This is a genomic window from Arthrobacter sp. P4_F10, from assembly GCF_056401435.1.
This window is the reverse complement of sequence record NZ_JBFUJJ010000014.1, coordinates 57,672-101,830: the sequence shown is the minus strand read 5'-3', so window position 1 is coordinate 101,830 and position 44,159 is coordinate 57,672. Positions and strand designations below refer to the sequence as shown.

The window sequence follows — 44,159 nt, the reverse complement described above, 5'->3', positions numbered from 1 at the left end:
CCAACGGCACCAACCTCTACAGCTTTGACCTCGATGGCTCCGACGCTGACGGAACCTCGCTCGCCAGCCAGGGCACGTTCCTGCCCGCAGGCCGCGCCTACATCAAAATCTACGGCGAAAACAGCCAGGCAAGCTGGGGCAGGACCTACACCCTCAACACCACCCTGACCGCGGGGACCGGCGAACTCGAACCCAACAGCAGCACCGCAGCCGCAACAGTGGTGCCCCTTGGAACCACCATTTCCGGTTCAACACTTAGCGCAAACTACTACGACACCGATTACTACGCGATCGACCTGCCCAAGGCAGGCAGGGCCGGCCTGAACTTCAGGTTCCCCGCCGGCCTCGGCACCGGTTCCCTCTATACGCTCAGSATCTACAGCGCCAACGGCACCGAGCTCTACGGCTTCGACCTCGACGGCACCGACGCTGACGGAACCTCGCTCGCCAGCCAACAAATCAACCTCCCCGTTGGCCGCGCCTACATCAAAATCTACGGCGAAAACAGCCAGGCAAGCTGGGGCAAGACCTACACCCTCAACCTGGGCTGGATTTGGTCCACAACTCCGGTACCAGGCATCTCCGGGACTGCCCAAGTGGGCCGGACCCTGACCGCGGTTACTGGAACCTGGTCGCCCACGCCGGACGTACTGCGTTTCCAGTGGTTCCGCTCCGGAACCGCCATCACGGGGGCGACAGGGAACGCCTACACCCTGCTTGCCGCCGACTACGGCAAGATCATCACTCTGAAAGTCACCGGGAGCAAGGCCGGGTACCCCAGCATCACCAAGACCTCCGCCGCCACAGCAGCAGTCGCGAAAGGCTCCCTAATAGCGCCGATACCGACCATCACGGGCACGGCTAAGGTCGGCTTGATCCTGACGGCGACGCCGGGAACCTGGGGACCATCACCGGTGACCCTGACGTATCAGTGGAAAGCCAACGGCGTCGCCATCACCGGCGCGACCTCCACAACCTACAAGCCTGTTGCAGCCGACGTCGGCAAAACCCTCACCGTCACCGTCACCGGAACCAAGACCGGCTACACCACCGCCGCGAAGACCTCCGCCGCCACAGCAGCAGTCGCGAAAGGCTCCCTAATAGCGCCGATACCGACCATCACGGGCACGGCTAAGGTCGGCTTGATCCTGACGGCGACGCCGGGAACCTGGGGACCGTCACCGGTGACCCTGACGTATCAGTGGAAAGCCAACGGCGTCGCCATCACCGGCGCGACCTCCACAACCTACAAGCCTGTTGCAGCCGACGTCGGCAAAACCCTCACCGTCACCGTCACCGGAACCAAGACCGGCTACACCACCGCCGCGAAGACCTCCGCCGCCACAGCAGCGGTCGTTTGACGGCGGTAGATGGATCCGGCCGCCTAAATTAACGGTCAGACACCACTGCTTCTACCTGCGGGCGCAGATCAAGGCGTAGGAGCCAGCACGAATTGCAGCTCCCAAGCCTTTCGTCGGAATGGAAAGCTGCGGTGCAGCGTTTGCGCCGCCTGGGCGAGCCCCACGTACGTGCCCTGCCTTGGCCTCCCAGATCCACTCCCACTGCCTGGGCGGGGGCCGCCTCATCGCTGCGCTACTCCGGCACTTGTCGGGAATGGCGGCAGTTGGGGGTACACCCTTTTCCGGGCGCGGGAGGGTAGCGTTCCATTATGAGTGCGCAGCAGCCTGACGATGTGTACACGCACGGCCACCACGAGTCGGTGGTCCGTGCCCATGCCTCCCGCACGGCGGAGAACTCGGCAGCGTTCGTGCTCCCGCATCTGATGCCCGGGACCTCCGTCCTCGACGTCGGCTGCGGCCCGGGCAGCATCACCTGCGACTTCGCGGAGCTGGTGGCGCCGGGCATGGTCACGGGCCTGGACCGCTCCCCCGACATCATCGCCCAGGCCGCGGCCCTCGCCGTCGAGCGGGGCCTGGACAACGTCGGCTTTGCCGCCGGCAACATCTACGACCTCGACTTCCCGGACGAATCCTTCGACGTCGTCCACGCCCATCAGGTCCTCCAGCACCTCACGGACCCGGTCGCGGCGCTGCGGGAGATGCGCCGGGCGGCCAAGGCAGGCGGGATTGTGGCGGTGCGCGACGCCGACTTCCACGGAATGAGCTGGTACCCGGCCATCCCCGAGCTCGACGACTGGATGGAGCTCTACCAGCGGATCGCGCGCCGCAATGGCGCCGAGCCCGACGCCGGCCGCCGGCTCGTGTCCTGGGCGCAGGCCGCCGGCTTCACGGATGTGGCGCCGTCCAGCAGCAACTGGCTCTACGCCACTGGGCATGAGCGGCGCTGGCAGGCCCGGGTGTGGGGCGAGCGGGTGCTGCATTCGTCCTTTGCCGACCAGGCGCTCGAGTACGGCCTGGCCAGCGAGGCGGACCTGGCCCGGATTTCCGCGGGCTGGCACCGGTGGGGCTCCACCGACGACGGCTGGTTCCTGATTCCCAACGGCGAGGTCATCGCCCGGGCTTGAGCGGCCGTAGGCGGTCACAGGACCGGCACAGCATGCCGAAAGCGCAGCCATAACTCCACGTCTAAGGCTGGTTCCAGGCCGAAAACTCGGCCGGTCCGGCATCCGGGCCTCTGCGAAGGAGTTTCACAATGGCAAAGATCAACAAGACCACCGCGGGCATCATGCTCGCTGCGGTGATTGGCGGCGGCGCCATCGGCGCGTCGGCCATCCCCGCGATGGCTGCCGATTCGACCAGCAGCTCGTCCTCCACCCAGGCCACCGATGGGTACGGCACCGGCGGCCAGCGGGGCCCGCACCAGGCCAACGGCAAGACGGAGGAGGTCCTTACCGGCGACACCGCCACAAAGGTCGAGGCTGCGGTGAAGGCCGCCCAGCCGGACGCGACGATCGAAAGGATGGAGACCGACGCCGACGGCGCAACCTACGAAGCCCACATCACTAAGGCGGACGGCACCCGCGCTACCGTCCTGCTGGATGCGAACTTCACCGTGACCGAAACCCAGGAAGGCCAGGGCGGCCCCGGCGGAGGCCATGGCGGCCCGGGCGGCACCGCCACGGATGGGTACACTTCCAACGGCTAACCCTCAGCGGGCCTTGGGCGCGCCCCGGGCACGCCCAAGGCTCGCGGGGCTGGCGGCGCAGCCAGCCTCCGGGGCGGGTCGCTGACGAGATTTCGGCAGCCATTCCGTGCTTCCGGATCAGCGGATAGGGTGCACTAGAGACCCGCTAGAGACCCACGGCAAGGAGAACCCCATGCGCAAGTTGACGGCCGGCCTTTTCTGCTCAGTGGACGGCGTGGTTGAAGACCCGTTCCTGTGGCAATTCGACAGCTTCGACGAAGAGCTGGGTGCCGGAATGGGCGAGATGATGGGCCGGATCGACACCGCGCTCCTGGGCCGCGTCGGGTACCAGCAGTGGGCGGAGTACTGGCCAAACGCCGAGAGCGACGCCGACTTCGCCGGGTTCATCAATCCGCTGCCGAAGTTTGTCGCGTCCCGGACCTTGACCGGGGAGCTGGAGTGGCAGAATTCGCGCCTGATCGAGGGCCCGCTGGAGGACTTTGTTGCGGGCCTGAAGGACAGCGACGGCGGCGAAATAGGGGTTTTCAGCAGCATCTCTCTGGTCCACCAGCTGCTGTTCGCCGGGCTGCTCGACACATTGATGCTGATCGTCCATCCCGTGATCGCGGGCAGCGGGCGGCGTTTGTTCAACGACGGCGATCCCCTCACCCGGCTGGAGCTGCAGTCGTCCCAGCAGACCAGCAAAGGCAACATGATCCTCAGCTACGGCCTCCGCCGAGACTGACTCCCGTCATCAATCAGGCCGGCGGCGGCCTGGACCGTAAACTTGGCGGGTGCAACCCTCCCTTTGGCTGGCCCTGGCCGGCGCCGGCGTCCTGATCAGCTTCACTCCCGGCGCGGGCGCCATCAACACGATGAGCAATTCCCTGAACTCGGGATTCCGCCGTTCCCTCTGGGGCATCCTGGGCCAGCAGGCCGCCCTCGTGGTGCACATCCTGATCGTGGCCCTCGGCGTCGGGGTGCTCGTGGCGAGCTCACCGGTCGCCTTCAACGTGATCCGCTACGCCGGCGCCGCCTACCTGGTCTACCTGGGCATCCGGCAGTTCCTGCACAAGCCGGATCTGGACCAGGAGAAGGCCGCCGCCCTGCGCAACGAACCGGGCCTCTCCATGTTCCGCCGCGGCCTGTGGGTCAACCTGCTCAACCCCAAAGCCGTGGTCTTCTTCCTGGCCTTCATGCCCCAGTTCATCCGGCCGGAGCAGCCGCTGCTGCCGCAGTACGTGGTCCTGGCCGCCACCGTGATCGTGATCGACGTCCTCGTCATGTGGTTCTTCTTCGCGGCGGCGGCCCGGTCCTTCCAGCGCTTCACCCGCGACGCCGGCGGACAGAAAGTGCTGAACCGGACATTCGGAGGGCTCTTTGTCGGCGTCGGCATCCTGCTGGCGGCGATCCACTAGGCACGTTCCACTAAGTTCGGGGGCCGCCGCCCGGACCGGATCACAGCCCGATCACCAGTCCGGGTCAGAGCCCGGGTGTCACCGACAGCACCCGCGCCGTACCCGCCAGCTCGGGGGCTTCCCGGGCCACGATTTCCTCGACGTAGGCAGTGGCAGCGTCGGCGAGCCCGTCGTAGAGGCGGACAAGGAGTTCCCTGGCCTCTGTCCGCGGCCAGGCCTCCGGCAGGAGCTCGGCGGGAAGATCCGGGTCACTCCAGGGGAACGCCCGCCACGCATCCATCAGTTCAGTCCTGACCCTGAAGGCCTCCGCCGGGCTGACCGTTCCGGCGTCGAGGCGTTCAGCCCAGGGCGTGAATTTTTCGGTAAAGGGCCGGTATTGTTCCCTGAACTCCTGCGGTGACCAGGCCTCCACGAGCCGTTTGCCGCGGAGGCTGGATTCAGCGGTTCGGAAGATGACGTAGTCGTCCACGCCATAGCCCTTGCAGGTTTTTTCGAGTTCCTCGGAGTGGTCGCGCGGAGAGACCCACAGCGCCCCGAACAGCGGCGCGAATCCGCGCCACCGCAGGCGTGAGCGGAACATCTCGCGGACATCCCGCGACGTCTCCGGAATCGAAAACGCGATGACGGTCCAGTGGCCGTCCCATTGGCGGGACTGTTCGCCGAAGACGGAGACCTGCTCGAGGCCGTGACGGAGCCGGTTGCGCGCGCCCTGGGTGATGCGGTAGCGCGACGTACGCCCGGCACTGGATTGTTCGAGCACACCCCGGGACGCCAGGCGGCTCAGCGCCGTCGCCGACGCCGAGGCCGTAATTCCCAGACCCGCGGCCAGGGCAGCGATGAGCCGGGACGGCAGCCATTCCTCGCTCTTGAACCAGTAGTCAACCAGCAGGGTGAGCAGCTGGTGCTGGGTGGACGGCCCCTTCAAAGGCCGCGGAAAGTCGATGGCCAGGTCCGGGTCCATGCCGGGTAGGGAGGCCGGCCGCTCGCTCATCACGACTCCATCATGCCAGTCACATTCGCCGCCATTTTTATTTTGCACTTACATTGACGGACGCTGAATCAAGTGCATACTATTGCAACCAGAGTGACGGAGGCCACAGCCGACCCCGCCCGCCCTGCTCAGCATGCGAGCCCAAGATCTTCCCCCAGCCTCACCTTTCCCCGCTAAATCCCTGCCCACCTAGGAGATCCGCAATGACCGCTGGTCCCATCGTTCCGCCGACGCCGTTGACGCCGCCCGCGGACCAGGCCCGCCCCGTTTCCCCCGAGGGAACCAAACATGCCCGCCGCGCCGCCACCGCCAGCTTCATCGGCAGCACCCTGGAGTACTACGACTTCTTCATCTACGGTTCGGCGTCCGCCCTGATCTTCAACAAGATCTTTTTCCCCGGCATCGATCCCGCCCTCGGCACTATCCTGTCCATGGCCACCATCGGCATCGGCTACGTCATCCGCCCTCTCGCGGCCAGCGTCATCGGCCACTATGGCGACCGCCTCGGACGCCGTCAGATGCTGGTCCTGACGCTCGTGGTCATGGGCGTGGCCACCTTCCTCATCGGCTGCCTGCCGCCGGCATCCGCCATCGGTGCGGCCGCCCCGGTCCTCCTGGTCGTCCTGCGCGCACTTCAGGGTGCCTCCGCCGCCGGCGAATCCGTCGGCGCCGTCACCATGACCATGGAACATGCCCCCAGCAACAAGCGGGCCTTCTACAGCAGCTGGGTCAACACCGGCGCCGTCGCCGGGATCATGCTCGCCTCTTTGGCTTTCCTGGCAGTGTCCCTGCTCCCGCAGGAGGACCTGCTCAGCTGGGGATGGCGGCTGCCGTTCCTCGCCAGCATCCTGGTGGTCGCCGTCGGCCTCTGGATCCGCCTCCGGTTGCCCGAATCCGAGGTGTTCGAAGCCGCGAAGGAAGCGGAAACCGAGAAGGAACTGCCCATCAAGGTGGTCCTCCGCGATCACTGGCGCACCATCGTCAAAGTCATCTTCTTTGGGCTCTGGAGCGTGGTGTCGTCGGTCTTCGCGGCCTTCGGGCTGGCCTACGCGACCGGAGAATTCGGAATCCCGTCCGCTGTCATGCTCGGGGTCACCATCGCCACGGCCGCCCTGGGCATCATCGCCCAGCCCTATGCCGGCATCCTGGCCGACCGGATCGGCCGCAAGCCGGTCTTCATCACCGGCAACATCATTTGCGCCGTGGCCGCCTTCGCCTACTTCTGGTCCATCAGCACCGCGTCCATACCGCTGATCTTCGCCAGCGGGATCCTCTTTATGACCGTCGGCTACGGGATGGTCAACCCGCTGGGCCCGGCCATGACGGCCGAAATGTTCCCGACGAAGATCCGCTACTCCGGTGCCGCCACGGCCTCGCAGCTGGGCCTCGTTGTCACTGGCTTCGCGCCGGCCATCGCCGCGGCCATTGTCCAACCCGGCCCCACCGGGTGGATTCCCGTGGCCGCCTTCACCGCGGCCTGCTGCCTTGCTTCGGCAGCCGTGACCGCCATCTGGGTCAAGGAAACCTACAACGTCCCCACCGAGGCGCTGAGTACCAGGGAATCCGCGAACGCCTAGATCCTGGTTCCCGGACWGTGCGGAGGGGCGGCCGGGCAGCACCKGGCCGCTCCCCTCCGCACTTCCCGAACAACCCACAGCCCTCGAACACACCACAGTCCCTGACCAAAGCAGTGAGGAACCCTTCCGTGACACCGCGCCCCGCGCTAAAACCCGTGCTAATTGAACAAGACGTCGAAACCCGGATGCCGGATGGGACCATCCTGCGATCCACGGTGTACCGCCCGGCGGACGGGGAACCGTGCCCGGTGCTGCTGACCAGGACGCCCTACGGACGCGACCTCTCCGTCAACTCCGCCTACTTCAACCCCGCAACCGTCGCGGCCGCGGGCTACGTGGTCATCATGCAGGACTGCCGCGGGCGCTTCGGCTCCGACGGGGGCTTCGACCCGTCCGCCAATGAAGCGTCCGACGGCGCCGCAACCGTCGAGTGGGCCGCACTGCTGCCGTATTCCAACGGTGCCGTGGGGATGTGGGGCCGGTCCTACTTCGCGGAGACACAGTGGCGGGCAGCGTCCCTGGCTCCAAACGGCCTCGCCGCCCTCTCGCTCGGAATCTCCGCCGGGGCCACCGCGAACAACGGCTCCCTGTACCGCGGCGGCGCCTACGAGCTCGGCAGCCGGTTCAGCTGGGGCCACGCCTCTATCTCAGCCAACGAACTCCTCCGCGAATATGCGGGCGACCCGGAACTGCAGGGCAAGGAATTCCAGGCGTGGCTGGATCTGGACCGCTCATTTTCCGACGGCAGCGCCTTCGACACCCTGCCGCTGCGGGAACTCTCGGCACAGCTTGGCACATTCATGAACCGCCATGTCCTTCCTTCGGCCGGAGAATCGCCGGGCAACAGTTTCACGCGCCTGTGGGACGAAGCATCCATCAAGCCGGTGTCACTGCCCACACTGCACATCGGCGGCTGGTTCGACATCTTCTGCCCCAGCACCCTCTCCCAGTACGCGATGCAGCTCGAGCACAGCCGAACGGGGGCTGCACCTGCGCCCCGGCTTATCGTGGGCCCGTGGGCCCACACGAACTTCTCCGGCAGCTACCCCGAGGTGAGCTTCGGACTGAGCGCGGCCGGGGGGATGATGAACGGCCTGGGGGATCTTTCCGGGCTCCAGACGGCCTGGTTCGACGCCGTGCTCAAGGACGAACCCGAGCGGCTTCACAACGTCCCGGCTGTGCTGCTCTACTTCATGGGCGAAAACCAGTGGCGCGGCTTTGATGAGTTGCCTTCGCCCCGCAGCCACCGCTCCTGGTTCTTCGGCGCGGACGGGTCGCTGCAGGACACTCCGGGATCCGGCGGCTCCGTCGAATACGACTACGACCCCCTGGACCCGGTCCCCACCGCGGGCGGCGCCACCATGATCCACGGGGTCTTTCCCGCGGGCCCAGCCATGCAGCACGCCGTGGAGTCCCGCGCCGACGTCCTCACCTTTACCTCAGAGGCGTTCGAGGAGCCGGTCACCGTGTTCGGTGAGGTCAGCGCCACGTTCTTTGCGTCCTCCACCGCCGTGGACACGGACTTCGTGGTGCGGCTCTGCCGGGTCGCTCCGGACGGCACATCCCTGGGCTTTGCCGACGGCATTGTCCGCGCCTCCTGGCGGGAAAGCCACGCCGGGACAGGGCTGTACCAGCCGGGCCACGCGCCGTCGCTGATCGAACCCGGCCGGCCGTATGAATACACCGTAAATCTCTGGCAGACGGCCTACACCTTTGCCCCCGGCGAGCGGCTCCGCGTCCAGGTCACGTCCAGCTGCCACCCGCGCTGGGACCGCAACCTCAACACCGGCAAGCTGGCCTATGACTCCACCGACGCGGTGGTGGCCACGCAGAGCGTACTGTTCGGTGCTAACAACCCCAGCCGGCTGACGGCTGGAATCCTGTGAGCGCGCCATCGCCTGAAGCCCCAGAAGCCCCGGGGCTGACCTTCCTCGCGGAACTCTCGGTCACCGTCGGCGAGCCGATCGACGTCGGGCCAACGCCGGAGGGCCACCGGCGCGTCATCCCGATCACGGGCGGAACGGTCAGCGGGCCGGCCCTGAACGGGCGGGTCCTCCCGGGCGGCGCGGACTACCAGCTCCTCCGGAGCGCCACGCTGACGGAGCTGGACGCCCGGTGCGTCCTGGAAACCGACGACGGCCACCGGATCTTCGTGCACAATTCAGCGCTGCGCCACGGAAGCGCCGGGGACATCGAACTGCTGAACTCCGGCGCCGCCGTCGATCCTTCAAAGATCTACTTCCGCTGCTGGCCGCGGCTCACCACCGCGTCCCCGGCCCTGGAATGGCTGAATACACGCCTCATGCTCGGGACGGGCGAACGGCAGCCCGGGCGGGTGGTCATCAGGATCTTCACGGTCGATTAACGGCCGCCCGCCTCCCCGACACACGGAAAGGCCGGGGGCTGCGTCACCGCAGTCCCCGGCCTTTCCTTGTGCTTCGCCCACTCGCGCCGGGGGCGTCCCTGCTCCCGTCAGACGTGCCCGGGCGTCAACTTCCTCAGGTCTGCCTTCCGGATCTTGCCGCTGGCCGTCCGGGGCATCTCGTCCACGAAGACCACGGACTTGGGGATCTTGTACCGCGCCAGCCGGCCCTCCAGGTGGGAGCGCAGCTGCTCTTCGGTGAGCCGGGCCCCCTCCCGCAGCAGCACCACGGCGCGCGGCACCTCGCCCCATTTCTCGTCCGGCACGCCGATCACCGCGACACTGCCGACGGCGTCGAGCTCGGCGATCGCCTGCTCCACCTCGGCCGGGTAGATGTTTTCCCCGCCGGAAATGATCATGTCCTTGAGCCGGTCCGAGATGAACACGAAACCGTCCGGGTCCTTGTAGCCCATGTCACCGGATTTGAACCAGCCGTCCGCGGTGTAGGAATCCGCCGAGGCCTCGGGCCGGTTCCAGTACTGGTGGATGACGTTGGGACCCTTGATCTGGATCTCCCCTACGGTTCCGGGCGCGGCGGGGCCCGCCTCCGGGTCCAGGGGATCGGCCACCCGGACATCGGTGAAGAAATGCGGCAGGCCCGAGGACCCGGCCTTGTCCCTGGACCGGGACGCCGGCAGTGTGGTGGCGCCCGGGGCCGTCTCGGTCATGCCGTAGCCGTTGGAGAAGCGCAGCCCGCGCCGCTCGTAAGCTTCCAGGACCCGCATCGGCACGGCGGACCCGCCGCACGTCAGTTTGTTCAACGAACTGAGGTCCGTGGCGTCCCAGTCGGGATGTTCACACAGCATCTGGTACGTGGTGGGCACCCCGCTGATGGTCGTTGCCCGGTGCCGCTCGATGAGCTCCAGCGTCCGGCGCGGATCGAACTTGGCCTCCAGGACCACCGTGCCGCCCTTCAGGAGGGTGGGCAGGACGCCCATGTCGAGGGAGGCGACGTGGAACATCGGGGAGATCATGAGGGCGACGTCGGTGGAGGAAAAGTCGAAATCGACCAGTACGTTGACGCAGTTCCACGTGATGTTGCCGTGCGTCAGGAGCGCGCCTTTGGGGTTTCCGGTGGTTCCGGAGGTGTAAAGGATCATGGCCGCGTCGTCCAGGCCCACGGGCTCGTCCGGCGGCAGCACCGCACCGGAGGCGATCACGGCCTCAAACGCCTCCACGGCGGTTCCGCCGGCCGTTCCCCCGACCACGGCTCCGCCGCCGTCGGGAACCGCGGGGTCCTCTACGACGATCCGCGAACCCACCGCGGTGTCCGCCGAGCCGCGTTCCGCGAGCACCGCGAGCGCCGCCGAGTGCACCAGCAGGACCGCGCCGCTGTCCCGGAGCTGGAACTGGATCTCGGGCGGCGCGAGCCGGGTGTTCAGCGGGACGAAGACCGCCCCGGCCAGGCCGGCGGCGAAGAGGGTCTCCAGGAAGGAGGGATCGTTTTCGCCCAGGTAGGCCACCCTGTCGCCCTTGGCCACGCCGCGGTCCCGGAGGGCGTTGGCGAGCCGGGTGGAACGATCCGCGAGCTGGGCGTAGCTGAGCTCCCTGTCCCCTGCGATGACGGCGCTCTTGGTGCCCGACTTCGGGCGGCGCCGTTGCAGCCACGAGCCGATGCCAAAATTCTCCACGGCAAATCCTTTCTAGTTAGACGGTAGCGCCTGCGGGCCGGTCAGGACCCGACAGCCTGCAGATCGTTGTTCTTGGGCTCGCGCGTCAGCAGGATGAAGACGATTGACACGACGGACATGATGGCCAGATACCAGACCACGGAGGAGGTGTCCTGTCCGGAATCCTTGAAGATCTGCGCCACAATGCCCGGTGTAAATCCCGCGCCGAGGAGCGTGGCGAGCTGGTAGCCCAGCGAGGCGCCGGTGTAGCGCGAGGTGGTGCCGAACTGCTCGGACACGAAGGCCGCGAGCGGGCCGAACAGGGTGGAGTGGATCATGAGGCCGACTGCGAATGCCACGAAGATCAGCCCGATGTTGTTGGAGGACAGGAGCTGGAACATCGGCGTGAGGTAAAGGATGAAGAGCACCAGGCCGCCGATCATCACGGGCCGCCGTCCCAGCTTGTCGGAGAGCCGGCCGCCCATGATGACGAAGGCGATGGATACGAACGAAGCTGCCGCGAAGGCGTAGAGCACGCCCTGCCGGTCCGCGCCCTTGGACACGGCATAGGTCACGGAGAACGTGGCCAGCACCACCTGGAGCGCAAACCCGGCAGCGCCGGCCAGCATGGTGAAGATCAGGGTCTTGGGCCGGCGCAGGACCTGCAGGAGGGGAATCTCGCGGCGCACCGGCGCGCTGCCCTGCGCCCTCCGCTGCGGCTGGGCGTGGTCCTGATCGGCCTGCTCCCGCTCGGCTTTCTCTTGTTCGGCCTTCTCTTGCTCCAGTGCCGCCTTGAAGATGGGGCTTTCGGAGACCTTGAGCCGGACGAACATGCCGATGCCCAGGAGGACGAAGGAGAGCAGGAACGGCACGCGCCAGCCCCAGGCCAGGAACTGCTCGTTGGGCAGGGCCGCGAAGGCGCCCATGACCAGGGTGCCCAGCACCGCACCGGTGGGGGCGCCGGCGTTGACGAACGAGGCCGCGAAGCCGCGCTTGCCCGATTCCGAATGCTCCAGCGCCATGAGGGCGGCACCGCCCCACTCCCCGCCCACGGCAATGCCCTGGCACACGCGGAGGAACACGAGCATCACGGCACCCCAGGCGCCGGCCACCGCGGCGCCTGGCACCAGCCCGATCAGGGTGGAGGCGATGCCCATGACCAGCATCGAGACGATCAGCATGTTCTTGCGTCCGAGCCTGTCGCCGAAGTGGCCGAAAATGATGCCGCCGAGGGGCCGCGCGACATAGCCGGCGGCGAAGGTCCCGTAGGCGGCCACCACGCCCACCCACTCGTCCGCGCCGGAGAAGAACACCTTGGGAAAGACCACGGCGGCGGCCGTGGCGTAGAGCAGGAAGTCGTAGTACTCGATGGTGCTGCCGAGATAGCTGGAGGCAATGACGGTCCGTGCTTCACGGCGACGCGTACCCGCGTCCATGGCCTGCAACTGCGAAATTTGGGACATCGTTGTTCCTTGTGGGCAGAGGGATGAGGCAGAGGGATGGTGAAGTGGCTGGGGCGGCTTACTTGTAGAAGCGGGCGAGGAACTCGGCCACGACGGCCGGGCGCTCCTGGCCTTCGATCTCGATCGTGTTGGCCACCTTGATCTGGGCGCCGCCCTTGACCTCGGTGACTTCTGCGATGGTGGCCCGCATGCGGATGCGTGAACCCACCTTGACCGGCGAGGTGAAGCGGACCTTGTCGAGGCCGTAGTTGACCTTGGTGGTGACGCCGTCGACGTCGAAAAGCTCGCCCCAGAACGGGATGATGAGCGAGAGCGTGAGGAAGCCGTGGGCGATCGGGGCGCCGAAGGGGCCGTCCTTGGCGCGTTCCGGGTCCACGTGGATCCACTGATCATCGCCCGTGGCGTCGGCGAACTTGTTGATCTGTTCCTGGGTGATTTCGCGGTAGTCGGTGACACCGAGGTCGGTGCCGGCGAGGGTGAGCAGTTTGTCGAAGTCGACGACGAGGTTGGGCATCTTTGGCTCCTGTGATGGTTGGGATGAGTCGAACGACGGCGGCGGGACGCGCCGTCGTCAGCGGGTGAAGGGCGTCAGCGGGTGAAGGCGCTTTCGCCGGTGAGGGCGCGGCCGACGATCAGGGCATTGATCTCGTGGGTGCCCTCGTAGGAATAGACGGCCTCGGCATCGGCATGGAACCGCGCGACGTCGGACGCGAGCGTGATGCTGTTGCCGCCCACCACTTCGCGGGCCAGGGCTACGGTTTCGCGCATCAGCAGGGAGGTCTGCATCTTGGCCAGGGCTGAGTCCTGGTCGCGGTAGATGCCCTTGGCCTGCTGTTCGGTCAGCCGGACCACGAGGGACAGCGACGAGGTCAGGTTTCCCAGCATCCGGGCGAGCTTCTCCTGGACGAGCTGGAAGGAGCCCAGCGGGCGGCCGAACTGCTGCCGCTGGGTGACATACTTCAGTGCCGCTTCGAAGGCCCCGGCCTGGATGCCGGTGGCGATCCACGCGACGTCCGAGCGCATGGCCCGCAGCATCGCGGCCACGTCCCGGAACGAGTTCACGTTGTGGAGCCGCCTGGCCTCGGGAACGCGGACGCCGTCGAGGGTGATGTGGGCGTTCTGCATCATCCGCAGCGCGGTCTTGCCGCGGATCTTCTCCAGGGTCACGCCGGCGGCCTCGCGGTCCACGAGGAAGGCCTTGACCTGCCCGTCGGCGACGTCCCGGGCGAAAACGGCCAGGACGTCGGCCGTTGCCGCGCCGCCGATCCAGCGCTTGGCGCCGTCCAGGACCCAGGTGTCGCCGTCCGGGCCGGGCTCCCTGCGGGCGGTGGTCGCGAGTCCCCCGGCGATGTCCGAGCCGGACTCCGGCTCGGTCAGCGAGAAGACGCCCTTGAGCGAGAAGTCGATGACCCTGGGCATCCACTCGGCCTGTTGTTCCGCGGAGGCGCCGACCCGGATGGCGGTCCGGAACAGCCCGGCCTGGGCCGTGTACCAGGTGGCCAGCGAGGCGTCCGTCCGGGCGAGTTCGAAGATCCGGAACCCCTGGTAGATTCCCCGGGCGGGTACCGGCTCTGCACCCGGAGCGCCGGTCAGTTCCGCCGGTTCCATGAGGTCCAGATCGGTCAGCGGCCGGGCCAGCTGGTCCGGGAACTCGCCGCGCTCCCAGTAGTCGGCCAGGAGCGGGCGGGCCTGGGTGTCCAGGAACTCCCGCAGCCGCCCCAGCACTTTCCGCTCCCCGTCCGTGAGGAGGGATTCGGCATCGTAGTAGTCGCACACGCTGTAGAGGCGCTCCTGCGCTGTCTGCTGGGGGGCGGTTTCCACGGACACCTCAGCCACCGAGCCCGAGCAGGCGGACAGCGTTGTCCTTGAGGATCTTGGGCCGAACCTCGTCCTTGAGCGGCAGGTCCGCGAAGGCGCCCAGCCATTTCTGCGGCGTGATGAGCGGGAAGTCGGTGCCAAAGAGGACCTTGTCCTGTAGGACCGAGTTGGCCATGCGGACCAGGGACTCGGGGAAGTACTTCGGAGACCAGCCGGAGAGGTCGATGAAAACGTTCGCCTTGTGCGTGGCGATCGAGTTGGCCTCGTCCTGCCACGGCACCGAGGGGTGGGCCATGATGATCTGCAGTTCCGGGAAGTCCGCGGCCACGGCGTCGAGCAGGAGCGGGTTGGAATAGGCCAGCTTGATGCCGTAGCCGCCGGGGAGACCGGCGCCCATGCCGTTCTGGCCGGTGTGGAAGATGGCCGGCAGGCCCAGCTCCTGGAGGGTTTCCCAGAGCGGGTAGAACTGCTCGCTGGAAGGGTCGAAGCCCTGCAGGCTCGGATGGAACTTGAAGCCGCGGGCGCCGAGGTCCACGGCCTGGTGCTTGGCGCCCTCGATGGCATCGGTGCCGGTCCGGGGGTCGACGCTGCCGAAGGGGATCAGGACGTCGTTGTTCCGGGCTGCGCCGGCGATGAGTTCGGGGATGCTGTTGGGCTCGTGCTTGAGCTGGGTCCGGGCGTCGACGGTGAAGACGACGGCGGCCATGTTCAGTTCGCGGTAGACCTCGGCAATCCGGTCCAGCGAGGGGCTGCGGTCCTCGGCCTTGAAGTACTTGGCGGAGGCCTCGGTCAGGGCCGCAGGAAGGGATTCGTGGCCGTGGCCGTCCACTTCGAGGTGGACGTGCATGTCGATCGCATCCAGGGCGGCGGCGTCGATGCCGAGTTCGTAGCGCTGCGCGGCCATCTCAGCGGACCTGTGCCGTTACTGCGGCCGGTGCCGCCTGCGAGGGTGCGGGCTGCGCCGGCTGCAGGTCCGCCGGCAGCGGCAGGAAGTCCTCGCCCACGCTTTGCAGCTTGTCCCCGAAGAGCGCGCCGAAGTTGTCCACGAGGTCCTGGTAGCCCCAGCCGCCCTCGCGGTACTCGGTGGCGGCGGCCTCGGGGTGGGTCCAGAGCTGCAGCCGGTCGCCGCCGGCGCCGATCGCCTGGCCGGTGACGCCTGCGGCAGCGTCGGAGGCGAGGAAGGCCACCAGCCCGGCAACGTCGTCGGCCGTACCAAAGCCGAGGTCGTGGCGGAAGAAGGCCGGCATCGCCTCGCCGCGCTCATCGGCCTCGACAGCCTTCTGGAAGTACGGGACGGTCTTGGTCATGGCCGTGGCGGCCACGGGAATGACGGCGTTGGCGGTGACGCCTGCCTTCTTCATTTCCAGGGCCCAGGTGCGCACCATGCCCACGATCCCGGCCTTCGCGGCGGCGTAGTTGGTCTGGCCGAAGTTGCCGCGCTGGCCGGTCGGGGAGCCGATGGTGATGATGCGGCCGGCAATGCCGTGCTCCTTGAAGTGGCCGAACGCCTCCCGGGCGCAGGTGAAGGTGCCGCGCAGGTGGACGTTGATCACGGCGTCGAAGTCCTCGTCGGTCATCTTCAGCAGGCTCTTGTCGCGCAGGATGCCGGCGTTGGTGACCAGGATGTCCAGCCGGCCGAACTCCGTGACGGCCGCCTGCACCAGCTGCTTGGCGACGTCGGAGCTGCCCACCGGGGCCACGACGGCGGCTGCGCGGCCGCCGTCGGACTGAATCGTCCGGACGGCATCGGCGGCGACGCCGGCGTCCACATCGTTGACGACGACGGCGGCGCCCTGGCGGGCCAGTTCCCGGGCGTAGGCCAGGCCGAGGCCCCGTCCGCCTCCGGTGACGATTGCTACTTTTCCTGACAGGCTCATTGCCGCTCCTTTGCTAGCTGCCTTGTGCATCCGGCCCCGCGGCATGGGATGCTGTTCTGTATCCATGAAAATATGGATAGTTGAAAAAGTCAACGATTTATTTTTTGGACTATTGGAGTTGGGCATGGCGACCGAAGTTGACGACAAGCCGGGCAGCGAGCCGGCGGAGAAGCTCATGGCGGCGACCATCAGCCAGGACGCGGGCTTCCTGCTGGCCAAGCTGCATGCCGGCGGGTCGGTCCTGAACAACCACGCACTGGCCGCGTTCGATCTCAAGGAGCGCTCGTATTCGGTGCTGGCCCTGGCCAACAGCGAGCTGGAACCAACCCAGCGAGAGATGGCCGAATTCCTCAGCCTGGACCCGAGCCAGATTGTCGCCCTGATCGATGAGCTGGAGCAGCGCGGGCTGGTGATCCGGGCGCCCGGGAAGCTGGACCGGCGCGCCAAGATCGTCTCCTCGACCCCGGAGGGGGCAGCGGTCTTCCGGCGGGCCGAGGCGGCGGCGCGGGACGCGGAATCCGCCGCCCTGGCCGGCCTCAGCGCCACGGAGATCGCCACACTCAAGGGGCTGCTCCGCAAGGCGCTGTGGGGGCCAGCGGCCTGATCGCGGGCCTGATTCCGGGCCGGGGGCATAGCCTTGGGGCAGGAGGAGCCATGACCGTTCGGAGCGCCGGCATTCTGCTGTACCGGCTAGGAAGTGCATCCCCGCCCAGCGGCGCGCCGCCCCACTCCGGCAGCGCTCAGCAGCTTGAGGTCTGGATAGCGCACATGGGCGGACCGTTCTGGGCCCGCAAGGAAGCTCAAGGCTGGTCCATCCCCAAGGGTGAGTACCCGGCCGACGAGGACCCGCTGACGGCTGCGCACCGCGAATTTGCGGAGGAAATCGGCACCCCGGCACCCGCTGCCGACTACCAACGGCTCGGCGACTTCCGCCAGCCCTCCGGCAAGATCATCACGGTCTTCACGGCCGAATCGGACTTTCAGCCGGAACGAATCGTGAGCAACACCTTCACGCTGGAGTGGCCGAGAGGATCCGGCACGATCAGCAGTTTCCCCGAAATCGACCGCGCCGAATGGACCGCCGAGCCCGAAGCCCGGTCCAGGCTGGTCAAGGGCCAGCTGCCGGTCCTCGACGCGCTGGTCCGGCACCTTGGGCTCGGCCCGGCAGCCCGCGATGCACCCGCCGACGGGAGGGCGTGACAAAAATTGAATATCGGTTGACATTTGTTGTAATACTTCGCGGGGGCCAGCTAGCCAACAGGCCCGGGATCGTTCATGCTTAGCTATGACCTCAATGTCGAGCCAGTACCGGATCATCGCGGTCTGCACCGGAAACATTTGCCGGTCTCCGATGGCCGAACTCATGCTGGCGGAGGCATTCCGGGCCGGGCACCTCACCGGGGCCGTGGTCGATTCCGCCGGCACCACCGCGTATGAGGCCGGCCGGCCCATCGATCCCCGGGCCGCGCGCAAACTCACAGTCCACAACATCGCATCGGACCGCCACGTGGCGCGCGAATGGCGGCCCGAATGGTTCGCCAGCCGGGAGCTGATCCTGGCCCTCGACGTCGACCACTACGGCTGGCTGCGGCAGGCAGCGCCGGACCAGGAATCCCTGGCCAAGATCCGCATGCTCCGCAGCTTCGACCCCGCCGTGGCGGACAAGGACCCGCTGGAGCAGGGCATCGAGGACCCGTGGTACGGCGGCCACACCGACTTCGACACCACCTGGAACCTCATCCGGGCCTCAGTTCCGGGGATCGTGCAGCACGTGCGCACCGAGCTTCAGCGGCAGAACGGGCAACATCACGGCAGCGAAGGTCAGCGGGTACGCTCTATTTCATGAGCCCCGCACCCGTCATCATCGCAATCGACGGACGGTCCGGCTCCGGCAAGACCACTCTGGCCATCGAACTGGCGGCGCGGCTCAGGGAACACCACAAAGTCTCGCTCTTCCACCTCGAGGACATCTATCCGGGCTGGAACGGGCTCGCCGCCGGGATTGAACGCTATGTCACCACCGTGCTCTCGCCCTTGCGGCGCGGGGAGAGCGCGGAATGGGTCAGCTGGGACTGGGAGCGGCACTACGACGGCGATGCGCGCACCACCCGCCCTGCCGAAATCGTCCTGGTGGAGGGCGTCGGCGCCGCCGCAGCGGCGGCACTCCCCCTGCTGGACGCCGTGATCTGGGCGGACTCCTCCGACGACGACCGCCGGGCCAGGGCACTGGCCCGGGACGGCGACACCTACGAACCGTTTTGGGACCAGTGGGCGGCCCAGGAAGCGGAGTGGCTGGTGGCCGACGACGTCCCGGCCCGCGCGGATGTGCACGTACTTAACCGTGCGGACGGCACCGCCCCCGACGACGTCCTCCAGGCCCTCCAGTACATCCCGGCCGTCGCCCCCGCCCTGCTGCCTGAACGCGCCGCCCGGCGCGGCCTGCAGCTGCTGGCCGAACGGATCGACGCCCAGCCCGAGGCCGAGCAGCTGTTTGCGGCGCTTTTCGGCGATTCGGCCAACGCCGTATGGCTCGACTCCTCCCTCGACCCGGCAGGCCTCGCCCCGGAGGCCGCGGAGCGCAGCCGCTTCAGCATCCTGGCCGACGACGGCGGCCGCTTCGGCCAGGCCGTCCGGCACAGTTCCGGACGGACCCGTGTCACTACGGGCCACGCCACAGCGTCCACCGACGGCCCGTTCTTCCGCTGGCTCGACGGCGTTTGGGGGCGCCGGGCGCTCCATGCGCCCGAGGCCTACCCGTGCGAGTTCACCCTGGGCTGGCTCGGGTACCTCGGCTATGAGCTCAAACGCGAAACCGGTGGCAATGACGTGGCCGCCGCCACCCCGGACGCCTGCCTGATCTTCGCCGGCCGCGCCGTGGTCCTTGACCACGCCGAGGGCACAGCCTGGCTGCTGACCCTGGACGCGCCCGACGCCGGAGACTGGCTCGAGGCGGCCCGCGCGGCCGTCGCCGCGGCCGCATCGGCGCCCGCATCCGCGCCGTCCGCGTCCACGTCCACGTTCAGTGCCCGGCAACTGGCTGCCCCGCGTTTCACTGCACGGGACACGGAAGCCGGCTACAAGGCAAAGGTCACTGAGGCCCAGCGTGAGATTGCGGAAGGCAATACGTACGAGGTCTGCCTGACCACGGCGCTCACCGCTGCCTCGCCTGCGGGCCGTCAGGGGATGGATCCGTGGCCGACCTATCTGGACCTGCGGCGCCGCAACCCGGCCCCCTTCGCCAGCTATCTGCGGTTCGGCGAGCTCGCTGTGGCGAGCACGTCGCCGGAGCGCTTCCTGCGGATTGCCGCGGACGGCAGGATGCGGGCCGAACCGATCAAGGGCACGCGCCGCCGGGACGCGGAACCGGGCGCGGACGCTGCCCTGCGGGAGGAACTGGAGTCCTCGGCCAAGGACCGCGCGGAAAACATCATGATCGTGGACCTGCTGCGCAATGACCTCAGCCATTTCGCCGTCCCGGGCTCGGTGGCCGTCAGCCGGCTGTGTGCGATCGAGAGCTACGCCACCGTGCACCAGATGGTGAGCACCATCGATGCCCGGCTGCGGCCCGGACTGCCGCGGGCCGAGGCGGTCGCCGCCTGTTTCCCCGCCGGCTCGATGACCGGAGCCCCGAAGGTCAGCACCATGGCCATCCTGGACCGGCTGGAGGCCGCGCCGCGGGGCGTGTACTCCGGCGCTATCGGCTACTTCTCCCTGAACGGGGCCGCCGACCTCTCCGTGGCGATCCGGACCCTCGTGATCAGCGCCCTGGGCGACGGCACTGCGGACGTGAGTCTCGGCGTCGGCGGCGCCGTCACCGCCGACTCGTCCCCGCAGGAGGAGTACGAGGAAGTCCGGGCCAAGGCGTTCGGCGTGCTCTCGGCGCTCGGCGCCGAGTTCCCCTTGGGGGAACTCGGCGCCGAGTTCCCCCAAGGCTGACGTTCCCCAAGGCTGCCCCGCCGGCGGCCGGACTACTGCAGGGTTGCGCTCAGCCTTGCCACATTGTCCACGTACTTGGCCTTCATGGGCCGTTTCATCCAGTCCTCCAGCAGGAGTTCGTGCGAAATGCTCCGGTATGTGTCCTCCACGGCGCGGATCCTCTGCACGATGTCCTCGCCGAGGAGCATCACGGAGACCTCGAGGTTCAACGAGAAGGAGCGCATGTCCATGTTGCTGGAGCCCAGCACGGCAACCTCGTCATCGATGGTGAAGTGCTTGGCGTGCAGCACGAACGGCGCCTTGTAGAGGTAGATCCGCACGCCTGCCTCGAGCAGGGCCTGGTAGTACGACTGCTGCGCGTGGTGGACCAGGAACTGGTCGCCCTTTTCCGAGACGAACAGTTCCACCTCGACGCCGCGCTGCGCCGCCGTGGTCACCGCGTAGAGCAGCGAGTCGTCCGGGACGAAATAGGGGCTGCAGAGCGAGATCCTGTGCTGCGCCGAATAAATGAGGGTGTTGAACAGCCGCAGGTTGTTCTCGGTGACAAAACCCGGGCCGCTGGGGACCACCTGCGCCGTGATGTTTCCGGCGTGGGGCTCGGGCCGGTGTTCCAGCTGCCCTTCAAGGGATTCGTCGGTTTCGCTGAGCCAGTCGGTCGCGAAGGCTACGTTCAGCGTGGTGACAATCGGCCCGCGCATGCAGGCCATGAGCTCCACCCATTCGCGGCCCACTTTGCGGTGCTTGGGGTTGTTGTAGGACGGCTCGATCAGGTTCTGGGATCCCGTGAAGGCGATCTCGCCGTCGATCACCATGATCTTGCGGTGGTTGCGGAGATCCGGCCGCCGCCACTGCCCCTGCAACGGGTTCAGCGGCAGCATGGGCCGCCAGCGGATCTTGCTGGCGTTGAGCCGGGCCTTGAGCTGCTTGTAGCCCTTGATGCGAAGGCTGCCGAGGTGGTCGAACAGGACGCGGACCTCGACGCCGCGCTCCGCCGCCTCTTCCATTGCGGTGAACAGATCGTCCGTGACGTGGTCGGTGCTCATGATGTAGAACTCGGCGTTGACGAAGGATTTGGCGCCGCGGACGGCCGCGGCCATCGCCTTGATGGAGTCGGGGTAGCCGGGCAGCAGCTCCACGCTGTTGCCGTCCACCATTGGCAGCGAGCCCAGCGTCTTGTTCAGTTCAGCGGCGGAGGCCACCCATTCGGGTCCGTCGTAGCGGCTTTCGACTTCTTCCAGGTCGGACGTCCCGGCCCGGATCCGGGTGTTGACAGCGTCCTGTTGGGCACGGCGCCGGCGGGAGAGCCGGAAGTTGCCAAACAGCAGGAACAGGGCCAGCCCAAGGATGGGCACAATGAAGATGCCCAGCAGCCACGCCATCGCTGTGGTGGGCCGCCGGTTCCCTGGGATGATGCCCAGGACCAGGACGCGGATGGCGAAGTCGATTACCGTCAGGATCAAAACCGCCCAGGACGGTAAAGTTTCCGCCAGCGGAAATGGCCACAGCACAGGCGAACCCCTAAAAGTACAAGCCCGCGGAACAGTTCCGGAACGGGCAACGAGCAAATCCTATCCCGGGACCACCGAGACTAAGCTGGAGCCATGATCTCTGCAGCCCCTGTTCCTGCGCCCGCGACCGTGCTGGTCTTCCTCGACCCGGCGTTCGACGGCGGCCGCGTTGCCGACGCGTCGCAGCCGCAACTGATGGCCACGGACCTGGGCGCCACCCGCGGCGACGGCGTTTTCGAATCCCTCCTGGCTGTGGGCGGCCGGCCCCGCAAGATCCAGGCGCACCTGACCCGGCTGGCCGGCTCTGCCCGGCTGCTGGAGCTGGACATCCCTGCCGAGGACGCGTGGCGGCGGGCAGTGGAAACCGTCCTCCGCGAGTTCCGGGGGAAGGATCCTGCCGCGGCTGCAACAGGCGGCGCGGACGAAGACGAGGTTGTGGTGAAGCTGCTCGTGACCCGCGGGCCGGAGGGCGCCGCCGCCCCCACGTGCTGGGTCCAGGCCTCCGCGCCCGCGGCCGCGGGCCGCCGGCAGCGCGAGACCGGAATCGACGTCATCCTGCTGGACCGTGGCTACGACAGCGAAGTCGGCGAGCGCGCCCCCTGGCTGCTGCTCGGCGCCAAGACCCTCTCCTACGCCGTGAACATGGCGGCGCTGCGCTACGCCCACCGGCACGGCGCCGACGACGTCATCTTCACGTCCGCGGACGGCCGGGTCCTGGAGGGACCGACGTCGACCGTTCTGCTGGCCCACCTGGAAACCGCGGACGACGGCGCCGGTGGCGTCCGCACAACCCGGCGGCTCATCACCCCGCAGCTGGACAGCGGCATTCTGCCGGGGACTTCGCAGGGCGCCCTGTTCACCGCCGCCAAGGCCGCCGGCTGGGAGCTGGGCTACGGCCCGCTGGAGCCGAAGGACCTGCTGGATGCCGACGCGGTCTGGCTGATCTCCAGCATCCGGCTCCTGGCCCCGGTGAACCACATCGACGGCCAGGAAATCGGCACCCCGGAACTGCGACGCCAGCTCACGGCCGAACTCAACGCACTGTTCGCCACCATCGAATAGTGCGGCCAGGCCGGTGCTGCACGGCAGGCGCCGCTGATACTCACCGGTTTTGCGGCCAGGGACCACGGTAACGACGGCGGTTTGTGGGAACACGCCGTCCTCCGGCCTCAAAGGTGGGGAGACTCAGCGACTGCGTGAGCACACCGTTCTGCCGGGCCGCGCTTCACCCCAGGGCGTCCGCGGGAACCGCCGGGCACCGCCGGAACGAGACCGGGTTGAACGCCGGGAGCATGAAGGTGGCCAGCACGGCGTCGAGCATTTCCGGGGCCCAGGTGCTGTTCTCCCCCAGGGTCGCGCAGACGCCCAGTACCACGGGGGTTCCGTCCGCGCGGCGGCGGATCCGGACCTGGACCGGCCCGGTCAGCCCGAGCGTGCGGACGGCGGCCAGGCCCAGCTTCCGCACGTCCCCGGCCTGGCTCGCCGGCACCCTGCGGCTGACTTCGTCGCTGCCGGCGTGTCCATACGGGGTCCTGGTCTTCTCGAGGACCACCGCCACCGGCGCCATCGCGTTGCGTGCCGGAGTGCCGAACACCAGGCACACGTAGTCGGCGCCCGGGATAAACTCCTGGACAAGTTGCCCCGCCGGCATGTTCTTCCAGCTAACCGAGGCCGTTCCGGCCAGCACGTGGACACCATGGGAGCCTTTGAAGACCCGCGGCTTGACCACCACGGGGCCGGTGAGGGAGGCGAGGGATGCCGGCGCGGCGGCGAGGTCGCCCGGAACCGCGAACTGGGGCACCGGAATCCCGGCTGCCTGCAACGCCCAGGTGGTGAACAGCTGGTCGTTGGCGAGGGCCACCGCGGCGGGGTCGCCCACGATGATCCGCACGTCCTGGGCGAATCCGGCACGGGCCGCGGCCAGGACCGGAAGTTCCACAGTCAGGGTCGGAATGATGACGTTGATGGCTTCACGGTCCACCAGCCGGCGCAGGTCCAGGATCATGTCCGGGTCCGTCGCCGGCAGGAGCCTGACCGCGGCCGCGGCGGCGGCATCCTCCGCCTGGCGGGAGTCGGCGCGGGCGTCGGAGCCGAGATACGGGAGTCCGCGGGCTTCGAGCTGGGCCGCGACGGTCCGGCCGGCGGCGCTTGCTATCCCGGTAACCAGTATGCGCGGGCCCACAATTGCTCCATTCCGCCGTCACCGGCCGGGCCATGGCTGTGGCTCCGACGGTTCCGGGCACTGATTCACAGACAACTTGACAGACAACTTGTTTTGATGGACAGACGGCTCGATTCACGGACAGCCCGGTTAACCTGAGAATCCGGCCGACACGTCGGCCATGCCCTCCAGTAGACGGCGAATCGTCCGCGCACACACGAGTGGGCTGTACCCGAAATTGGAGCCCGCCACTACTCGGCCGGGCCCCGCCCCACGCTGGGCCCGGCCGGCGCCAGCGCCTGGGCGTGGCCCGGTTACGGAACATGACGACGACGGCGGTGCGGGCCGGCGTCGTAGGTGTTACGTTTTTGGGGAGTAATGAGAACCGGTGCCAAGCCCTGACTGGCCGGTCGGCAACCCTCCTTTTCGCGGCGGGGTGCCTCAGGTGAATACTCGGCAATCGAGAATTCGAGCTGCAAGCGTGAAAGAGGAGATCCGTCGTGCCCCCCACGTCAACACCCGCCGTACCCGAAATACTCAGCACCACAGCACGCAGTGCACCACCTGCCGGCGAGGAAAGACTGGCCTACCGGCTGTTCACCGGCACGGATGACCGCGCCTTTTGTGAGCGCGTGTCCGCCGCCCTGGCCGAGGGCTATGTCCTGCACGGAAGCCCCGCCGCCACCTTCAACGGCAGCACCGTGATCGTGGCGCAGGCGCTGGTCCTGCCGGCCGCGATTGCGAGCGCGGACGCCGCCGTGGCCAATGCAGTCGATGAGCTCGATGCCGACGAGATTGACGCTGTTGGGGCATTCGAGGGCCACGCATGAGCTACGCCGGAGACCTCAGCCCCCATGAGGCGTGGGCCAAGCTGGAGGCGGGAGCCCTCCTGGTGGATGTCCGGACCGAGGGCGAATGGGCCCACATCGGCATCCCGGACACGACGTCCGCGGGCGGAAGGCGGAACGATCCGCTTTTCATCCAGTGGAACCTCGCCGGCGGCGTACCGAACCCGCACTTCGTGGAACAGCTAAGGCGAGAGGCACCGGAGGACTCCGCCGTCGAACTGGTGTTCCTTTGCCGCTCCGGTGTCCGCTCGATCGCCGCCGCGACGGCCGCGACGGCCGCCGGTTACACCTCGTACAACGTTCTTGAGGGCTTCGAAGGCGAGACCGACCGTTTTGGCGACCGCACCGTCAACGGCTGGAAGAACCGCGGCCTGCCCACCAACCTTGGAAAGATCTGATGACTTTCAATCCCGACGCCGCCGGCTGGGCCGCCGACACCCAGGCTGTCCGCGGCGGCCTTGACCGCACCGGCTTCCAGGAAACCACCGAGCCGATCTTCCTCAACTCCGGATTCGTCTACGAGTCCGCGGCCGCCGCCGAGCGTGCCTTCACCGGGGAAGACGAGCGCTTCGTCTACTCCCGCTACGGCAATCCGTCCGTCGCCACCTTCCAGGAGCGGCTCCGGCTGCTCGAGGGAACCGAGGCGTGTTTTGCGACGGCGTCCGGCATGTCCGCCGTCTTCACCGCGCTGGGCGCGCTGTTGGCTGCCGGCGACCGCGTAGTCGCAGCCCGCTCGCTGTTCGGCTCGTGCTTTGTGATCCTCAACGAGATCCTGCCGCGCTGGGGTGTCGAGACGGTCTTCGTGGACGGCCCGGACCTGGAACAATGGCGCTCTGCCCTGTCCGAGCCGGCCACGGCGGTATTCTTCGAGTCGCCCTCGAACCCCATGCAGGAAATCGTGGACATCGCCGCCGTGAGCGAACTGGCGCATGCGGCCGGCGCCACGGTGGTGGTCGACAACGTCTTCGCCACCCCGCTGCTGCAGCGCTGCGGAGAGCTCGGCGCGGACGTGGTGGTCTACTCCGGCACCAAGCACATCGACGGGCAGGGCCGCGTGCTCGGCGGGGCGATCCTGGGCACCAAGGAATTCATCGACGGGCCCGTCAAGCAGCTCATGCGGCACACCGGTCCGGCACTCTCGGCCTTCAATGCCTGGGTGCTCACCAAGGGCCTGGAGACCATGGCCCTGCGCGTCAACCATTCCTCGGCCTCCGCCCTGCGGCTGGCCGAATGGCTCGAGGGACAGCCTGCGGTCAGCTGGGTCAAGTACCCGCTGCTGCCGTCCCACCCGCAGTACCCACTCGCCGTGAAGCAGATGAAGGCCGGCGGGACAGTGCTCACGCTGGAGCTTTCGCCCTCGCCGGGACGCACCGCGAAGCAGGCCGCCTTCGCCCTGCTGGACGCGCTGCGGATCATCGACATCTCCAACAACCTGGGTGATGCCAAGACGCTCATCACGCATCCTGCGACTACGACGCACCGCGCGATGGGCCCGGAAGGCCGTGCGGCGATCGGGCTCAGCGACGGCGTGGTCCGGCTTTCGGTGGGCCTGGAGGACGTGGAGGACCTGATCCGCGACCTCGGCCAGGCGCTCAAGCAGGTCTAGCGCTCAAGCAGGTCTAGCGCTCAAGCAGGTCTGGGCCAACGCAGGTCTGGGCCAACGCGGGCGGGGTGGCCGGGAAGGCCCCGGTCCGAAAACCGGACCGGGGCCGGGACGCAGGCTAGAGGTTTGCCAGCAGGGCCTTCATTTCCTGGATTTCAGCTTCCTGGGAGGTCACGATTGCCTTGCTGAGGATGAGGGCTTCCGGGTTCTTGCCTTGGCTGCTTTCAGTCTTGGCCATCATCACCGCGCCCTCATGGTGGGCGATCATCCGGGTCAGGAACAGCTTGGCCGCATCGGTTCCCTGGGCGGCGTCGAGCTTGGTGAGATCGTCACCGCCCATCATTGCGTCGCCCATGCTGTGGCCGCCGGCCATCTGGGTGGGTTCGTTCCAGGTCTTGAGCCAGACCGTCATCTTTTCGATTTCGGGTGCCTGTGCAGCCTTGATCTTCGTGGCGAGTGCGGTGATCCGGGCGTCCATGCCCTGCTTCTTGAGCATCATGTCGCTCATTTCCACGGCCTGGGCGTGGTGCGGGATCATCTCCTGGGTGAACATGGTGTCTGCCGCGTTGTGGTCCGAGGCGGCGGGGGCCGGGCTGGACGACATGCCCATGCCGCCGCTCATGCCGGGCATGGTGCCGGCGGGTGAACTTCCGGAGTTGCCCGCGCAGCCGGCAAGGGCGATGGCGGCGGCGATGCCAAGGGCAGAAATGGTCAGGGTCTTCTTCATGGGGGTCAAGTCCTTCAATAGCCAAAATGGCGTTGTTGCACGCCTGCGGATGGCACGCCCGCGCCGGGGGAAAAATCCGGCCGGAACGTGTGGGGTAAGGAGGGGCGCCGGGCACCACACGGCAAGGCCCCGTCTTACGTCCGGCTGATGGACAGATCGCCCGGCGAAGGACTTGCGGGCAGATACGAGTAGGTCAGGATCGCGCCGCCGGCGCGCGCGTCCGGGTTGTGGAGCGACGCCGGAGCCATGCCGGGAGGGGGCGCGGCCAGGGAGCCCGCGGCCGCCGACGGCACGCAGGCCGGGTGCATCGACGCAGGATCGGTGCAGCTCGACTGGCACACACACGACGCCGATGGCAGGGCGGCCCTGCCGCTACCTGTCAGCCCGGGACCCGGACTGGTCGCAGGCGGCGGAGCCATCGCGTCATGGGCAGTTGCCCCGGCCCGCGGGGAATGGGCCGCGGGATCGGATGCGAAACTGTGTGCCGTCTGGGAGGACAACCCTGCGGGGTCCGTGGAGGAAGTCACCGCCGTCATGGCATGAGCGCCATGCATACCGGTCATGATGTGCATCCCTAGGAATCCGGCCATGACGGCAAGCAAGCCCACGAGCAGGAATCCGCGGCGAAGCGCGGCTGCGGCATGGTGCATGAACGCTGCGGCCATGGCATTCTCCCTCCGGACAGCAGTGATCGGATGTCGGACAGGCTAAGGCTACATGCCGGGTGTTGGCCGGGCCGTTGCCGGGACACGTGCTGCCGTGCCTAGCGGACCTCGATCACTCCCATCATTCCTTGGTCCTCGTGGTCCAGGATGTGGCAGTGGTACACGGAGCGGCCGGCGAAATCCTTGAAATTGATCCTGACTTTCACCTGTCCATTGGCGGGCACGTTGACGACGTCCCGCCAGAGGGGTGCGTCCTGGGTGGTGCCTCGTGCCTCGATGATCTGCATCGGCCAGACATGCAGATGAAAAGGATGGTCCATCGGGCTGGGATTTATCAGGGTCCACTCTTCCACTGTCTGCGCGGCCGCGGTGGTGTCGGTCCGGCTTGCGTTGAATTCGCGGCCGTTGATGGTGAAGCTCATCATGCCCATCCCCATACCCATGCCGCCGGCGGCGAAGGTCAGCTGCCTGTGCGCGGCAACGACCGCGTTCCTCAGGTCCGCCGGCGCAGGCTGAGTTGGCACCGCCGGTGGAGCCKGGGCCGGGGCGCCGGACACCGACAGCGTCGCCAGCACGATGTCCGCTGTGCCCTGGCCGCCGTTTGGCGCTGGCCCTGCCGGTCCCATCATGCCGGCCATGCCGCCACGGTTGTAGTAGGCAGCCCTGAGAGTGGCGTCGCCCGCGGCCGCTGTGACCAGGACATCCGCACGGTTGCCCGGCGCCAGCAGCAACTCGTCCACAGTCCCGGGCGCGGGGTAGCGGCCGGAGTCCATGCCGCGAAGCTGCATCTGCTGCCCATCCAGGCGCAGCCGCAGGTAGCGGGCCACGCAGGTATTCACGATGAGCCACCGCTCACGCTCGCCTGGCCGGGCGGAGAGTTTCGGGTTGCTTTGTCCGTTGACCAGGACGAGGTCACCTTCCCGGCCGGTCATTCTGTCCATCGGCGAGGCGTCGGCGACGGTCCCGGACCCGTCCAGGGTGATGTCGGAAATGACCATGACACGTTCCCGGCTGGTGGCCACGGGGTCAGGGTCCTCGACGATGATCGCGCCAAACAGGCCAGCGAATATCTGATCCGCCACCATGCCGTGATGGTGGGGGTGGTACCAGTACACGCCGGGCGGGTGGTCCGCGGGGAGGCGGTACTCGTAGCTGAACGAGTGGCCCGGCTGAACCACAACAAACACGTTGTCTCCGTTGCCCTGGGGAGAGACGTGGAGTCCGTGGACATGCAGGTTGGTCGGGACGGCCATGCTGTTGACCAGCTCGACGGCCAGCACGTCTCCACCCCGCAAGCGCAGGGTTGGGCCGGGTACTCCTCCGTTGTAGCCCAGCGCCGATGCCTGTTGGCCGCCGAGCCGCACCGAACCCGGGGAAGCCTCGAGCCGGACCTGCAGCCGTCCGCTGCTGCTGCGCAGCGCCTCCGGCTCAGTGAACTCAGCGCCCGCTACGGGGGAGAACCGGGAGCTCACCGTCCACCAGAGCCCGGCCCCGCCGGCGACGATGCCTGCCGTGCCGAGGCCTCCCAGCAGGAGCGCATCCCGGCGGCTCATTGGGCGCACTACTGGTCCTCGGCGAGAACCTTTAGCTGCTCACGGTATTGCTCCGCGGTCAGCTCACCCCGGGCAAAGCGTTCATCGAGGATCTGCCGGGCCCGGCTCCTGCCCGGGTAGGGCCCCGGCGGTCCCTGCATCCCGCCCTGACTCCCGCCTCCGGCAAACATGCGCACCGCGACCAATACCAGCACCGCTATTCCAACGAGCAGGAGGCTGCCCCACAGCCACATCCAGCCCATATTCATGCCATAGCCCCACATCAAGACCGGCGCCCTTTCGCCTCAGACCATTGATATTCAGATTCTTTGGCCAGCCCTGGACCACCGGTAGAGTCCGAAGGCCTCCTCGCCGGGGAACACCGTCGCCGTCGAGACCGTGGAAGGCCGTGCGGCCATCCGGTTCAGCCCCGGTGCAGCCGGTCCAGGGGCACGTTCCCGCCGAGCGGTTCCCCGGTGGCAGCCCCTTGGGTCGTCACCTCGACGGCCCGTTCGACGACGGCGGCCAGCCCGCCTTCCCGGTGAGGGCCCCGCTGCAGCTGCGAGCCGGTGCCCTCCGTCAGGATCCTGTCGACGCCTTCGCGCACCAGATCCAGCTCGCCCTGCTCCTCCAGCACGGGGGCCACAAAGTCCACGAGGGCCCAGACCACATCCGCGGCCGGGGCCGGGGTGAACGTTCCGAAGTCCAGGAGCTGTCCGCGGAGTCCGCAATTGCTGGCCTGCCACGCGGCCATCCGCAGCAGCAGCGTGGGCACCGGGGCGGGGTCGACGCCGTCGTTCCATTCCCGCGCCGCGGACTCCACGAGGGCGCGCACCAGCACGGCGATCAGCGCCGCGTCCTCGGCCCGCAGACAGACGTCGGCGACCCGGACTTCCACGGTGGGATGCAACCGGGCCAGCCGTGCATCGAAATAGACCATCCCCTCGTCCATCAGGACACCGCTTTCCACCAGCCGGGTGACCAGCCGCCGGTAGACGGGCAGGCTGCCGAAGATCATGGTGGGGCCTGACCCCGGCCAGCGGTTCCACGCCTGCGTGCGGTAGCTTTCGAATCCCGTCTCCGCGCCGTTCCAGTACGGGGAATTCGCGCTGAGGGCGAGCAGCACTGCAAGCTTGTCGCGGATCCGGTCCATCACGGCCACGCCCTCCTCCGGGGACTCCACAAAGGTGTGGACGTGGAGGCCGCAGGTCAGCTGGTTCCGGACCGTGAGCCCGAAGCGTTCCTGCATGGTCATGTACCGCTGATTCGGTGTGAGGTGCGTGGCTGCGCCTTGGGGCGAGGTGGCCAAGGCTGCGACGCGGCCGCCATGCGCGCGGGCGGCCTGGTCCGCCCGGGCCCGGCTCTGCCTGAGCTGGCGGAGAAGTTCTGCGTAGTCCAGGCAGGGCCGCGTCTGGGTCTCAATCTGTTCGAGTTTGAGCTCGTAGCTAAAGTCGGCGCCCTCGTGGACCGGTTGCTGCCCTGGGAGAACTTGGGCGGCGTCCTGCCTCTTTGGCGGAACCAGGCTGGGCAGCATCAGGTCGGCGAGGGCAAGCAGCATCCCCGATTCGGGGTCCACTATCAGCAGTTCTTCCTCCACGCCGAATGTGCGCATGAATCTATTGTGCGTCACGATCCGCAGAAACGCCCCTACACCAACACGGGATCAGTCTGGGATCAGTCTTGGAAGTACTCGATCTTCGCGCCGATGGTGTTGAGCCGTTCGGCCAGGTCCTCGTAGCCGCGCTCAATGACATAGATGTTCCGCAGCTCCGAGACGCCGCGGGCCGCCAGCATGGCCAGCAGCAGGCAGGCGGCGGGGCGGAGGGCCGGCGGGCAGCCAACCTCGGCGGCACGCCACTTGGTGGGCCCGTTGACGAATATCCGGTGGGGATCGAGCAGCTGCACCTGGGCGCCCAGTTTGTTGAGCTCGGTCAGGTAGATGGCCCGGTTCTCGTAGACCCAGTCATGGATCATGGTCTGGCCGTGGGCGTTGGCGGCGATCACCGCGAAGAACGGCAGGTTGTCGATGTTCAGGCCGGGGAAGGGCATGGGGTGGATCTTGTCCTCCGGCGCCCGCAGCTCCGAGGGCTTGGTGGTGACGTCCACCAGGCGGGTGCGGCCGTTGCGGGCAAAGTATTCCCCGGAAACCTCAAGTCGCTGGCCCATCTGTTCTAGCGTGGCGAGTTCAATTTCCATGAACTCGATCGGGACGCGGCGGATGGTGACCTCCGAGTTCGTCACGATGCCGGCGGTGATGAGGCTCATCGCCTCGATCGGGTCCTCGGACGGGAAGTATTCGATGTCGGCGTCGATCGACGGGCGGCCGGTGATCTCCAGCGTGGTGGTGCCAACCCCCGCGATTTCCACGCCGAGCATCTGCAGGTAGAAGCAGAGGTCCTGCACCATGTAGTTGGGGCTGGCGTTGCGGATGACGGTGGTGCCGCGGCGGTGGGCTGCGGCCATGATGGCGTTCTCGGTGACGGTGTCGCCGCGTTCGCTCAGCACGAAGGAGCGGTCATGACCGTCCGACGGCGGCGCCTGCACCGCGTAGAACCCGGATTTCGCCTCCACGCTCAGGCCGAACTGGCGCAGTGCCTGCATGTGCGGCTGCACGGTGCGGGTGCCGAGGTCGCAGCCGCCGGCGTAGGGCAGCCGGTAGGTGTCGGCCTCGTCCAGCAGCGGGCCCAGGAGCATGATGACGCTGCGGGTCCGGCGGGCCGCCTCCACATCCATGGATGCCAGGTCCAGGACCGCGGGGCGGCGGATCTGGAGGTCGTTCGCGTTGAGCCAGGTGCACTCGACGCCGATGCTGGTCAGCACCTCCACGATCCGGTTGACTTCCTCAATCCGGGCCAGCCGGCGCAGGGTGGTGGTGCCGCGGTTGATGAGGCTGGCGCACAACAGGGCGACGCCGGCGTTCTTGCTGCTGTTGACGTCCACCGCGCCGGCGAGTGTGCGGCCGCCCTCGACACGGAGGTGGGTCATCTGGGGCCGGCCCACCTTGACGATGCTGTGTCCGACGATCGCCTCCAGGCGCTGGATCATCTTCAGGCTCAGGTTCTGCTTGCCCTGTTCCATCCGGGCGATGGCGCTCTGGCTGGTGCCGAGCTCGGCGGCGAGTTGTCCCTGGGTCCAGCCCTTCGCGCCGCGGGCTTCGCGGAGCAGGAGGCCTACGTGTTCAGCAGTCGGTTGAGTCATGTCCCGAAAATATCACGGATGATTTATTAACCCCCGGCATTCCCGCCGGAGTGCCGTTAATCTCACAGGGATACCCGCATCATGCGATAACCGGTGGCTTGCGACGCGCTGCGGTGCCGGAAACAGTGGGCGGCGCGCTACTGGCGCGCGAGGAAGACGAGGTTCCAGGTGCCCGAGCCGAGGGCCGCTGCGACGGCGGCTGCCGCGATGCCCAGTCCGCCCAGCAGTACCCAGACGTCGAGTCCGCTGTACGTGGACGGCCTGGCCCAGGTCCGCGCCGCGCCGCCAAACCCGCGGGCCTCCATGGTCACCGCGAGCCGTGAAGCGCTCCGGATCGCCTGCACCAGCAGGCCGAAGCTCTGGCCCAGGGCGGCGCGGAACCGCTGGTAGGGGTTGCCGCTCGATCCCACGCCGYGGGCCCGCCGGGCCATGCCGATCGTCTGCCATTGCTCGGCCATGATCCCGACCAGCCGCATGGCGGCCAAGGTGCCCAGGACGAACCGGTGCGGCAGTTTTGCGTTCTGGGCCAGGGCGTCGGCAAGGTCTGTGGGGTCCGTGCAGCTCATCAGCAGCACCGCAGGCAGTGCGATCGCGAGCCCGCGGAGCATGAAGCCGATCCCCAGCTGCAGGGAACCGGCGCTGATGGACCAGATCCCGGCGTCGAGCAGGACGGATCCGGCGTCGGGCGCCAGGATGGCGGTGCTCCAGCCGCCCAGCGCCGCCGCGAGGATCAGCGGCCAGCCGCGCTGCCACAGCAAGGCCAGGGTCAGGCCGGCCAGCGGCAGGAGCAGCAGTTCGAAGGCCAGCGCCACCGACGCCGAGACCCAGTCAATGGACAGCGCCAGGACCAGCGTGATCAGGGTGACCGCGGTGAACTTGGCGAGCGGGTTGGCGCGGGTCAGCAGCGCATGGTTGCCGCGCAGGCTCAGTGCGTCCCTCATGGCGAGGCCCCCTCCGGCAGCTCAAGATCCGGGCCGGGAGCATCCGCGGCGGCAGTTTCCCGCGGCCGGAGTCGGAGTTCGGTGCCGCCGAGGACGGCGCTGAATTCGGCGTCATGCGTCACGGAGACGACGGCGGTGCCGGCGTCGAGCAGCTCGGACAGGAACGAGGCGAGTTCGGCCCAGGTATTGGCGTCCTGGCCGAAGGTGGGCTCGTCCAGGACGAGCACCTGCGGGTGCGCGGCCAGCACGGTGGCTACCGAAAGGCGGCGCTTCTCGCCGCCGGAAAGCGTGTAGGGGTTGGCCTCCACGAGTTCGCTGAGCCGCAGCCGTTCCAGCAGCTCGTCCACGCGGTCTGCGCCGTAGCCGAGGTGGCGGGGGCCGAACATGAGCTCGTCCAGGACCTTGCCGGTGACGAACTGGTGCTCGGGTTCCTGGAACACGGTGCCTATCCTGGCGATCAGCTGCTGGGCCTTCCACCGGTACGGATCGGTTCCGGCATCACCGCTGAGCTTCGGCGCGGCCGAGACCGTTCCGGCAACGGGCCGCAGGAGCCCGGCCAGCGTCAGCGCCAGGGTGGACTTCCCCGCGCCGTTCGGTCCCGTGATGGTCAGGGCCTCGCCGGCGTGGACCTGGACGGAAACTCCGGACTGGACCGGACGCGGCGCGATCGTGCGGAAGCCGTCGCGCAGCCCGGCCCGCCGCGGCCGCTCGCGTGACACCGCGAGCCCGTCGGCCGCGAGCAGGAGCTGACCTGCGTCCCGTGCCGGCAGCCGCAACCGCGTCGCCGGGACGTAGCCCGGCACCCAGACGCCCGCACCGATGAGCATGTCCCGCGCCTCGGCCAGGACCCGGTCCGGCGGTCCGTCAATCAGCACGGCGGAGTCCGTGGCGGACCCGGGCTGCAGCACCACGATCCTGTCCACCAGGTCTTTCCAGACCCCCACCCGGTGCTCCACGACCACCAGGGTGGCGCCGGTCTTGTCCAGGCAGCGGCCCACAGCGTCGCGGACCTCCAGGACGCCGGCGGGGTCGAGGTTGGCGGTCGGCTCGTCGAGCAGCAGCAGCCCCGGCCGCATCGCAAGGATCCCGGCGAGCGCCAGCCGTTGCTTTTGTCCGCCGGAGAGTGCCGACGTCGGGTGGTCCAGCGGCAGCCGGCCCAGCCCGACGTCGTCGAGTGCCTCGCGCACGCGCGGCCAGATCTCCGCCGCCGGGACGGCGAGGTTCTCCGCACCGAAGGCGACGTCGTCGCCGAGGCGGGAAAGCACCACCTGGGTTTCCGGGTCCTGCTGCACAAGCCCGGCGCGGCCGCGCTGCGCCCGTGGCGGGGCACCGTCGATCAGCAGGCTTCCGGTCTCGTCTGAGTCTTCGGAGTCGCCGGCCGGCCCCGAGGCGCCGGCCGCGCCGTCGCCCAGCACGCCGGCCAGGGCGTGGAGCAGCGTCGATTTGCCGGCGCCGGAGGGGCCCAGCAGGAGCACGCGCTCCCCCGGCCGGATGTCCAGCTCAAGGCCGCTGACGGCGGGCCGGGGCCTTCCGGCGTGCCGCCAGCCCCAGCCGCGGGCCGTGACGGCGGCCGGCCGGACGCCTGTTGAAGATCTCATGGGTGCTCTGCAGAGTTCAGGATAAGAGGGTTCTGGAGAAGCGATCAGGAGAAAACAGGCTCCGTGGCGGCCTTGCGGGAGGCAAAGGAGCCCAGCACTCCGGTCTTGGCCAGGCCGCGGGTGGCGAGCCAGGACAGTCCGCCGGCAATCACTGCGCCGGAGATTGTGGTGAAGGCGATGTAGGCGAGCTTGTCCCCGGCTGCGTAGGCGATGTTCCAGCCCCACGGCAGGAAGGAATCGTTGAGGCCGCAGAACAGGCCCGCGCCGGCTCCGGCGAGCAGGGACACCGGCAGGTTGAACTTCTTATAGAGGAAGGCCGCGAAGACCAGTTCCGCGCCGAGGCCCTGCAGGATGCCGGAGATCAGCACCGTGGTGCCGTACTGCGAGCCCATGATGAGCTCGCCCGTGGCCGCGACGGTTTCGCAGAAGAGCGCTGCGCCCGGCTTGCGGATGATGAGCATGCCCAGCACCGCCGGGATCATCCAGCCGCCGGCGTAGAGTCCGCTGAGCGGCGGGTAGAGCGCGTTGACCGGGACCGAAATGAGGTTCGCGCCCTGGGACCAGGCCCAGAAGATGACGCCGCCGGCAACGGCGATCAACGCGGCCACCACAATGTCCACCACACGCCAGGTGTAGTTGCGCCGGGCCGATGATGGGCTGGCGGAACCATGCTGTGCTGAAATATCTGTCATGTCGTCCTCCTGAGGAACAGGAGGGGAGGGTGCTCCGGCCGGCTTCGGCTTCCGCCGCCCTCCGCGCACCCTGAGAACTCGACTCCCTTGCGCCGGTACTAACCGGATCAGGTTCGAGGGTCTGCGGCTGCCCGCACTCTCAGCGCCCACCTAAGGTTTCCCCGGATTTTTCCGGTGATGCCCGACGGCGGCGCTCCCCTGTCGTAAATTGTTTCGCCCTTGTGGGCTGGCTCAGTTTACACCCGGAGGGCCGGGTTTTCAGTGGTGTGCCGTCACAATCCGGGACGGGGCAAAGCAGGTCTCCGCGGCCGGGAACGCCCCGCTTGGTAGAGTCGACGTGTCGGACACCCGGACCCGCCAGCGGGCGGCCTCGTCACCCACCGGAAAGCTGGATTATTTTGACGCAGACACCAGCCACACAAGATCCCTCCGGGGAATACGACCCTGACTCGAGGGAGCCGCAGCCGCAGGGATCCCTGGCGGTGCTCATCGGCCGGGTACTGGCCGAGATGGACGCGCTCCAGTTCGCGTCGTTCAGCAAGGACGACGCCCTGGACCTCGGGCTCCTCCTTGTCGAGCTGGGCAGGCAACGCTCGCTGCCCATCGCGGTCGACATCACCAAGGGCGAGCAGGTGCTCTTCCACGCAGCGCTGGACGGTGCCACGCCGGACAATGAGCGCTGGATCAACGCCAAGAAGCGGACCGCCATGCGGTACGAGGTCCCGTCCCTGCTGGTGGGCCTCCGGGCCCGCGCTGCCGGCGGAATGATCGAGGACAACGCCTGGTGGGACCAGACGGAGTTCGCCGCCCACGGCGGGGCGTTCCCCATTTACGTGCGCGGCACGGGCGCCGTCGCCGTCGTCACCGTCTCCGGCCTGCCCCAGAAGGCGGACCACGAACTCGTGGTCGAGGCCCTGCGGATGGTCCTCACACCGGAACGCTAGGCTAGGGAGAGACCCAGTTCCCGTCCCAAGGAGACCGAAGAATGAACATCATCATCAAGCTGCTCGGCACCGGCATCAGCCTCCTGGCCGGCTTTGCCGGCACCAAGCTGGTGGACACCATCTGGGAAAAGTCCACGGGCAACAAGCCGCCCAAGGGCCACGACGACGACGTCCCCACCACGCTGCGCTCGGCCCTGACGTTCGCCCTGATCTCCGCATCGGTCAGCGCCATCATCCAGGTGCTCGCCAACCGCGGCACCCAGCGCGCGATCACCCGCTTCGCCAAGACCCAGGACATCGTCTGACCGGACTCGACTAGCGGCGGCGCCGGTCGAAGCGTCGGTCGAAGCGTCGGTCGATGTGCCGGGCTGCCGCGCCGGTCACCGAACGGGCTCAGCGGCCGGCTTCGTCGTCGTCGTCCACTCCGTGTTTGGCCGCCTGCTGGCCCGCTGCCTGTTGAACTACGGCCTCGAGCTCGTCGGAGCTCAGCAGCTCCGGATGCAGGTGCTTGGTCCGGTAGCCGGCCCGGCCCACCATGTGGGCCGACACGGGGACGGTGAGCAGCTGGAAGAGCCAGGCCACCACCAGGACGGGCCACACCCACCAGCTGCGCATCTGCAGGCCAAGCGCCGCCAACAGCAGGAACAGGCCGAGGACCTGCGGCTTGGTGGCGGCGTGCATCCTGCTCATGAGGTCCGGGAACCGCAACAGCCCGATCGCGGCGCCGAGTGACATGAGCGCGCCGGTCACCATGAACACGGCGGAGACGGCATCGATCACTGTTTCAGGATTCACGGACGCTCTCCCTTCTCTCAGCCACGAACCGGGCCACAGTGACCGAGCCGACGAACCCGATGAGGGAAATCGCAACGAGCAGCATCAGGTTGTTGAGGTGCCGGTTGACGGCCATGTCGATGCACAGGGCCGCCCCGAAAATGGCCAGCAGCACGTCGGCGGCGAGAACCCGGTCCAGCAGCGAGGGGCCCCGCCCGATCCGGACGATCGCCCCCGCGGCGGCCAGGGAAAGTACGACGGCGGTCACCGTCAGGACGGTCTGCATCATGCGGCGATCTCCTGTGTGAGGGCGGACAGTTCGTCTTTGGTCCCCATGATCCTGATCAGCCCGGCCTCGGTGTCCCGGACCTCCTTGCGCAGCTTGGCCGCGTCCTCGGCATTGCGGACGTTGATGCCGTGGATGTAGAGCGTGGACGTTGACCTGTCCACCTCCACCACGAGGGATCCCGGAATCAGCGAGATCACATGCCCGGTGGCAGTGACCAGGAGGTCGGAATGGCTCCGAAGCGGCACGGCGACAATGGCGCTGACCACGTTGGGGCCGCGGACCACGGCGAGGTACAGGACCTGGAAGCTTGCCGCGACGACCTTTCCGAGGAAGATGAGGGCGAAGGGCACGGCGCGGAGCACGTTGAAGCGGCCGCCGAGCTCCACGGGGGGCAGATAGAAGATGCGCGCCACAAGCACGGCGATGAGGGCCCCGAAGAGGAGATTGCCCGGGCTGAAGTTCTGCCACAGCGCGCCCCAGACAAAAACGAGCCACACCAGCAGCGGCAGTTCCTGGCGCAGCGAGATCCTTTTCCGGTTCATTTGCCGCCACCCTGCAACTCGCCCTGCCCGGGCTGGGCCGCCGGAGGCACCGGCGGCACCGGCGCGTCCTCGCCAAGCACGGCCTGGATATAGGAGGACCTGTCCAGCATCTCCTCGGCGGACTGGTCGGCCACCCTGAACAGCGGCCCGGCGAAGACGGTCAGGGCCACGCCAAAGACCACCAGGCCCAGGGTGGAGCCCACCATGGTGCGGGGCAGCAGGGTCACGTTCGTCCTCCCGGCCCGGTCCCCGGTGGCGGAGTCGGCCGGTGCCGCCAGGAGCACCGGATCGGGGTGCTCAGCGTCCTCGGGCTTGCGCCAGAACGCCCGGTTCCAGACCCTCGCGATAGCCAGCAGGGTCAGCAGGCTCGTCAGCACGCCACCGATCACCAGGGCGTAGGCCAGCGGTGTGCCCAGTTCGACGCCTGCCTGTAGCAGCCCCAGCTTGCCCAGGAAACCCGAGAACGGCGGGATTCCGGCCAGGTTCATGGCGGGAATGAAGAACAGGACCCCCAAGACCGGGGAGAGCTTGGCCAGCCCGGCCACGCGGTCCATGGATGAGCTGCCGCCGCGGCGTTCAATCAGGCCGGTCACCAGGAACAGGCTGGTCTGGATGGTGATGTGGTGGGCCACGTAGAACACCGCGGCGCCCAGGCCGGCCACCGTGGACATGGCCAGGCCGAACACCATGTAGCCAATGTGGCTGACCAGCGTGAAGGACAAGAGCCTCTTGATGTCGCTTTGGGCCAGGGCGCCGAGGATACCCACCACCATGGTCAGCAGCGCCGCGACCATGAGCGGGGCGTTGAGCGCATCCCCCGGGAAAAGCAGCGTCTCCGTGCGGACCATCGCATACACGCCCACCTTGGTCAGCAGCCCGGCAAACACCGCGGTGACGGGGGCCGGTGCAGTGGGGTAGGAGTCGGGGAGCCAGAAGGACAGCGGGAAGACGGCGGCCTTGATGCCGAAGGCCACCAGCAGCATGACGTGCAGCAGCGTCCGGGTGCCTTGGTCGAGGTCCCCGAGCTTGATGGCGAGATCCGCCATATTGATGGTTCCGGTGGCGCCGTAGACCATGGCGATCGCGATCAGGAACAGTACCGAGGACACGACGGAAACCACCACGTAGGTCACGCCGGCCCGGATGCGCGGGCCCGTGCCGCCGAGGGTGATGAGCACGTAGCTGGCCGTCAGCAGAATCTCAAAGCCGACGTAGAGGTTGAAGAGGTCTCCGGAGAGGAAGGCGTTCGACACCCCGGCCACGAGGATCAGGTAGGTCGGGTGGAAGATCGAGACCGGCGCGTCGCGGTCGCCGTCGGCCATGCCCTGTCCCGTTGCGTAGATCAGCACCGCAAGGCTCACGGTCGAGGACACCACGAGCATGAGCGAGGAGAACTGGTCCACCACCAGCACGATGCCCCAGGGCGGCAGCCAGCCGCCGATGTCCACCGCGGCCGTCCCGCCTTCCCAGACGGAGGCCAGCAGCCAGCACTCCAGCAGCAGGGTCAGGGTCAGGACGGCGATGCTGATCGCGCGCTGGGCCCGGGTGTGATGGATGAGCAGGAACGTCAGGGCGGCGCCCAGGATGGGGAGTACGACGGCGAGCGGGGCAAAGCTGGTGATGTTCACTCTTCGCCTCCTTCCGGGCTGGGGTCAACGTTCAGGGAACCGGGCTGCTCTTCAGAGGCGGCCTTGTCGGCCCGCACGGGGCGGTCACCGGACATGACCGCGGCCGTGCCGCCCCCTGTGCCGGGAGCGGGAGCGGAGGCTGTGGCCTTGTCTATGGTTCCGGCGCCGTCGGAGCCGACCATGGCCAGCGGGAACTCTGACGTCTCGGCCGGGATCACGGAGTCGTCCTCGGCATCGAAGCTGGGCGTTTCTGCGACGCGGCGGTCCTCGGCGTCGTCCTGGATTTCATCCTGGCGGGCCAGGACCCAGGTGCGGTAGATGATGCCCAGCATAAACGCCGTGACGGCGAAGGAGATCACGATCGAAGTCAGGATCAGGGCCTGCGGCAGGGGGTCGTTGTAGTCCCCCGCCGGGGTGTCCTTGTCGAAGATCGGCGCCAGCCCGGCGTAGCCGCCGGTGGCGAGGATCAGCAGGTTGGTGGCGTTGGCCAGCAGCATGAGGCCCAGCAGGACCCGGGTGAGGCTGCGTTCGAGGATCAGGTAGATGCCGCAGGCGTAGAGGGCGCCCATGACCGTCAGCAGGGTCAGGTTGACGCTCATGTTCTCCCCCTGGAAGTGGTTTCGGCGTCGTCGGCCTCGACGGGGGCCCCGGCGGGGACTCCGCCGCTGTCCTCGTCTTCGGAGGGCTCGGCGGGCTCTTCGAAGTGCTCGTCGATTTCCGCACCGAGGCTGCGCAGCACGTCCAGGACCAGTCCGACCACCACGATGTACACACCGATGTCGAAGATGGTCGAGGTGACGAACTTGATGTCACCGAAGACCGGTAGCCACAGCTCCACGATGGCGCTCTGGAACACCTGGCCGCCCAGCAGCAGCGGAGTCATTCCGGCGGCCGCCGCCGTGGCCAGGCCGATCCCCAGCAGGGTGCCGGCGCCGACGGGCGTGGCTTCGCGGAGTTCGAAGCGGCCGCCTGCCAGGTAGCGGATGGTCAGGGCGAGGCCGGCGGTGAGGCCACCGGCGAAGCCACCACCGGGCAGGTTGTGGCCGGCGAGGAGCAGATAGAGGGAGAACACGATGATCGAGTGGAAGATGAGGCGGGTGACCACCTCGAAGATGATCGAGCGGCGTTCGGGTGCCAGGGTCCGGCCGGCCACCAGCCAGGCGTCGCGCGTCGCGGCAGCAAACCGCCGGTTCATCGCCAGGGCGGCATCATCCCTGGTGCTGCCCCTGGCTCCGGTCCGCCGGCCCACGGTCCCTTCCTCGACCGACGCGGACGTCTGGAGGCGGTCGCCGCGGCCCCGGACGAAAATAAGGCTGGCCACGCCGGTGGCGGCCAGGGCAAGGACGGAGATCTCGCCAAAGGTGTCCCAGGCCCGGATGTCCACCAGGGTCACGTTGACGACGTTGAGGCCGCCGCCGCCTTCATAGGCCAGTTGCGGGAACTGCAGGGAGACCGGCGCTGCCACCCGGGCGCCGAGGGCGTAGATGGCCACGAAGATCATGGTGACGCCGAAGGCCAGGCCGATCACCACGCGGATGACCCGGTATCTGCCGCCGGTGCGGTCCCGCAGCCCCGGCGGAAGGCTCCGCATGGCCAGCACGAACGCCACCAGGATGATGGTTTCGACCAGCATCTGGGTCAGGGCAAGGTCCGGGGCCCCCTGCAGCGCGAACATCAGGGCAATCCCGTAGCCGGTGACGGACACCATCAGGACGGCCAGGAACCGTTTGTTGGCGCGCACCGCGGCCAGCGCCCCGATCACGATCCCGGCGCCGGCCACCAACTGCAGCGGCGCACCGGGATCGATGAAATACAGACCCTCCGGCAGCGGCTTGTTGGCCATCAACAGCGCCGTCAGCGGCAGGACGAACGCCACGGTCAGGATGACCGAGAGGTAGAAGAACAGCGAGCCTCGCTGGGTGCGGCCGGTGATCCAGACCGCGGCGTCGTCCAGGGCGCCGATCGTGTGCTGGTAGGCGCGGTCGCTGTCGATCCAGCCCGGCACCAGTGCCTGCAGCCGGGCCACGGCGTTGCGGCCGTAGAACATGGCCAGGCCCAGGACGAACGTCACCGCGGTCAGCCCCAGGGCCGGGGTGATGCCGTGCCACAGCGCCAGGTGCCCGGGCGAGGACGTGGAGCCGTCCACAAACAGCTCCGCATAGGGCTGGATCCAGCCGTCCACGGGGGCGGGCCATAGTCCGTAAAGGACCGTGAGGAGGCTCAGGATCGCAGGCGCGGCCAGGAAGGCGGGTTTGATCGGTTTGAAGGACGTGGGCTCCACGCCGGGCTTGACAGCGAAGGCGCCCCACATGAACCGGGCGCTGTAGGCGAAGGTCAGGACGGAGCCCAGGACCACACCTCCCAGCAGCCAGGGCCCGGTCCCGGACTCCGAGCTGTATTGGATGAAGGCCTCGTACACCGATTCCTTGGCGACGAAGCCGGCCAGCGGGGGTACGCCCGCCATCGAGGCCGCGCCGATCGCCGCGACGATCGCCAGTGCCCGGGCCGAGCCGTAGACGCCGGAGAGCTCGCGGATGTCCCGGGTCCCGGCCTGGTGGTCGATGATTCCCACCACCAGGAAGAGCGTGGCCTTGAACAGCCCGTGCGCCAGGAGCAAGGCTAGCCCGGCGAGCGCCGCCTCGGGGGTGCCCAGGCCCACCACCATGATCATGAAGCCCAGCTGGCTCACGGTGCCGTAGGCGAGGATGAGCTTGATGTCGGTCTGCCGCAGGGCCCGGTAGCCGCCCACCAGCATGGTGGCCAGGCCCAGGCCGAGCACGATCGGCAGCCAGGGCGCGGTTTCCGCGAATCCGGGGGCCATCCGGGCAACCAGGTAGATCCCGGCCTTCACCATGGCCGCGGCGTGCAGGTACGCGCTGACGGGTGTGGGGGCAGCCATCGCGCCGGGGAGCCAGAAGTGGAACGGCACCAGGGCGGATTTGGTGATCGCACCGATCAGGATGAGGACGACGGCGGCGCTCACGGCCCCGCCCGCGGGGCCGGCGACAAGGGCGGGTGCCTCGTCCACGATGGCCTGGATCCGGTAGGTTCCGGCCGTCGAACCGAGGATGATGAGCCCCACAAGCATGGCCAGCCCGCCGGCCGTGGTCACCACCAGCGCCTGCAGCGCCGAGCGCCGAGCGGAGAGCCGGGTGCGGGCGTAGCCGATCAGCAGGTAGGACAGTACCGTGGTCAGTTCCCAGAAGATGAACATCAGCAGGAGGTCATCGGCGGTAACGAGGCCGAACATCGCACCGGCGAAGGCCAGGAGCTGGGCCCCGAAACCGCCGAGGTACTCGTCCTTGTTCTCGAAGTAGCGGGCGCAATAGACCAGCACCAGCGCACCCACCCCCAGCACCAGCAGGGACATGACCCAGGCCAGGGCGTCCATCCGGAACGCGAGATCGAGTTGCAGCCCGGGAATCCAGGGCACCACTTCCGTGATCGCCCCGTCTGGACCTGAATACACTGCCTCATGCTGCAGGAGCAGCCAGATAAAGGAGGCCGCGGGGACCGCGGCCAGGGCGAAGAACGAATTCCTGCCAAACTTTCGGAACAGCAGCGGGGCCACAGCAGCCACCGCAAAGTGCACGGCAAGGACTGTGATCACTGGTATCTCCGCAACGTCAGAAAAGTCGATTGTCAGCAAGTTGGAGCAGGCGGGTCATTTGTTAGGTTCGGTGCCGACAGTTTACCAAGCGTGTACAAATTCTTTTGGCAGGGACACCGGCCGCTGGACAATTCGAAGCCAAAGCGGCGCCGGAGCCAAACAATGCCCGGCAAAACCCGCCGGAGACCCTGCACGCTGCCCCGCGGAGGAGACCCTGGGCAGTTACCATTCAGGCTATGAATACTGCCGCCGCCCCAGAGGCAATGCGCCCCTCGGAACTGGAATCGGGAAGCCCCGTCTCGCACAGGGGCCGGGTCCTCGCGTGGGCCGCGTGGGACTGGGGTTCGGCTGCCTTCAACGCCGTCATGACAACGTTTGTTTTCACCGTCTACCTGACCTCCAAGGCATTCGGCGGGGAGGACCAGGCCTCGGCGGTCCTGGGCGCCGCGCTGGCGGCCGCCGGTGTGGCCGTCGCCCTCCTGGCCCCGGTCACCGGGCAGCGCTCGGACACCGGGGGCCGGCGGAAGCTGTGGCTGGGAGTCAACACGGCCGCCGTCGCGCTCCTGACCGGGCTGTGCTTCTTCGTCTTTCCCCGGCCCGACTTCCTGATCCTCGGCGTCACGCTGATAGCACTGGGCAACGTCTTCTTCGAATTTGCGGGGGTCAACTACAACGCCATGCTCACCCAGATCTCCACCCCGCACAACATCGGCAAGGTCAGTGGCTTCGGCTGGGGAATGGG

Annotated in this window: 42 protein-coding genes, 1 pseudogene and 2 riboswitches (1 of these 45 only partly in view); of the genes and pseudogenes, 20 read left to right on the top strand and 23 right to left on the bottom strand. The window is 67.9% G+C overall.

All coding sequences use genetic code 11. The features are described from left to right. The 5 genes and pseudogenes from AC1DR1_RS15050 to AC1DR1_RS15030 form a co-directional block, all read left to right on the top strand. Positions 1 to 1,361: pseudogene (locus AC1DR1_RS15050) on the top strand (hypothetical protein); the annotation flags it as partial. Positions 1,362 to 1,669: 308 nt separating this feature from the next. Next, positions 1,670 to 2,485 carry a methyltransferase domain-containing protein gene (locus AC1DR1_RS15045; RefSeq protein ID WP_364748624.1) on the top strand — a complete coding sequence of 272 codons (816 nt, stop codon included), beginning with the start codon at positions 1,670 to 1,672 and terminating at the stop codon, positions 2,483 to 2,485. 128 nt (positions 2,486 to 2,613) lie between these two features. Beyond that, entirely contained in the window at positions 2,614 to 3,066 is a 453-nt protein-coding gene (locus AC1DR1_RS15040; RefSeq protein WP_229994346.1) for a hypothetical protein, read from the top strand. A 172-nt stretch (positions 3,067 to 3,238) separates the two neighbouring features. Continuing rightward, a complete protein-coding gene (locus AC1DR1_RS15035; RefSeq protein WP_364748629.1) occupies positions 3,239 to 3,790 on the top strand; it encodes a dihydrofolate reductase family protein in 552 nt (183 codons plus the stop codon). 49 nt (positions 3,791 to 3,839) lie between these two features. Then, positions 3,840 to 4,463, top strand: coding sequence for a LysE family transporter (locus AC1DR1_RS15030; RefSeq protein ID WP_229994348.1), 624 nt, complete (start codon positions 3,840 to 3,842; stop codon positions 4,461 to 4,463). A gap of 64 nt (positions 4,464 to 4,527) precedes the next feature. Here AC1DR1_RS15030 and AC1DR1_RS15025 read toward each other — a convergent pair whose 3' ends face one another. Further along, entirely contained in the window at positions 4,528 to 5,454 is a 927-nt protein-coding gene (locus tag AC1DR1_RS15025) for a PaaX family transcriptional regulator (RefSeq protein ID WP_476992824.1), read from the bottom strand. A 203-nt stretch (positions 5,455 to 5,657) separates the two neighbouring features. Here AC1DR1_RS15025 and AC1DR1_RS15020 point away from each other — a divergent pair, with 203 nt between their 5' ends. The 3 genes from AC1DR1_RS15020 (at position 5,658) to AC1DR1_RS15010 (ending at position 9,396) form a co-directional block, all read left to right on the top strand. Continuing rightward, positions 5,658 to 7,031: an MFS transporter gene (locus tag AC1DR1_RS15020; RefSeq protein ID WP_476992823.1), complete on the top strand. Its 1,374-nt coding sequence runs from the start codon at positions 5,658 to 5,660 to the stop codon at positions 7,029 to 7,031. 128 nt (positions 7,032 to 7,159) lie between these two features. Beyond that, on the top strand, positions 7,160 to 8,917 hold the full coding sequence (locus AC1DR1_RS15015; RefSeq protein ID WP_476992822.1) for a CocE/NonD family hydrolase: 1,758 nt from the start codon (positions 7,160 to 7,162) through the stop codon (positions 8,915 to 8,917). After that, a complete protein-coding gene (locus AC1DR1_RS15010; RefSeq protein ID WP_476992821.1) occupies positions 8,914 to 9,396 on the top strand; it encodes a DUF3237 domain-containing protein in 483 nt (160 codons plus the stop codon). The genes AC1DR1_RS15015 and AC1DR1_RS15010 overlap by 4 nt, the downstream gene beginning before the upstream one ends. Before the next feature lie 107 nt (positions 9,397 to 9,503). On the opposite strand, the gene AC1DR1_RS15005 is transcribed toward AC1DR1_RS15010, so the two are convergent. The 6 genes from AC1DR1_RS15005 to AC1DR1_RS14980 form a co-directional block, all read right to left on the bottom strand. Then, complete coding sequence (locus AC1DR1_RS15005; protein WP_476992820.1) at positions 9,504 to 11,084, bottom strand: acyl-CoA synthetase; 1,581 nt, start codon at positions 11,082 to 11,084, stop codon at positions 9,504 to 9,506. A gap of 41 nt (positions 11,085 to 11,125) precedes the next feature. After that, the gene (locus AC1DR1_RS15000; RefSeq protein WP_229993136.1) at positions 11,126 to 12,526 is read right to left on the bottom strand and encodes an MFS transporter; all 1,401 of its coding nucleotides are present in this window, start codon (positions 12,524 to 12,526) and stop codon (positions 11,126 to 11,128) included. A gap of 58 nt (positions 12,527 to 12,584) precedes the next feature. Next, positions 12,585 to 13,040: a MaoC family dehydratase gene (locus tag AC1DR1_RS14995; protein ID WP_018774069.1), complete on the bottom strand. Its 456-nt coding sequence runs from the start codon at positions 13,038 to 13,040 to the stop codon at positions 12,585 to 12,587. A gap of 74 nt (positions 13,041 to 13,114) precedes the next feature. Then, positions 13,115 to 14,347: an acyl-CoA dehydrogenase family protein gene (locus AC1DR1_RS14990; protein WP_476992819.1), complete on the bottom strand. Its 1,233-nt coding sequence runs from the start codon at positions 14,345 to 14,347 to the stop codon at positions 13,115 to 13,117. Between the two features lie 7 nt (positions 14,348 to 14,354). After that, positions 14,355 to 15,248, bottom strand: a complete 894-nt coding sequence (locus AC1DR1_RS14985) for an amidohydrolase family protein (protein ID WP_229993134.1) — start codon at positions 15,246 to 15,248, stop codon at positions 14,355 to 14,357. A 1-nt stretch (position 15,249) separates the two neighbouring features. Further along, the gene (locus AC1DR1_RS14980; protein ID WP_476992818.1) at positions 15,250 to 16,221 is read right to left on the bottom strand and encodes an SDR family NAD(P)-dependent oxidoreductase; all 972 of its coding nucleotides are present in this window, start codon (positions 16,219 to 16,221) and stop codon (positions 15,250 to 15,252) included. Positions 16,222 to 16,345: 124 nt separating this feature from the next. Between AC1DR1_RS14980 and AC1DR1_RS14975 the strand changes: the two genes are divergently transcribed. The 4 genes from AC1DR1_RS14975 (at position 16,346) to pabB (ending at position 20,157) form a co-directional block, all read left to right on the top strand. Then, positions 16,346 to 16,825: a MarR family winged helix-turn-helix transcriptional regulator gene (locus tag AC1DR1_RS14975; RefSeq protein ID WP_229993132.1), complete on the top strand. Its 480-nt coding sequence runs from the start codon at positions 16,346 to 16,348 to the stop codon at positions 16,823 to 16,825. Between the two features lie 50 nt (positions 16,826 to 16,875). Beyond that, positions 16,876 to 17,421 (top strand): NUDIX hydrolase, encoded by a 546-nt coding sequence (locus AC1DR1_RS14970; protein ID WP_229993131.1) that lies wholly within the window; start codon positions 16,876 to 16,878, stop codon positions 17,419 to 17,421. A gap of 85 nt (positions 17,422 to 17,506) precedes the next feature. Continuing rightward, positions 17,507 to 18,067, top strand: a complete 561-nt coding sequence (locus AC1DR1_RS14965) for a low molecular weight protein-tyrosine-phosphatase (RefSeq protein WP_476992817.1) — start codon at positions 17,507 to 17,509, stop codon at positions 18,065 to 18,067. Next, positions 18,064 to 20,157: an aminodeoxychorismate synthase component I gene (pabB, locus tag AC1DR1_RS14960; RefSeq protein ID WP_476992816.1), complete on the top strand. Its 2,094-nt coding sequence runs from the start codon at positions 18,064 to 18,066 to the stop codon at positions 20,155 to 20,157. The genes AC1DR1_RS14965 and pabB overlap by 4 nt, the downstream gene beginning before the upstream one ends. Positions 20,158 to 20,189: 32 nt before the next feature. Here pabB and cls read toward each other — a convergent pair whose 3' ends face one another. Further along, positions 20,190 to 21,665 carry a cardiolipin synthase gene (gene cls, locus AC1DR1_RS14955; RefSeq protein ID WP_414645567.1) on the bottom strand — a complete coding sequence of 492 codons (1,476 nt, stop codon included), beginning with the start codon at positions 21,663 to 21,665 and terminating at the stop codon, positions 20,190 to 20,192. A 93-nt stretch (positions 21,666 to 21,758) separates the two neighbouring features. Here cls and AC1DR1_RS14950 point away from each other — a divergent pair, with 93 nt between their 5' ends. Continuing rightward, positions 21,759 to 22,727 (top strand): aminodeoxychorismate lyase, encoded by a 969-nt coding sequence (locus AC1DR1_RS14950; RefSeq protein ID WP_364748654.1) that lies wholly within the window; start codon positions 21,759 to 21,761, stop codon positions 22,725 to 22,727. Positions 22,728 to 22,890: 163 nt separating this feature from the next. Here the strand turns inward: AC1DR1_RS14950 and AC1DR1_RS14945 are convergent, their stop codons facing one another. After that, on the bottom strand, positions 22,891 to 23,847 hold the full coding sequence (locus AC1DR1_RS14945; RefSeq protein ID WP_476992815.1) for an ATP-grasp domain-containing protein: 957 nt from the start codon (positions 23,845 to 23,847) through the stop codon (positions 22,891 to 22,893). Positions 23,848 to 24,200: 353 nt separating this feature from the next. Further along, a riboswitch (SAM riboswitch) is annotated at positions 24,201 to 24,314 on the top strand. Positions 24,315 to 24,326: 12 nt separating this feature from the next. Between AC1DR1_RS14945 and AC1DR1_RS14940 the strand changes: the two genes are divergently transcribed. The 3 genes from AC1DR1_RS14940 to AC1DR1_RS14930 are packed head-to-tail and all read left to right on the top strand — an operon-like array spanning position 24,327 to position 26,280. Continuing rightward, entirely contained in the window at positions 24,327 to 24,656 is a 330-nt protein-coding gene (locus tag AC1DR1_RS14940; RefSeq protein WP_414645568.1) for a DUF1737 domain-containing protein, read from the top strand. Further along, a complete protein-coding gene (locus AC1DR1_RS14935; RefSeq protein WP_229993126.1) occupies positions 24,653 to 25,072 on the top strand; it encodes a rhodanese-like domain-containing protein in 420 nt (139 codons plus the stop codon). Before AC1DR1_RS14940 ends, AC1DR1_RS14935 begins: the two co-directional genes overlap by 4 nt. After that, the gene (locus AC1DR1_RS14930; protein ID WP_364748662.1) at positions 25,072 to 26,280 is read left to right on the top strand and encodes an O-succinylhomoserine sulfhydrylase; all 1,209 of its coding nucleotides are present in this window, start codon (positions 25,072 to 25,074) and stop codon (positions 26,278 to 26,280) included. Before AC1DR1_RS14935 ends, AC1DR1_RS14930 begins: the two co-directional genes overlap by 1 nt. 115 nt (positions 26,281 to 26,395) lie before the next feature. On the opposite strand, the gene AC1DR1_RS14925 is transcribed toward AC1DR1_RS14930, so the two are convergent. Beyond that, complete coding sequence (locus AC1DR1_RS14925) at positions 26,396 to 27,004, bottom strand: DUF305 domain-containing protein (protein WP_229993124.1); 609 nt, start codon at positions 27,002 to 27,004, stop codon at positions 26,396 to 26,398. A 246-nt stretch (positions 27,005 to 27,250) separates the two neighbouring features. On the opposite strand from AC1DR1_RS14925, the gene AC1DR1_RS14920 reads away from it, so the two are divergent. Further along, entirely contained in the window at positions 27,251 to 27,547 is a 297-nt protein-coding gene (locus tag AC1DR1_RS14920; protein ID WP_229993123.1) for a hypothetical protein, read from the top strand. A gap of 220 nt (positions 27,548 to 27,767) precedes the next feature. On the opposite strand, the gene AC1DR1_RS14915 is transcribed toward AC1DR1_RS14920, so the two are convergent. From AC1DR1_RS14915 to AC1DR1_RS14885, 7 genes are all read right to left on the bottom strand, one after another. Further along, positions 27,768 to 29,222 carry a multicopper oxidase family protein gene (locus AC1DR1_RS14915; protein ID WP_476992814.1) on the bottom strand — a complete coding sequence of 485 codons (1,455 nt, stop codon included), beginning with the start codon at positions 29,220 to 29,222 and terminating at the stop codon, positions 27,768 to 27,770. 8 nt (positions 29,223 to 29,230) lie between these two features. Next, a complete protein-coding gene (locus AC1DR1_RS14910; protein ID WP_476992813.1) occupies positions 29,231 to 29,488 on the bottom strand; it encodes an SHOCT domain-containing protein in 258 nt (85 codons plus the stop codon). 137 nt (positions 29,489 to 29,625) lie between these two features. Next, entirely contained in the window at positions 29,626 to 30,813 is a 1,188-nt protein-coding gene (locus AC1DR1_RS14905) for a glutamate--cysteine ligase (RefSeq protein WP_229993120.1), read from the bottom strand. 62 nt (positions 30,814 to 30,875) lie between these two features. Then, positions 30,876 to 32,399 carry a UDP-N-acetylglucosamine 1-carboxyvinyltransferase gene (locus AC1DR1_RS14900; RefSeq protein ID WP_476992812.1) on the bottom strand — a complete coding sequence of 508 codons (1,524 nt, stop codon included), beginning with the start codon at positions 32,397 to 32,399 and terminating at the stop codon, positions 30,876 to 30,878. A 137-nt stretch (positions 32,400 to 32,536) separates the two neighbouring features. Further along, positions 32,537 to 33,340, bottom strand: coding sequence for an energy-coupling factor transporter transmembrane component T family protein (locus AC1DR1_RS14895; RefSeq protein WP_476992811.1), 804 nt, complete (start codon positions 33,338 to 33,340; stop codon positions 32,537 to 32,539). After that, entirely contained in the window at positions 33,337 to 34,938 is a 1,602-nt protein-coding gene (locus AC1DR1_RS14890) for an ABC transporter ATP-binding protein (RefSeq protein ID WP_476992810.1), read from the bottom strand. The genes AC1DR1_RS14895 and AC1DR1_RS14890 overlap by 4 nt, the downstream gene beginning before the upstream one ends. A gap of 44 nt (positions 34,939 to 34,982) precedes the next feature. After that, complete coding sequence (locus tag AC1DR1_RS14885) at positions 34,983 to 35,630, bottom strand: ECF transporter S component (protein WP_476992809.1); 648 nt, start codon at positions 35,628 to 35,630, stop codon at positions 34,983 to 34,985. Positions 35,631 to 35,696: 66 nt separating this feature from the next. Beyond that, a riboswitch (TPP riboswitch) is annotated at positions 35,697 to 35,840 on the bottom strand. 188 nt (positions 35,841 to 36,028) lie between these two features. Between AC1DR1_RS14885 and AC1DR1_RS14880 the strand changes: the two genes are divergently transcribed. Together AC1DR1_RS14880 and AC1DR1_RS14875 are read left to right on the top strand one after the other, a co-directional pair. Next, positions 36,029 to 36,574, top strand: a complete 546-nt coding sequence (locus AC1DR1_RS14880; RefSeq protein WP_229993115.1) for a heme-degrading domain-containing protein — start codon at positions 36,029 to 36,031, stop codon at positions 36,572 to 36,574. Positions 36,575 to 36,615: 41 nt separating this feature from the next. After that, positions 36,616 to 36,879, top strand: a complete 264-nt coding sequence (locus AC1DR1_RS14875; RefSeq protein ID WP_229993114.1) for a DUF4235 domain-containing protein — start codon at positions 36,616 to 36,618, stop codon at positions 36,877 to 36,879. 88 nt (positions 36,880 to 36,967) lie between these two features. Here AC1DR1_RS14875 and mnhG read toward each other — a convergent pair whose 3' ends face one another. The 6 genes from mnhG to AC1DR1_RS14845 are packed head-to-tail and all read right to left on the bottom strand — an operon-like array spanning position 36,968 to position 43,417. Next, positions 36,968 to 37,369, bottom strand: a complete 402-nt coding sequence (mnhG, locus tag AC1DR1_RS14870) for a monovalent cation/H(+) antiporter subunit G (protein WP_290369343.1) — start codon at positions 37,367 to 37,369, stop codon at positions 36,968 to 36,970. Then, positions 37,359 to 37,637 (bottom strand): MrpF/PhaF family protein, encoded by a 279-nt coding sequence (locus AC1DR1_RS14865; RefSeq protein WP_090579929.1) that lies wholly within the window; start codon positions 37,635 to 37,637, stop codon positions 37,359 to 37,361. Before AC1DR1_RS14865 ends, mnhG begins: the two co-directional genes overlap by 11 nt. Next, the gene (locus AC1DR1_RS14860) at positions 37,634 to 38,179 is read right to left on the bottom strand and encodes a Na+/H+ antiporter subunit E (RefSeq protein WP_229993113.1); all 546 of its coding nucleotides are present in this window, start codon (positions 38,177 to 38,179) and stop codon (positions 37,634 to 37,636) included. The genes AC1DR1_RS14865 and AC1DR1_RS14860 overlap by 4 nt, the downstream gene beginning before the upstream one ends. Further along, positions 38,176 to 39,807 carry a Na+/H+ antiporter subunit D gene (locus AC1DR1_RS14855; protein ID WP_476967012.1) on the bottom strand — a complete coding sequence of 544 codons (1,632 nt, stop codon included), beginning with the start codon at positions 39,805 to 39,807 and terminating at the stop codon, positions 38,176 to 38,178. The genes AC1DR1_RS14860 and AC1DR1_RS14855 overlap by 4 nt, the downstream gene beginning before the upstream one ends. Continuing rightward, positions 39,804 to 40,406, bottom strand: coding sequence for a Na(+)/H(+) antiporter subunit C (locus tag AC1DR1_RS14850; protein ID WP_364748687.1), 603 nt, complete (start codon positions 40,404 to 40,406; stop codon positions 39,804 to 39,806). Before AC1DR1_RS14850 ends, AC1DR1_RS14855 begins: the two co-directional genes overlap by 4 nt. Beyond that, positions 40,403 to 43,417, bottom strand: coding sequence for a Na+/H+ antiporter subunit A (locus AC1DR1_RS14845; protein WP_476992808.1), 3,015 nt, complete (start codon positions 43,415 to 43,417; stop codon positions 40,403 to 40,405). Before AC1DR1_RS14845 ends, AC1DR1_RS14850 begins: the two co-directional genes overlap by 4 nt. A gap of 236 nt (positions 43,418 to 43,653) precedes the next feature. On the opposite strand from AC1DR1_RS14845, the gene AC1DR1_RS14840 reads away from it, so the two are divergent. Beyond that, positions 43,654 to 44,159, top strand: partial view of an MFS transporter gene (locus tag AC1DR1_RS14840; RefSeq protein WP_364748690.1) — the beginning only. The gene runs 895 nt beyond the window's last position; the window shows 506 of its 1,401 coding nt (coding positions 1–506); it begins with the start codon at positions 43,654 to 43,656; the stop codon falls past the right edge of the window.

What these genes read in the sequence shown, in the direction of transcription:
- AC1DR1_RS14860 (WP_229993113.1), bottom strand. Translation starts at nt 38,179, where the DNA reads ATGAACCGGAAAAGGATCTCGCTGCGCCAGGAACTGCCGCTGCTGGTG.
- AC1DR1_RS14970 (WP_229993131.1), top strand. Translation starts at nt 16,876, where the DNA reads ATGACCGTTCGGAGCGCCGGCATTCTGCTGTACCGGCTAGGAAGTGCA.
- AC1DR1_RS14980 (WP_476992818.1), bottom strand. Translation starts at nt 16,221, where the DNA reads ATGAGCCTGTCAGGAAAAGTAGCAATCGTCACCGGAGGCGGACGGGGC.
- AC1DR1_RS15035 (WP_364748629.1), top strand. Translation starts at nt 3,239, where the DNA reads ATGCGCAAGTTGACGGCCGGCCTTTTCTGCTCAGTGGACGGCGTGGTT.
- AC1DR1_RS15025 (WP_476992824.1), bottom strand. Translation starts at nt 5,454, where the DNA reads ATGAGCGAGCGGCCGGCCTCCCTACCCGGCATGGACCCGGACCTGGCC.
- AC1DR1_RS15020 (WP_476992823.1), top strand. Translation starts at nt 5,658, where the DNA reads ATGACCGCTGGTCCCATCGTTCCGCCGACGCCGTTGACGCCGCCCGCG.
- AC1DR1_RS14900 (WP_476992812.1), bottom strand. Translation starts at nt 32,399, where the DNA reads ATGACTCAACCGACTGCTGAACACGTAGGCCTCCTGCTCCGCGAAGCC.
- AC1DR1_RS14985 (WP_229993134.1), bottom strand. Translation starts at nt 15,248, where the DNA reads ATGGCCGCGCAGCGCTACGAACTCGGCATCGACGCCGCCGCCCTGGAT.
- AC1DR1_RS14935 (WP_229993126.1), top strand. Translation starts at nt 24,653, where the DNA reads ATGAGCTACGCCGGAGACCTCAGCCCCCATGAGGCGTGGGCCAAGCTG.
- pabB (WP_476992816.1), top strand. Translation starts at nt 18,064, where the DNA reads ATGAGCCCCGCACCCGTCATCATCGCAATCGACGGACGGTCCGGCTCC.
- AC1DR1_RS14875 (WP_229993114.1), top strand. Translation starts at nt 36,616, where the DNA reads ATGAACATCATCATCAAGCTGCTCGGCACCGGCATCAGCCTCCTGGCC.
- AC1DR1_RS14905 (WP_229993120.1), bottom strand. Translation starts at nt 30,813, where the DNA reads ATGCGCACATTCGGCGTGGAGGAAGAACTGCTGATAGTGGACCCCGAA.
- AC1DR1_RS15045 (WP_364748624.1), top strand. Translation starts at nt 1,670, where the DNA reads ATGAGTGCGCAGCAGCCTGACGATGTGTACACGCACGGCCACCACGAG.
- AC1DR1_RS14975 (WP_229993132.1), top strand. Translation starts at nt 16,346, where the DNA reads ATGGCGACCGAAGTTGACGACAAGCCGGGCAGCGAGCCGGCGGAGAAG.
- AC1DR1_RS14930 (WP_364748662.1), top strand. Translation starts at nt 25,072, where the DNA reads ATGACTTTCAATCCCGACGCCGCCGGCTGGGCCGCCGACACCCAGGCT.
- AC1DR1_RS14995 (WP_018774069.1), bottom strand. Translation starts at nt 13,040, where the DNA reads ATGCCCAACCTCGTCGTCGACTTCGACAAACTGCTCACCCTCGCCGGC.
- AC1DR1_RS14850 (WP_364748687.1), bottom strand. Translation starts at nt 40,406, where the DNA reads ATGAGCGTCAACCTGACCCTGCTGACGGTCATGGGCGCCCTCTACGCC.
- AC1DR1_RS14885 (WP_476992809.1), bottom strand. Translation starts at nt 35,630, where the DNA reads ATGACAGATATTTCAGCACAGCATGGTTCCGCCAGCCCATCATCGGCC.
- AC1DR1_RS14965 (WP_476992817.1), top strand. Translation starts at nt 17,507, where the DNA reads ATGACCTCAATGTCGAGCCAGTACCGGATCATCGCGGTCTGCACCGGA.
- AC1DR1_RS14920 (WP_229993123.1), top strand. Translation starts at nt 27,251, where the DNA reads ATGCCGGGAGGGGGCGCGGCCAGGGAGCCCGCGGCCGCCGACGGCACG.
- AC1DR1_RS15000 (WP_229993136.1), bottom strand. Translation starts at nt 12,526, where the DNA reads ATGTCCCAAATTTCGCAGTTGCAGGCCATGGACGCGGGTACGCGTCGC.
- AC1DR1_RS15040 (WP_229994346.1), top strand. Translation starts at nt 2,614, where the DNA reads ATGGCAAAGATCAACAAGACCACCGCGGGCATCATGCTCGCTGCGGTG.
- AC1DR1_RS14950 (WP_364748654.1), top strand. Translation starts at nt 21,759, where the DNA reads ATGATCTCTGCAGCCCCTGTTCCTGCGCCCGCGACCGTGCTGGTCTTC.
- AC1DR1_RS14890 (WP_476992810.1), bottom strand. Translation starts at nt 34,938, where the DNA reads ATGAGATCTTCAACAGGCGTCCGGCCGGCCGCCGTCACGGCCCGCGGC.
- AC1DR1_RS14865 (WP_090579929.1), bottom strand. Translation starts at nt 37,637, where the DNA reads ATGATGCAGACCGTCCTGACGGTGACCGCCGTCGTACTTTCCCTGGCC.
- AC1DR1_RS14925 (WP_229993124.1), bottom strand. Translation starts at nt 27,004, where the DNA reads ATGAAGAAGACCCTGACCATTTCTGCCCTTGGCATCGCCGCCGCCATC.